At 71.2% G+C, this 55,138-nt stretch carries 56 protein-coding genes and 1 pseudogene (2 of these 57 cut by a window edge); 31 read left to right on the top strand and 26 right to left on the bottom strand.

The features are described from left to right. A protein-coding gene (locus tag VHD82_RS23635; RefSeq protein ID WP_325707875.1) for an AI-2E family transporter crosses the window boundary here: on the bottom strand, window positions 1–1,123 show its 5' portion. It extends 113 nt beyond the left edge of the window; only the first 1,123 of its 1,236 coding nucleotides appear in the window; it begins with the start codon at window positions 1,121–1,123; its stop codon lies beyond the left edge, outside the window. Between the two features lie 212 nt (window positions 1,124–1,335). Between VHD82_RS23635 and VHD82_RS23630 the strand changes: the two genes are divergently transcribed. The 7 genes from VHD82_RS23630 to VHD82_RS23600 are packed head-to-tail and all read left to right on the top strand — an operon-like array spanning window position 1,336 to window position 7,182. Beyond that, window positions 1,336–2,157, top strand: a complete 822-nt coding sequence (locus VHD82_RS23630) for an SDR family NAD(P)-dependent oxidoreductase (RefSeq protein ID WP_325707872.1) — start codon at window positions 1,336–1,338, stop codon at window positions 2,155–2,157. Window positions 2,158–2,214: 57 nt separating this feature from the next. Next, window positions 2,215–3,537, top strand: a complete 1,323-nt coding sequence (locus VHD82_RS23625) for a ferredoxin reductase family protein (RefSeq protein WP_325707869.1) — start codon at window positions 2,215–2,217, stop codon at window positions 3,535–3,537. A gap of 10 nt (window positions 3,538–3,547) precedes the next feature. Further along, window positions 3,548–3,958: an FMN-binding protein gene (locus VHD82_RS23620; protein ID WP_325707866.1), complete on the top strand. Its 411-nt coding sequence runs from the start codon at window positions 3,548–3,550 to the stop codon at window positions 3,956–3,958. A gap of 4 nt (window positions 3,959–3,962) precedes the next feature. Then, window positions 3,963–4,682, top strand: a complete 720-nt coding sequence (locus VHD82_RS23615; protein WP_325707863.1) for an FAD:protein FMN transferase — start codon at window positions 3,963–3,965, stop codon at window positions 4,680–4,682. Continuing rightward, complete coding sequence (locus tag VHD82_RS23610; RefSeq protein WP_325707860.1) at window positions 4,679–5,353, top strand: response regulator transcription factor; 675 nt, start codon at window positions 4,679–4,681, stop codon at window positions 5,351–5,353. The genes VHD82_RS23615 and VHD82_RS23610 overlap by 4 nt, the downstream gene beginning before the upstream one ends. Beyond that, entirely contained in the window at window positions 5,350–6,552 is a 1,203-nt protein-coding gene (locus tag VHD82_RS23605) for a HAMP domain-containing sensor histidine kinase (protein WP_325707857.1), read from the top strand. The genes VHD82_RS23610 and VHD82_RS23605 overlap by 4 nt, the downstream gene beginning before the upstream one ends. 42 nt (window positions 6,553–6,594) lie before the next feature. Continuing rightward, a complete protein-coding gene (locus tag VHD82_RS23600; RefSeq protein WP_325707855.1) occupies window positions 6,595–7,182 on the top strand; it encodes a TetR/AcrR family transcriptional regulator in 588 nt (195 codons plus the stop codon). Window positions 7,183–7,196: 14 nt separating this feature from the next. Here the strand turns inward: VHD82_RS23600 and VHD82_RS23595 are convergent, their stop codons facing one another. After that, window positions 7,197–8,078 (bottom strand): dioxygenase, encoded by an 882-nt coding sequence (locus tag VHD82_RS23595; protein ID WP_325707852.1) that lies wholly within the window; start codon window positions 8,076–8,078, stop codon window positions 7,197–7,199. A gap of 283 nt (window positions 8,079–8,361) precedes the next feature. On the opposite strand from VHD82_RS23595, the gene VHD82_RS23590 reads away from it, so the two are divergent. Then, window positions 8,362–10,272 (top strand): arabinofuranosyltransferase, encoded by a 1,911-nt coding sequence (locus VHD82_RS23590; RefSeq protein ID WP_325707849.1) that lies wholly within the window; start codon window positions 8,362–8,364, stop codon window positions 10,270–10,272. 108 nt (window positions 10,273–10,380) lie between these two features. Beyond that, on the top strand, window positions 10,381–10,854 hold the full coding sequence (locus tag VHD82_RS23585) for a DUF1772 domain-containing protein (RefSeq protein WP_325707846.1): 474 nt from the start codon (window positions 10,381–10,383) through the stop codon (window positions 10,852–10,854). 132 nt (window positions 10,855–10,986) lie between these two features. Here the strand turns inward: VHD82_RS23585 and VHD82_RS23580 are convergent, their stop codons facing one another. Both VHD82_RS23580 and VHD82_RS23575 read right to left on the bottom strand, forming a co-directional pair. Next, window positions 10,987–11,739 (bottom strand): SDR family oxidoreductase, encoded by a 753-nt coding sequence (locus VHD82_RS23580; RefSeq protein ID WP_325707843.1) that lies wholly within the window; start codon window positions 11,737–11,739, stop codon window positions 10,987–10,989. Further along, entirely contained in the window at window positions 11,736–12,359 is a 624-nt protein-coding gene (locus VHD82_RS23575; RefSeq protein ID WP_325707840.1) for a LysE family translocator, read from the bottom strand. Before VHD82_RS23575 ends, VHD82_RS23580 begins: the two co-directional genes overlap by 4 nt. Before the next feature lie 100 nt (window positions 12,360–12,459). Here VHD82_RS23575 and VHD82_RS23570 point away from each other — a divergent pair, with 100 nt between their 5' ends. The 3 genes from VHD82_RS23570 to VHD82_RS23560 all read left to right on the top strand — a co-directional run bounded on the left by VHD82_RS23570 (window position 12,460) and on the right by VHD82_RS23560 (window position 14,543). Next, on the top strand, window positions 12,460–12,912 hold the full coding sequence (locus VHD82_RS23570) for an Lrp/AsnC family transcriptional regulator (RefSeq protein ID WP_325707837.1): 453 nt from the start codon (window positions 12,460–12,462) through the stop codon (window positions 12,910–12,912). A 16-nt stretch (window positions 12,913–12,928) separates the two neighbouring features. Further along, a complete protein-coding gene (locus VHD82_RS23565; protein WP_325707834.1) occupies window positions 12,929–13,585 on the top strand; it encodes a maleylpyruvate isomerase N-terminal domain-containing protein in 657 nt (218 codons plus the stop codon). A 316-nt stretch (window positions 13,586–13,901) separates the two neighbouring features. Further along, window positions 13,902–14,543 (top strand): DedA family protein, encoded by a 642-nt coding sequence (locus VHD82_RS23560; protein WP_325707831.1) that lies wholly within the window; start codon window positions 13,902–13,904, stop codon window positions 14,541–14,543. Here VHD82_RS23560 and VHD82_RS23555 read toward each other — a convergent pair. The 3 genes from VHD82_RS23555 to VHD82_RS23545 form a co-directional block, all read right to left on the bottom strand. Further along, complete coding sequence (locus VHD82_RS23555) at window positions 14,540–16,006, bottom strand: SulP family inorganic anion transporter (RefSeq protein ID WP_325707828.1); 1,467 nt, start codon at window positions 16,004–16,006, stop codon at window positions 14,540–14,542. The two genes, VHD82_RS23560 and VHD82_RS23555, sit on opposite strands and share 4 nt — an antisense overlap. A 62-nt stretch (window positions 16,007–16,068) precedes the next feature. After that, on the bottom strand, window positions 16,069–16,659 hold the full coding sequence (locus tag VHD82_RS23550; RefSeq protein ID WP_325707825.1) for a carbonic anhydrase: 591 nt from the start codon (window positions 16,657–16,659) through the stop codon (window positions 16,069–16,071). Window positions 16,660–16,710: 51 nt separating this feature from the next. Beyond that, the gene (locus VHD82_RS23545; RefSeq protein ID WP_325707822.1) at window positions 16,711–17,037 is read right to left on the bottom strand and encodes a hypothetical protein; all 327 of its coding nucleotides are present in this window, start codon (window positions 17,035–17,037) and stop codon (window positions 16,711–16,713) included. A gap of 225 nt (window positions 17,038–17,262) precedes the next feature. Between VHD82_RS23545 and VHD82_RS23540 the strand changes: the two genes are divergently transcribed. Beyond that, window positions 17,263–18,198: a formylglycine-generating enzyme family protein gene (locus VHD82_RS23540; RefSeq protein ID WP_325707974.1), complete on the top strand. Its 936-nt coding sequence runs from the start codon at window positions 17,263–17,265 to the stop codon at window positions 18,196–18,198. Here the strand turns inward: VHD82_RS23540 and VHD82_RS23535 are convergent. Continuing rightward, window positions 18,195–19,289: a sn-glycerol-3-phosphate ABC transporter ATP-binding protein UgpC gene (locus VHD82_RS23535; protein ID WP_325707819.1), complete on the bottom strand. Its 1,095-nt coding sequence runs from the start codon at window positions 19,287–19,289 to the stop codon at window positions 18,195–18,197. The genes VHD82_RS23540 and VHD82_RS23535 overlap by 4 nt on opposite strands. 87 nt (window positions 19,290–19,376) lie before the next feature. On the opposite strand from VHD82_RS23535, the gene VHD82_RS23530 reads away from it, so the two are divergent. Next, complete coding sequence (locus VHD82_RS23530; protein WP_325707816.1) at window positions 19,377–20,552, top strand: ROK family transcriptional regulator; 1,176 nt, start codon at window positions 19,377–19,379, stop codon at window positions 20,550–20,552. On the opposite strand, the gene VHD82_RS23525 is transcribed toward VHD82_RS23530, so the two are convergent. Next, window positions 20,518–21,507, bottom strand: a complete 990-nt coding sequence (locus VHD82_RS23525; protein WP_325707813.1) for a hypothetical protein — start codon at window positions 21,505–21,507, stop codon at window positions 20,518–20,520. The two genes, VHD82_RS23530 and VHD82_RS23525, sit on opposite strands and share 35 nt — an antisense overlap. 77 nt (window positions 21,508–21,584) lie before the next feature. On the opposite strand from VHD82_RS23525, the gene VHD82_RS23520 reads away from it, so the two are divergent. Together VHD82_RS23520 and VHD82_RS23515 are read left to right on the top strand one after the other, a co-directional pair. Beyond that, window positions 21,585–22,106: a PadR family transcriptional regulator gene (locus VHD82_RS23520; protein WP_325707810.1), complete on the top strand. Its 522-nt coding sequence runs from the start codon at window positions 21,585–21,587 to the stop codon at window positions 22,104–22,106. Between the two features lie 116 nt (window positions 22,107–22,222). Beyond that, complete coding sequence (locus tag VHD82_RS23515) at window positions 22,223–25,345, top strand: AfsR/SARP family transcriptional regulator (protein ID WP_325707807.1); 3,123 nt, start codon at window positions 22,223–22,225, stop codon at window positions 25,343–25,345. Here the strand turns inward: VHD82_RS23515 and VHD82_RS23510 are convergent. Further along, on the bottom strand, window positions 25,342–25,755 hold the full coding sequence (locus VHD82_RS23510) for a DUF6010 family protein (protein WP_414637568.1): 414 nt from the start codon (window positions 25,753–25,755) through the stop codon (window positions 25,342–25,344). The two genes, VHD82_RS23515 and VHD82_RS23510, sit on opposite strands and share 4 nt — an antisense overlap. A 279-nt stretch (window positions 25,756–26,034) precedes the next feature. On the opposite strand from VHD82_RS23510, the gene VHD82_RS23505 reads away from it, so the two are divergent. Together VHD82_RS23505 and VHD82_RS23500 are read left to right on the top strand one after the other, a co-directional pair. Then, a complete protein-coding gene (locus VHD82_RS23505; protein ID WP_325707801.1) occupies window positions 26,035–26,493 on the top strand; it encodes an SRPBCC family protein in 459 nt (152 codons plus the stop codon). A gap of 104 nt (window positions 26,494–26,597) precedes the next feature. Next, complete coding sequence (locus VHD82_RS23500; protein ID WP_325707799.1) at window positions 26,598–27,698, top strand: cobalamin-independent methionine synthase II family protein; 1,101 nt, start codon at window positions 26,598–26,600, stop codon at window positions 27,696–27,698. 16 nt (window positions 27,699–27,714) lie between these two features. Here the strand turns inward: VHD82_RS23500 and VHD82_RS23495 are convergent, their stop codons facing one another. Beyond that, entirely contained in the window at window positions 27,715–28,242 is a 528-nt protein-coding gene (locus VHD82_RS23495) for a DinB family protein (protein ID WP_325707797.1), read from the bottom strand. Between the two features lie 88 nt (window positions 28,243–28,330). Between VHD82_RS23495 and VHD82_RS23490 the strand changes: the two genes are divergently transcribed. Continuing rightward, window positions 28,331–29,284: a YafY family protein gene (locus VHD82_RS23490; protein WP_325707794.1), complete on the top strand. Its 954-nt coding sequence runs from the start codon at window positions 28,331–28,333 to the stop codon at window positions 29,282–29,284. Here the strand turns inward: VHD82_RS23490 and VHD82_RS23485 are convergent, their stop codons facing one another. Then, on the bottom strand, window positions 29,285–31,168 hold the full coding sequence (locus VHD82_RS23485) for an ABC transporter ATP-binding protein (RefSeq protein WP_325707791.1): 1,884 nt from the start codon (window positions 31,166–31,168) through the stop codon (window positions 29,285–29,287). It lies immediately after the preceding gene. Window positions 31,169–31,256: 88 nt separating this feature from the next. Beyond that, window positions 31,257–32,990: an ABC transporter ATP-binding protein gene (locus tag VHD82_RS23480; RefSeq protein ID WP_325707788.1), complete on the bottom strand. Its 1,734-nt coding sequence runs from the start codon at window positions 32,988–32,990 to the stop codon at window positions 31,257–31,259. Between the two features lie 89 nt (window positions 32,991–33,079). On the opposite strand from VHD82_RS23480, the gene VHD82_RS23475 reads away from it, so the two are divergent. From VHD82_RS23475 to VHD82_RS23465, 3 genes are all read left to right on the top strand, one after another. Then, window positions 33,080–33,679, top strand: a complete 600-nt coding sequence (locus VHD82_RS23475; protein WP_325707785.1) for a TetR/AcrR family transcriptional regulator — start codon at window positions 33,080–33,082, stop codon at window positions 33,677–33,679. Window positions 33,680–34,631: 952 nt separating this feature from the next. After that, window positions 34,632–35,963 carry an Ig-like domain-containing protein gene (locus VHD82_RS23470; protein WP_325707782.1) on the top strand — a complete coding sequence of 444 codons (1,332 nt, stop codon included), beginning with the start codon at window positions 34,632–34,634 and terminating at the stop codon, window positions 35,961–35,963. 119 nt (window positions 35,964–36,082) lie between these two features. After that, on the top strand, window positions 36,083–37,711 hold the full coding sequence (locus VHD82_RS23465) for an SIR2 family protein (protein ID WP_325707779.1): 1,629 nt from the start codon (window positions 36,083–36,085) through the stop codon (window positions 37,709–37,711). Here VHD82_RS23465 and VHD82_RS23460 read toward each other — a convergent pair. Both VHD82_RS23460 and VHD82_RS23455 read right to left on the bottom strand, forming a co-directional pair. Further along, the gene (locus VHD82_RS23460) at window positions 37,708–37,884 is read right to left on the bottom strand and encodes a hypothetical protein (protein WP_325707776.1); all 177 of its coding nucleotides are present in this window, start codon (window positions 37,882–37,884) and stop codon (window positions 37,708–37,710) included. The two genes, VHD82_RS23465 and VHD82_RS23460, sit on opposite strands and share 4 nt — an antisense overlap. 326 nt (window positions 37,885–38,210) lie before the next feature. Then, window positions 38,211–39,296, bottom strand: coding sequence for an ionic transporter y4hA (locus VHD82_RS23455; protein WP_325707773.1), 1,086 nt, complete (start codon window positions 39,294–39,296; stop codon window positions 38,211–38,213). Window positions 39,297–39,426: 130 nt separating this feature from the next. Here VHD82_RS23455 and VHD82_RS23450 point away from each other — a divergent pair, with 130 nt between their 5' ends. Beyond that, window positions 39,427–40,371 (top strand): enoyl-CoA hydratase/isomerase family protein, encoded by a 945-nt coding sequence (locus VHD82_RS23450; protein WP_325707771.1) that lies wholly within the window; start codon window positions 39,427–39,429, stop codon window positions 40,369–40,371. On the opposite strand, the gene VHD82_RS23445 is transcribed toward VHD82_RS23450, so the two are convergent. The 4 genes from VHD82_RS23445 to VHD82_RS23430 are packed head-to-tail and all read right to left on the bottom strand — an operon-like array spanning window position 40,368 to window position 43,846. Next, window positions 40,368–41,462, bottom strand: a complete 1,095-nt coding sequence (locus VHD82_RS23445) for a CaiB/BaiF CoA-transferase family protein (RefSeq protein WP_325707768.1) — start codon at window positions 41,460–41,462, stop codon at window positions 40,368–40,370. The two genes, VHD82_RS23450 and VHD82_RS23445, sit on opposite strands and share 4 nt — an antisense overlap. A gap of 26 nt (window positions 41,463–41,488) precedes the next feature. Next, a complete protein-coding gene (locus VHD82_RS23440; protein ID WP_325707766.1) occupies window positions 41,489–42,304 on the bottom strand; it encodes an enoyl-CoA hydratase/isomerase family protein in 816 nt (271 codons plus the stop codon). Then, the gene (locus tag VHD82_RS23435) at window positions 42,301–43,062 is read right to left on the bottom strand and encodes a 3-hydroxyacyl-CoA dehydrogenase (protein WP_325707763.1); all 762 of its coding nucleotides are present in this window, start codon (window positions 43,060–43,062) and stop codon (window positions 42,301–42,303) included. Before VHD82_RS23435 ends, VHD82_RS23440 begins: the two co-directional genes overlap by 4 nt. 40 nt (window positions 43,063–43,102) lie before the next feature. Next, entirely contained in the window at window positions 43,103–43,846 is a 744-nt protein-coding gene (locus VHD82_RS23430) for a class I SAM-dependent methyltransferase (RefSeq protein WP_325707760.1), read from the bottom strand. Between the two features lie 91 nt (window positions 43,847–43,937). Here VHD82_RS23430 and VHD82_RS23425 point away from each other — a divergent pair, with 91 nt between their 5' ends. Genes VHD82_RS23425 through VHD82_RS23415 form a run of 3 tightly spaced genes read left to right on the top strand, consistent with a single transcriptional unit; the run spans window position 43,938 to window position 45,720 of the window. Beyond that, entirely contained in the window at window positions 43,938–44,339 is a 402-nt protein-coding gene (locus tag VHD82_RS23425; protein WP_325707757.1) for a VOC family protein, read from the top strand. Window positions 44,340–44,381: 42 nt separating this feature from the next. After that, window positions 44,382–45,023 (top strand): GNAT family protein, encoded by a 642-nt coding sequence (locus VHD82_RS23420; protein WP_325707754.1) that lies wholly within the window; start codon window positions 44,382–44,384, stop codon window positions 45,021–45,023. A 4-nt stretch (window positions 45,024–45,027) separates the two neighbouring features. Next, the gene (locus VHD82_RS23415; RefSeq protein ID WP_325707751.1) at window positions 45,028–45,720 is read left to right on the top strand and encodes a carbon-nitrogen hydrolase family protein; all 693 of its coding nucleotides are present in this window, start codon (window positions 45,028–45,030) and stop codon (window positions 45,718–45,720) included. Window position 45,721: 1 nt separating this feature from the next. Here the strand turns inward: VHD82_RS23415 and VHD82_RS23410 are convergent, their stop codons facing one another. Next, window positions 45,722–46,645, bottom strand: a complete 924-nt coding sequence (locus VHD82_RS23410; RefSeq protein ID WP_325707748.1) for a sensor histidine kinase — start codon at window positions 46,643–46,645, stop codon at window positions 45,722–45,724. Window positions 46,646–46,747: 102 nt separating this feature from the next. On the opposite strand from VHD82_RS23410, the gene VHD82_RS23405 reads away from it, so the two are divergent. The 3 genes from VHD82_RS23405 to VHD82_RS23395 all read left to right on the top strand — a co-directional run bounded on the left by VHD82_RS23405 (window position 46,748) and on the right by VHD82_RS23395 (window position 49,784). Then, a complete protein-coding gene (locus VHD82_RS23405) occupies window positions 46,748–47,659 on the top strand; it encodes an ABC transporter ATP-binding protein (RefSeq protein ID WP_325707745.1) in 912 nt (303 codons plus the stop codon). After that, window positions 47,656–49,026 (top strand): ABC transporter permease subunit, encoded by a 1,371-nt coding sequence (locus VHD82_RS23400; protein WP_325707742.1) that lies wholly within the window; start codon window positions 47,656–47,658, stop codon window positions 49,024–49,026. Before VHD82_RS23405 ends, VHD82_RS23400 begins: the two co-directional genes overlap by 4 nt. A gap of 71 nt (window positions 49,027–49,097) precedes the next feature. Then, entirely contained in the window at window positions 49,098–49,784 is a 687-nt protein-coding gene (locus tag VHD82_RS23395) for a Pr6Pr family membrane protein (RefSeq protein ID WP_325707740.1), read from the top strand. Here the strand turns inward: VHD82_RS23395 and VHD82_RS23390 are convergent, their stop codons facing one another. Continuing rightward, window positions 49,785–50,501 carry an SDR family oxidoreductase gene (locus VHD82_RS23390; RefSeq protein ID WP_325707738.1) on the bottom strand — a complete coding sequence of 239 codons (717 nt, stop codon included), beginning with the start codon at window positions 50,499–50,501 and terminating at the stop codon, window positions 49,785–49,787. A gap of 55 nt (window positions 50,502–50,556) precedes the next feature. Between VHD82_RS23390 and VHD82_RS23385 the strand changes: the two genes are divergently transcribed. Next, window positions 50,557–51,090, top strand: a complete 534-nt coding sequence (locus VHD82_RS23385; protein ID WP_325707734.1) for a MarR family winged helix-turn-helix transcriptional regulator — start codon at window positions 50,557–50,559, stop codon at window positions 51,088–51,090. A 59-nt stretch (window positions 51,091–51,149) separates the two neighbouring features. Beyond that, the gene (locus VHD82_RS23380; RefSeq protein ID WP_325707731.1) at window positions 51,150–52,331 is read left to right on the top strand and encodes a glycosyltransferase; all 1,182 of its coding nucleotides are present in this window, start codon (window positions 51,150–51,152) and stop codon (window positions 52,329–52,331) included. Between the two features lie 5 nt (window positions 52,332–52,336). Here VHD82_RS23380 and VHD82_RS23375 read toward each other — a convergent pair whose 3' ends face one another. The 5 genes and pseudogenes from VHD82_RS23375 to VHD82_RS23355 form a co-directional block, all read right to left on the bottom strand. Beyond that, window positions 52,337–52,534 carry a ferredoxin gene (locus tag VHD82_RS23375; RefSeq protein ID WP_325707729.1) on the bottom strand — a complete coding sequence of 66 codons (198 nt, stop codon included), beginning with the start codon at window positions 52,532–52,534 and terminating at the stop codon, window positions 52,337–52,339. A gap of 10 nt (window positions 52,535–52,544) precedes the next feature. After that, window positions 52,545–53,723 carry a cytochrome P450 gene (locus tag VHD82_RS23370; RefSeq protein WP_414637569.1) on the bottom strand — a complete coding sequence of 393 codons (1,179 nt, stop codon included), beginning with the start codon at window positions 53,721–53,723 and terminating at the stop codon, window positions 52,545–52,547. 167 nt (window positions 53,724–53,890) lie between these two features. Continuing rightward, complete coding sequence (locus VHD82_RS23365) at window positions 53,891–54,502, bottom strand: TetR/AcrR family transcriptional regulator (protein WP_325707721.1); 612 nt, start codon at window positions 54,500–54,502, stop codon at window positions 53,891–53,893. Between the two features lie 37 nt (window positions 54,503–54,539). Next, window positions 54,540–55,007, bottom strand: a complete 468-nt coding sequence (locus VHD82_RS23360) for an aldo/keto reductase (RefSeq protein WP_325707971.1) — start codon at window positions 55,005–55,007, stop codon at window positions 54,540–54,542. Continuing rightward, window positions 54,926–55,138 (bottom strand): annotated as a pseudogene (locus VHD82_RS23355) (aldo/keto reductase) (its annotated part continues 330 nt past the right edge of the window); the annotation flags it as partial. The pseudogene VHD82_RS23355 and the gene VHD82_RS23360, both read right to left, overlap by 82 nt.

Below are 55,138 nucleotides of genomic sequence, written 5' to 3'. Positions count from 1 at the left end.
AAGCGTTGACCTCGCTGGGATCCAGGTCCGGGTCGCGCAGCATCGAGCCGATCGCGGACTTGATCACGGCCAGGATCGGCACGGCCAGCAGCGCCCCGATGATCCCGGACACCACCAGCCCGACCGCGATCGCCAGCACCACCGCCAGCGGGTGCAGCCGGACCGCGCGCCCGAGCAGGAACGGTTGCAGCACATGACTTTCCAGCTGCATGACGCCGATCAGGATGGCCAGCACGATCACCGCGGCGATGAACCCGTTGGCCACCAGCGCCACCAGTACGGCGATGGCCCCGGTGGCGACCGCGCCGATGATGGGCACGAAGGCGCCGATGAAGATCAGCGCCGCCAGCGGCACCGCCAGCGGTACGCCGACGATCCAGATCCCGACGCCGATGCACACCGCGTCCACGCAGGCCACGGCCACCGTCGCGCGCACGTAGCTGACCAGCGACGCGAACCCGCGCCTGCCCGCCACGTCCACCTGGTCGCGCACGTCCCGCGGCACCCCGCGCAGCACGAAACTCCAGATCTGGGGACCGCTGTAGAGGAAGAAGATCAGCGTGAACAGCGCGAGCAGCGCCTGCGTCAGCGTGGTGCCGATCGTGCTCAGCGTCTGCACCGCTTTGCCGGTCAGCTCGGCGGAGTTGCCGTTGACGGTGCTGAGCGCGTTGTCCAGCCACTGCTGCAGCTGATCGTGCGAGAGATGCAGCGGGCCGCTCTGCAGCCAGTCGTTGATGCTGGTGAGGCTGGCCGTGACCCGGCTCTGCAACTGGGGCAGCGCGGCGATCACGGTGGTGATCACCAGCGTCAGCACGCCGCCGACCGCGGCGAGGCCGACCACGATCGCGATGACCACGGCCAGGCCGCGCGGCACCTTCCAGCGTTCCAGCCTGCCGACCAGCGGGGCGAACAGTGCCGAGACCAGCAGGGCGATCCCGACCGGGATCGCCACCTCCGCGAGATAACCCAGTACCCAGGCGATCGCCCCGACCCCGGCGAGGACCAGCAAGAACCGCCAGCTCACCGCCGCGGCGACCCGCAGCGACCACGGCACCGCGCGCGCGGCGTCGCGGCTGCCGCTCCCACCGCCCGGCAGGAAATCACTGTCCTTGCGGTTGGCCAAGTTTTCCACCTCCTCTCGTAGGTTAGAGGTGACCGGCCGGCACCGTGCGATCGCCGCGCGCAAGTGCTGGTGTCCGGGAAGACACGGTCGGCAGGAAGGTGGTACTGCCGGTACCGGTATCACCGCCACCCGCGCCAGGTGGTGACCGCCGGCCGGGACGCGCGCATGCTCGGGGGTGTCACGAAAACCCCGGAGAGCAGGGAGACCGAAAAGTGCGTGTGGCAGTGGTGACCGGCGCGACGCAGGGCCTGGGTTTCGCGCTTGCCGAGGAGCTTGCGCGGCAGCTGGACGCCGGGGACGTCGTATACCTCACCGGACGGAATCCGGTGCGGCTCAAGGAAATCGCCGAGGGCCTCGACCCCCGGATCCGCACCATGCTGCTCGATGTGTCCGATTCGGACAGTGTCGACGCGGCGGCCGCGACGGTGCGGGAGCGGCATGGCGGGGTGGATATCGTCTTCGGCAACGCCGTCATGCGGATCGGCCCCGAGGACGACATGCGCGAGCTTGTCGACGAGTACGCGAACGTCAACAACTTCGGCACCACCCGGGTGCTGCGGGCCTTCGCCCCGCTGCTGCGGGACAACGGGCGGCTGATCGTGGTCGCCAGTTCGCTGGGCACCCTCTCCTACGTCGCGCCGGTGCTGCACACCAGGTTCGAGCGGCCGGAGTCGCTGGCGGAAGTGGACGCTGAGGTGGCGAAATGGCGCGACGCGGTGCGCGACGGCAGTGCCCGCGGCGGCGCGTGGCCGGGCTTCGTCAACATCCCGTCGAAGGTCTTCCAGGTCGCTGCGGTGCGGACGCTCGCCAGGCAGCGACGCGAGGAAGATCTGGCCCGGGGCATCCTCGTCGCCGCCGTTTGCCCGGGGATGCTGAACACCCCGACCTCCGCGGCGTGGTGGGACGTCAGCGATGCTGCGACACCGGCGCAGGCGGCCGGGCCGCTCGTGCGGCTGGTGACGGAGCCCGTGCGGCCGGAGCAGTACGGCGAGCTGATCCGCGACGGCCAGGTGCTGCCCTGGCGGCCGGAGTGATCCGCGGCGGCCCGGGTTCCAAGATTTCACCCAGAAAACCGGCCGAGACTCGATGAGGTGAAACCCGCACACTGGCTGGTCGCGCTGCTGACCCTGAACGTGGCCTGGGCGACCGACCTGTTCGTGTTGGGGCATGGCTTCGAAGAGCTCGCCGCGCCGGGCGGTTTGCTCACCGCGCTGGGCAGGCTGACCGGGCTCTACGGGGCGATCGCGCTGGTGCTGCAGCTGTTCCTGATCGCACGGCTGCCCTGGCTGGAGACCCGGCTGGGCATGGACCGGCTCACCGCCTGGCACCGCTGGAGCGGGTTCTGGGTGCTGTGGCTGGTCCTCGCGCACGTCGTGTTCATCACGCTCGGCTACGCGGCCGGTGAGCACAGCCCGGTGCCGGCGGAGATCGGCACGCTCGTGTTCCAGACCGACGACGTGCTCAAGGCGACCGTGGCCACCGTGCTGCTGATTGCGGTGGCGGTCACGTCGGCGCGCCGCGCCCGTCGCCGGATGCGGTACGAGACCTGGCATTTCGTGCACCTCTACGCGTATCTCGCTGTCCTGCTCGGCTTCCTGCACCAGGTCACGATCGGGCAGGACTTCGTGGGTTCGCCGGTCGCGCGGTTCTACTGGTGGTCGCTGTACGGGTGCGCGCTCGGCGCGGTGTCGCTCACGCGGGTGGGCTTGCCGCTGCTGCGCAACTTCCGGCACCGGCTGCGGGTCGTGTCGGTGGTGCGGGAGAACGCGGACGTGGTCACCGTGTGGATCGGCGGGCGCAACCTCGGCCGGCTGCCGGCCCGCGCCGGGCAGTTCTTCCTGTGGCGGTTCCTGAACCGGTGGTGGGAGGCGCATCCGTACTCGCTCTCGGCGATGCCGGACGGACAGCACCTGCGCATCACGGTGAAGGCGCTCGGCGACGGAAGCGCGTGGCTGCAAGGAGTCCGGCCCGGCACGAGAGTGCTGATCGAGGGACCTTACGGAGCTTTCACGGCGCGACGCCGTACGCGCGAGCATGTCCTGCTGATCGCCGGCGGGGTCGGGGTGACGCCGATCCGTGCCCTGCTGGAGGAGTTCGCCCACGCCCGCGACGACATCGTGGTCGTCTATCGCGCCGGCACTCGGGGCGACGCCGTGCTGGCGGGGGAGCTGCACCAGCTGGCGCGCTGGTGCGGGGCCCGGCTGCACGTGGTCACCGGATCCTCCGGCGCGGTCGGGAAATACGGCCCGATGATGGGCCCGCACCATCTGGCGGCGCTCGTACCGGACGTGCGTCGCCGCGACGTCTACGTGTGCGGACCGCCCGGGATGACGGACGCGGTGTGCCGCACGTTGGGCCGCCTGGGTGTCCCCGAAACCCAGTGCCACACCGAACGTTTCGCCTTCGCGGCCTGAGGAGAACACCGTGCGCCGAGTCGTGATCGTCGTGATGCTGACCATCGCCGGGCTGATCCCGCTGCTGCGGTACCACCCGAGCGCCACCGCGACCAGCGGCGCCGCGCCCGCGGCCGCTCCCGCTTCCCCGGCCGGCCAGGGCAGCGGCGGCGGCCAGGTCGTCAACGGGTCCACTGTGGACACCGAGTTCGGGCCCTACCAGGTGCAGGTCACCTTCAGCGGCACCAAGATCACCGACGTGCGGATCATCACCGAGCCAGGGGACCGGCGGAGCCGGCGCATCGCGAGCAACGCCGAACCGACGCTGAAGGAAGAGGCGCTGCGGGCGCAGAGCGCGAAGATCGACAGCGTGTCGGGCGCGACCATCACCAGCGAGGCCTACGTGCAGTCGCTGCAGGCCGCGATCGACGCGCGGGGCTGAGCCGGTGCGCCGGGTCGAGCACATCATGGGTATGCCGGTGTCCTTGGACATCCGGGATCCGGGCGACGGGCAGGTCGCGTTCGACTGGCTGCGGGAGGCGGACCGCCGGTTCAGCCCCTTCCGGCCGGACAGCGAGGTCTGCCTCGGTTCGGACAGCCCGGAGCTGGCCGAGATCACGCGGCTGTGCGAGGACTACGAGCTGCGCAGCGGCGGGGCGTTCCGCGCGCGGCTGCCCGGCCGGGGTTTCGACCCGAGCGGCATCGTCAAGGGCTGGGCCGTGCAGCGCGCGGCGGAGAAGTTGCGCGCGGCGGGGATCCGGTCGTTCTGCCTGAACGCGGGTGGCGACCTGGTGGCCGCCGGGAGGTTGTGGTCGGTGGGCATCCGCCACCCCGAGAACGCGCAACAGGTGTGTGCCGTGCTCGCCGTGCGCGACCAGGCGGTGGCGACGTCGGGCGCCTACGAGCGTGGCGAGCACGTGCTCGACGGCCGGACCGGCTCGCCGGCGCGGGGGCTGCTCAGCCTGACCGTCGTGGCTGCCGACCTGACCACCGCGGACGCCGTGTCCACCGCGGCCTTCGCGATGGGCCGCGACGGGATCGGGTGGGCCCACGCCCAGCCCGGCTGCCTCGTGCTGGCCGTGGACGACGCCCGCCGGGTGCGCTGGTCACCGGAGCTGGATGACCTGATCGTGCGCGACCCCGCGGGCGGGACAATGCCGGAGTGACTGCCACCGGAGCGCCCCGCGTGCTGCTGGTCGAGGACGACCCGCAGCTGCTGACGATGCTGCGCATCCTGCTCACTGAGGAGGGGTACGACGTCGACACCGCCGCGGACGGCCAGCGCGGTCTTCACCTCGGGCTGACCAGGGACTACGACGTGGTGGTGCTCGACCGCGGGCTGCCCGCGATCGAGGGCCTCGACCTGCTGGCCCGGTTGCGCGGCAAGGGTGTCGTCACGCCGACGCTGGTGCTGTCCGCGCAGGGCAACCCGGCCGACCGGGTCGCCGGGCTGGACGCCGGGGCCGAGGACTACGTCGGCAAGCCCTTCGACGTCGACGAGCTGCTGGCCCGGTTGCGGGCGCTGCGCCGACGGCACCTCGACGTGGCGCGCTCGCTCCCGCTGCCCGGCGGGCGGCTGGAGCTGGACACCCGTAACGTGCTGCCGGACAACGGGAATCCGGTGCGGCTGTCCGAACGGGAGTGTGCGCTGCTGGCCACCCTCGCCGCCAGGCCCGGCCACGTGTTCTCCCGGTCGCAGCTGCTCGGGCTCGTCTTCGGGGAGGCCGAGAGCGAGGTCGTGGTGGACACCTACGTGCACTACCTGCGGCGCAAACTGGGGCGCCGGATCGTCGACACCGTGCGCGGGCGTGGCTACCAGCTGGGCAACAGCCGGTGAGCCGGCAGCCAGGCCCGGCCGAAGCGCGCCTTGTCCGCCGGACGATGGTGCGGGTGGCGCTGCAGTCCGCGCTGGCCGTCGCGGTGACGGTGGTCCTGCTGATCGTCGTGGCGGTGCTGGCCGTGTTGCGCAGCCAGCACGACGACGAGGACTCCCTGCTGGCCGCGGCGATCGCCCGCGCCGACGACGTGAGCGACCCGCCCGCGGGCGCCTGGCTGGTGATCTCTTCCGACGGCAAGCTGCAGGCCAGTCCCGGGTTGCCGCGCGCGCTGCCCGACCGCCAGGAGCTGGCGCGGGTCGCGGCGGGTGGGGCGGCGGCGACCGGGGACTACGAGGTGCACGGATACGAGTACCGCGTCCGCACCGAGGTGCACGGCAACGCGGTGGTGCAGGCCGCGCTGGACCTGCGCACGGCGCACCACGAGCGCGACCGGCTGCTGCAGGCGCTCTCGTTCGCCGGGCTCGCGGGGCTGCTGCTGGCCGCGCTGACCGGGGCGTGGATGGGCCGCCGGTCGGTCACCCCGCTGGTGGAATCCCTTGCCCTGCAACGACGTTTCGTCGCCGACGCCGGGCACGAGCTGCGCACCCCGCTGACGTTGCTGTCCACGAGGGCGCAGCTGCTGCGGCGCAAACTGCGCGAGACCGAGCACGAGTCCGCTGTGGACGGTCTGGTCGACGACGCGGGCCAGCTTGCCGCGATCCTGGACGATCTGTTGCTGGCCGCCGATCCGCGCGAAGAGATCCCGCGCGTTCCGGTGGAGCTGAACGCGCTCGTCGGGCACGCGGTCGCGGCCGCCGAACCCGCCGCGTCACAGCAGGAGGTGCGGCTGCTGTTCGAACCCGGCGCCGAGATCTGGCTGCAGGGCTACGAGGCGGGCCTGCGCAGGGCGGTGAATGCCTTGCTGGACAACGGAATCCGGCACGCGTCCGGGGAGCTGCGGATCGACCTGGCCCGCGCCGGGCGCAGCGCGCGGCTGGACTTCACCGACGACGGGCCGGGTATCGACGAGGCGGTACTGCCGAACCTGTTCACCCGCTTCGCGTCCGAACCCTCGCCCCAAGGCGAGCGGCGCCGCTACGGCCTCGGCCTGTCCCTGGTGAGCGAGATCGTCGCCCGGCACGCCGGGACCGTCTCCGCCCGCAACGTCGCGCCCACCGGCGCCCGCATCACCATCGCGCTCCCCATCCAGGGCCGCTGAACAACACTTGCTCATTTTTTGACAGGTGTATATAAACGTGCGATGACCGTCCGGATCGCGTCGCCGCGCAGCCAGGACCGTCGCGTGCTGCGATCGCGCACGGCGCTGCTGGACGCCGCCGTGCGACTGGTGTCCGAGCGCGGCAGCACCTCGGTGTCGATCACCGACCTCGCGCAGGCGGCCGACGTCAGCAGGCAGCTGGTGTACCTGCATTTCGGTGACCGGGACGCCTTGCTGGTGGCCGCCGCGCTGGAGCTGGTGCGGCGCGAACTGCCCTTGGACACGGTGAGGGCCGGGCCGCCGGTCGGGCGGCCCGCGGTGCTGGCCGCGGTCCGGCATTTCGCCCGGCACGGTGCGTTCTACCGGGCGATGCTCACCGGCTCATGCGCCTTCGCGCTGACGAGCGCGCTCACCGAGGTGCTCGCGCCGGTCAACCGGGAGATCGTGCGCGGGTTCGCCGGCGCGGACCAGGATGGCGAGGCGCTGGACGATCTGGCCATCTTCGTCACCGGCGGTTCCGGCGCGATCATCAACGCGTGGCTGCTGGCCGGCGCCGAAGACCCCGGCGAATGCACCGACCGGCTGCTGCGGTTGTGGCGCGGACTCGCCGGCAAGCCCGTGGCGCGGTAACCCATCCCGCGCTCTCAAGCCACCGGCCGCGTGGGCACCTCGCCGGCCGCTTCGAGGACGATGTCGAAGGCCGCGAGCCGGAAGGGCGCGGACACCTGGTAGCGCTCCGCCAGCGCTTCGTCGTCGATCTCCCGGAAGTCCACCACCAGGCTCGTCTTGACCGCGAACACCGCGTCGGAGTCGAGATACGGGCTGTCGGCGACGAACATGTGCGTGGTCAGGGTCCGGTGGCCGGGGGCGGCCACGATGAAGTGGATATGCGCAGGCCGGAACGGATGCCGCCCGGTGGCCCGCAGCAACCGCCCGACCGGACCGTCGGCCGGGATGGGGTAGTGGCTCGGCACCACCGTGCGGAACCACACCCTGCCCTCGGCATCGGTGGCGAACAGGCCGCGCCCGTTGCCCAGTGGCTGGATCCCGGGCTGCTGCACGTCGTAGAACCCGTCCTTGTTGCACTGCCACACATCCACGCTCGCGCCGGGCACCGGCTCGCCCGCGGTCGACACCACGCGCGCGGTCACGACGCAGGGCCGGCCACCACCGACGAGATCGATGTTGTCGCCGCTCTCGCGGGGCGGGGACGCCACGACGTGGAACGGGCCGAGCACCGTGCTCTCGGTGCCGTCCGCCTGGCCGTTGATCGTCTCCACCAGCATCGACACCCCGAGCACGTCGGAGAGCAGGATGAGCTCCTGCCTGGTGTCGTCGCATTTCTGCCCGGCCTCGGTCAGGAAACCGATCGCGGACTCCCATTCCGCCGGCGTGGGACGCGTCTCGCGGACGTAGGCGTGCAGGTGCCCGACCAGCCCGTCGAGCAGCTCCCGCAGCCGCGGGTCGGCCGTGCCGGCGAAACTGTCCCGGACGGCGGTGACGGCGGTTTCCTCGGTGAAATCCACGTCGTGCTCCTCTGCTGTGCGGGCCGTGGCCGTCCACAGTGGACAACCGGGCTCTCCGGTGAGCGGCTTGCTGTGAACATACTGTGCCGGTCGTTACTAATCCGACTACAGTCACGGCGGAAACAGGTCTCTACGAGCAGATCGGCTGCGGATGCGTGTCCGCCTACTTCTGGTCGGATTAGTAACGCGCTCACCGGCCATGCCGGAAACCCGCGGCGGTACGATCACCACCGGTTCCCGATACAGCCACCGGCGAGGAGCACAGTCCCGTGACGTCCCAAGCGTGCCGCACCGCCTGGAGCTCGTCCTGACCGCGCAACTGAACCGGCCGGCCGTGGCCCCGCCGGAGACCGGGCCCGCGATGGGCCGCTGGGCGGGTGGGCTCGTCGCCGGGACGGCGGTGGCCGCGGTGGTCAGCCTGGTCGTGCAGTTCGCCGTCAACCGCCTGCACATCGACCCGGGAACGTATGTGCCGCAGGCGCTGATGGCGCTGGCGAGCACGGTGGTCGTGGTCGTCGTCTTCGCGCTGCTCGCGTGGCGCAAGGGGTTGCGGCTGCCGGGGTGGCTCAAGGCGGCCGCCACGTGGACGGCGCTGTCCGGCCTGGCCACGCTGATGATCGCACTTCCTTTGCAGGGCACGAAATACTTCCTCAACGGCGCCTCGGTGGACAACCCGTTCCGGCTGCAGTTCATGGAGCGGATGACGGCCGGGCCGGGCCTGGCCGACATGAACTACACCGGTATGCCGACCTATTACCCGGCGGGCTGGTTCTGGCTCGGCGGGCGGTTCGCCGGGCTCGCGCATCTGGAGGGCTGGGTGGCGTACAAGCCCTACTCGATCATGTGGGTGGCGATCACGCCGGTGGTCGCGTACGCGTTGTGGAGCCTGGTCGCGAAGCGCCGGATGGCCCTGCTCCTGGCCGTGGCCACGATCTTCACCGGGTTCATCTCCCAGGGCCTGGAAGAACCCTATTCCTGGCCCGCGTCGGCGTGGCTGCCGCCGGTGGCGGTGCTGACGTGGCTGACGTTGCGTGCCCCCGGCCGGGTGCGGTTCGGGCCGCTGGCGGTCATCGGCGGGTATCTCGGGTTCACCGCGATGACGTACACGCTGTACTTCTTCTTCGGGGTCTTCGTGGTCGTGGTGCTCGCGATCGTGGCCGGGGTGACCGGGGCACGCCGGGGCGAGAAGGTGATCGCCCCGCTGGTCCGCCGGCTTGCGGTGGCGGCCGCGGTCGCCGTGCCGCTCGCGCTCGTCACGTGGGGCCCGTTCCTGCTCGCGGGCGGGCTGGGGGAGACGAACACGGCCGCGCATCACCTGCCCGGGCTGTCGGCGGCGTTCCCGTTCCCGTTCAGCACGGCGAGCGTGTTCGCGGTGCTGTGCTTCGCGGGTGTGGTGTGGCTGTTGCTACGCGCGCGCCAGAACCCGATCGCGTTCGCGCTGCTGACCATCACCGCGCTGGTGTACGTCTGGTACGCCCTCTCGACGCTCGCGCTCGCCGCGCACACCACGCTGCTGGCGTTCCGCGTGATCATCCCGCTGGACGTCACGCTGGCTGTGGCCGGTGTGTTCGCCGCGGTCGAGCTGCTGCGGCTGGTGCCGCGGCAGCTGCCGACGGCCGGGCTGGTGCTCGCTTGCGCCGCCGCGGTCGCGCTGGCGCAGATCAGCGTGTCCGACGGGGTCCGCGAAGGGATCCAGACCGCCGAGTCCGATTCGTATCCGACCGGGTTCAACGCGCGAGGCCAGCATGACGCGGCCGAAGACCGGGGCTGGTCCGGTCAGCTGATCGCCACGATCAACCAGCTGTCGGGGCGCCCGCCGGAGGGTGACGTGGTGCTCTCGGCGAACGGATATCTGTTGTCCTATCAGGCCTATTGGGGCTATCAGCACACCAGCGCGCAGTACGCGAACCCGCTGGCGGAGTACAACACGCGCAACGAGGACATCCGGTACTGGGCATCGTCGGCGAGCTCGGGCGAACTGCTCGCCCGGCTGGCGGCGAATCCCCGCACGCCGCCGAACGTCTTCGTGCTCCGCAACCACGGCGGCACGCTCACGATGGGCGTCGTCACCGACGTTTTCCCGCGCACGCCCGACATCCGGGTGGACGACGTGCCGTTCGCCCCGGCCCTGTTCGACTCGCCGCGGTTCGTGCGGCAGGTCGTGGGCCCGTTCACCGTGATCGTCGGGCGCTGAGCCCTTCTTCGCCTACTCCTGGCTCGGCCCAGGCGTCGAATATAGCAATGCTAGACAATCAAGCGTCGATAGTATTAGGCTCGGGGCACCGAACCGAAAGGGAGAACCATGAACCTCGTCAGCCAGGTACTGGCCATCGTCGCGGTGCTCAGCGCCGGGATCATCTACGGCACCGACGCGCTGGGCGCATTGGTCATGCGCCCGGCGCTGGAGCGCGTGGACGAGCGGATGCTGGTGAAGATCACCGGCCTCACCCACTACTACGGTGACCGCCGCTTCCCGCTCCCCGGCATCCTCAGCGTCGTCGCGACGGTGCTGACCGCCGTGGCGAGCGCGTTCGGTCAGAGATGGGCCGCCACCATCGCGGCAGGGGCGGCGGCGGTGATCCTGCTGGTGTGGCTGGCCATCTACTTCACCGTCAACGCGCCCATCAACCGCCGGCTCACCGCTGCCGCGATGGAGGACCGCGTCCCGGAGAACGCGCGCGCGTTGCAGCGCCGCTGGGACAGCGTGATCAACCTCCGCGCTGTCCTGCAGGGTGCTGCCGTCGCCGCGCTCTGCGTGGTCCTCGCGGCTCCGTAGTCAGGAAAGCAGGGTGGCCGGAATGAGCGCTCAGCGCGAAAACCCCGATGGGAACGCGGAATCCACGTACCGAGGACGAGTTCCAGCGCGGTGCGGAACCACAATCCCGCGCGCAGGCAACGAGTTCGCAGGCTAGCCCCGCTCCATCAGGAAGTCTTCGAACGTGACCCGGCCGTCCGCGTGCCCCGGTGCGAGGTGCCTGCCTGCCTGGTAGGCGCGGAAAGCCTTGCCGGGCAAGCGAACCGGCACGATCGGGCGGCGGCGCCCGGTCGCCGACAGGTAGCTTCGGGCCAGCCCGGCGACCGGCCGTACCTCCGGCCCGCCGAGATCGGGCGCGCGGCCCGCCGGGTTTCCGGCGACGAGTTCGGCGAGCCGTTCGGCCACGTCGGCCGTGGACACCGGCTGCACCCGCACCCCGGCCGGCACGAAGAGCGCGGGCAGCCACCGCTGGCCCGAGAACAGGGTGGCCACCAGCTCGTGGAACTGGGTTGCGCGCTGGATCGTGTAAGGCAGCCCGGACGCGGCGACCAGTTCCTCCACGGCCTTTTTCGTCCGGTAGTAGGGCAGCGGGAAGTCGTCGATGCCGACGACCGACACGTACAGGAAATGGGTGGTCCCGGCGGCCGCGTCGAGCAGGCGGCGGGTGGCCGGGAGATCCCTCTTGCCCAGCGTGGTGGCGCAGTGCACGACAACCTCGGCGCCGTCGAGCGCCGCGGCCAGCCCCGAGCCGGTGAGCAGGTCGCCGGTGTAGCCCGTGCCGGGGCGGCGGCTGAGCACCCGCACGTCGTGCCCCGCTTCGCGCAGCCGCGGCACCAGCGCCCGGCCGAGCGTGCCGGTGCCGCCGGTGACCAGGATCGGTTTCGTCGTCGTTCCTCCGGTGCTCACCGGGTCGACTGTGCCAGACGTGCCACGATCACGAGAAGCCCGATCACCACCATCGCCATGCCCGAGACGCGGCTGACGGCGCGGGCGGCGACCGGCCGGGACCGCAGGATGCCACGGGCGAAAGTGCCCAGCAGCCAGTAGAACGCGCCACAGGTCAGCACGAACACCAGCCCCAGCACGCCGAGCTGTGCCGCGACGGGCCAGTTCGCGCGCGGGTCGGTGAACTGGGGGAGCAGGGCCAGGAAGACGAGCAGACCCTTGACGTTCAGTGTGCTGACCCCGAACCCGCGTAGCAGGATCCGTCCGCCCGTCCCGGACTGTGCGCCGGGAGTGTCCGGTGTGGACGGTCGTGCGGCTGTCCATCCGCCGTGCCACAGCAGGTATACGCCACCGGCGAGTGTCAGTCCAGTGAGGATCGCGGGGGTCCGGGCGAGTGCTGCACCGACCCCGGCGGCGACCACCGCGCTGATCGCAGTGTACCCCAGCATCAGGCCGCCGACCGCGGGCAGCACCGAACGCCCGCGCAGGCCCGCGCTGACCGTGAACGCCCAGTCTGCGCCGGGCACCGCGATGAGCAGCAGCGCCACCACCCAGAATGCCGGTATCGACCCGGTGGCCATCGGCCCTCACCTCCCTCTGGCAGGGAGACTATGAGGGAGACCGCCGGAAGTGTTGCCAAGTTTCACCACTGTTGAACGCGATAGTGGAAGAATATTTCGCATGGATGCCCTGGACCGGAAGATCCTTGCTGCGCTACAGCAGGACGGCAGGCTCACGGTGACGGAGCTGGCCGCGCGCGTCGGGCTCAGCGTTTCGCCGTGTCACCGCAGGCTGCGGGAGCTGGAGCGCGACGGCACGATCCGCGGCTACCGCGCGGTGGTGGACGCCGGGGCACTCGGGCTGACGTTCGAGGCGCTGGTGTTCGTGACGATGCGCCAGGAAGATCGCGAGACGCTGCTGGCGTTCGAGGCGGCGGTGGCGGACGTGCCGGAAGTCGTTCAGGCGCAACGGCTTTTCGGTGATCCCGACTATCTGATGCGGATACTGACCGCTGATCTGGCGGCTTATCAGCGGCTCGAGGACGATGTGCTGTCGGCCCTGCCCGGGGTGCGGCGGTTGAACTCGACGCTGGTCATGAAACGGGTGGTCGAAGACCGGGGTTTGCCTGCTTAGCTGGTATTTTCCGGCGGTGGATCTCTTCGCGCGCTCGTGGACCGCATTACGTGCCGCCGTCGCCGGGCTCCGGGACGAGGACTTCGCGCGGCCGTCCGGGTGTGCGGGCTGGCTGGTCCGGGACCTGGTGTGCCACCTGGTCATCGACGCGCAGGACGTCCTGATCACCCTCGTCACCCCCGCCGACGCCGAGCCCACCCACGATGCCGTGACCTACTGGCAGGTCTCCGATACACCCCCGACCGGGGACGACCCGCTCGACGCGCTGATCGTGCGGCTGGCCGCCGCGTACGAACAGCCTGGGCTGCTCGAGTTCCACCTGGACGATGTCGGCTCGGCCGCCGGGCGCGCGGCCGGGCTGGCCGACCGCGGCCGGTGGGTCCGCACCCAGGACATGGTGCTGACCGCGGGCGGCTACCTCTCCGCGTACGTGCTCGAGTGGACCCTGCACCACCTCGACCTGATCGCCTGCCTCCCGGACGCGCCCGGGCCGCCGGCCGAATGCCTCGCCCGGGTCCGCGAAATGCTGGAGACGATCGCCGGGACGACGTTCCCGGCTTCGTGGTCCGACACGGACGCGCTGCTGATCGCCACCGGGCGACGGGCCCCGGCCGGAACCGAGCGGGCCGAACTGGGTGCTTCCGCGGGGAGAATTCCGTTGTTCCTGGGCTGAAACACTGTCCACACTGGACGCTGCCGAAGCCAGGCGCCCGGCACGACCCGCGGTGACCTGGGACGACTACGAAGGCGGGCGGCTCGTCGCCGAGCATTTCCCTGCGCTGGGCCACAAAGAGGTCGGCGTGGTCGACCGGTACCGCGAAGCTCGTCCGGTTGCTCGACGGCCAGACCCCCGTGTCCGAACGGCGTCCACCGGTTGAAGGAACAGCCGGGGGAGCACCCGGCCCGGACACGGGGGTTATCCGGATGTCGCGGGCGCTCCTGACCCGGCAGTCTGAAGCCGGAAGATCCACAAGCAAGGGGGAACGCCAGTGGACGTCCACCAGCTGTTGTCCACCGGCGGCGCGGTCCCGCTCTGGCTTTACCTGTTCCTCGTGCTGGTCACGGCCGCGCCGATGGTGCCCAACGCGGCGATCGTCGCGGCCTGCGGGGCGCTCGCGGCACAGGGGCGGATGGTGCTGCCGGGCGTGGCGGGCGCCGTGCTCGTCGGCACGCTCGCCGGTGATGCCGCCGTCTACCTGGCCGCCAGGTGGTTGTGGCGCCGGACCGGCCGGGGCGGGGGCGGCCGGTTCCGGCGGGTCGCGGAGAGCGCCGCCGGCCGGCTCGGGCGGCACGGCCCGGCCGTGCTCATCGCGCTCCGGTTCGTCCCCGGCGGGCGGGCGACGGGAGCGGCCGCCGCGGGGCTGAGCCGGTTTTCCGGCCGCCGTTGCCTTGGCGCTGCGTTCGTCGCGGAGGCGGCGTGGACGGGCACTTACGTGACGATCGGCTACACCGGCGGCGCGCTGGCGCCCGGCCCGCTGCCGGCGCTGGCCGCGGCCACGTGCCTGTGCGCGCTCACCGGCCTCGTCGGATTTGTCTTGCGGCGCAGGCGAAGCCGCCGTGCCGCGCCGGAGCGGACCGAGTGGAGTGACCGGCCGGCTCCGGCCGACACGCCGGCGCGGGTGGCCGCCTAGCTCGTGGCCGGGGGGATGACGGTGATGGTGCGGCCGTGCGCGCGCTGGCGCTGAATCCATTCCCGCACGGCTTCCTGGCAGGCGTGGTCGTAGTGGCCGAGCGCGCCACAGTCGATCACCGCCTCGCCGTGCGGCGGGAGGTCCTCCAGCGCCCGGTTGAGCCGGGGCACCCGCAGGAACGTGGCGTGCCCGGCCAGCCGCAGCCGCGTGGCACCGTCGCCGGTGGTCACCAGGACCTGCAGATGCGACAGCTCCCACGCGGTCTTGACCAGTGCCGCGACCACCCCGATCAGCACGCCCTCGAACAGCGTGGTGGCCACGATCGCCGCCGCCGTCACGAGCAGCACGACGGCCTCGCCCCGATGCGTCCGCCACACCTGCGCGACCTTCGCCGGTGACACCAGTTTCCAGCCCGCGTGCAACAGCAGCGCGGCGAGCGCCGCGACCGGGACCACGTTGAGCACCTGCGGCACGGCCACCACGAACACGAGCAGCCAAACTCCGTGCAGTACACGGGAAAGCCGCGTGCGCGCGCCTGCCTGGACGTTCGCCGAACTGCGCACGATCACCGCGGTCATCGGCAGCGCGCCCAGCGCCCCGCATACGGTGTTGCCCACGCCCTGCGCGATCAGTTCGCTGTCGTACTTCGTGCGAGGGCCGGTGTGCATCCGGTCCACCGCGGCCGCGCTGAAGAGGCTTTCCGCCGACGCGATCAGCGCGAACACCAGGACGCTGCCGATCAACGTGCCGTCCACCAGCCCGGTCAGCTGCGCCGAACCGGGCGGCTGGATCACGTCGGCCAGCGAACCGACCTCGAGCCGGGCGGCCGGCAGGCCGAGCATCACCGTCACCAGGACGGCGGCGAGCACGGCCGCCAACGGCGCGGGGACGAACTTCGACACCACGGGAACCCGCGGCCACAGCGCGATCACGAGCACGGTCAGCAGCGCGATGCCACCGGCTGCCGCCGAAGCACCGCTGAACAGGGACGGCAGACCGGTCAGGTTCGCCAGCGCGCCACCAGGGGCCGAGCGGTCCAGGGCGGCGTAGAGCTGGCCGAGGATCAGCACCGCGCCGATCCCGGCCAGCATTCCCTGCACGACCCCGCTGGAGATCGCCTGGAACCAGCGGCCGACGCGCAGCACGCCGAACAGGATCTGCAGCAGCCCGGCGCCGAGCACCACCGCGCCGAGCCCGGCGAGCCCGTGCCGCTGGACGAGATCGAGCGTGATCACGGTCAGACCCGCGGCCGGCCCGCTGACCTGGAGACTGCTGCCGGGCAACAGCCCGGTGACCAGCCCGCCGACGATGCCGGTGACGATGCCGAGCTCGGCCGGCACGCCGGAGGCGACCGCGACCCCGACGCACAGCGGCAGGGCGACCAGGAACACCACCACCGACGCGGTCAGGTCGGGGCGCAGGGACTGGCTGAGTTTTTCCTTGCGGGGCAAGGTGATGGGCATGAGGACTCCTCGATGTCGTTGGCGCGCGGCGGCACTGCCGGCACGGGGAGCAGGCCGGCCGCTCAGAGCGGCCGGAAGGAGCGGGTGGCCGGGTCGAACGTCGTGACCGCGCCGGTGTGCACCTCGTAGTACCAGCCGTCGACGGTCAATTCGCCGGATGCGGCCAGGTCACGGACCCGCGGGTGACTGTCCAAAGCGGACAGCTGGTTGGCCACGTGGTCCTCGACGGCACCGCGCAGCGAACGGTCGTCCCCGGTGTCCCGCACGCGCGACAGATGTGGTTGCCGCAGCCAGCGGGACAGCGCGGGCCCGGTGCCCCCGCCGGCCGAGAGCAGCCCGGCCACCGCGCCGCAGTGCGAATGCCCGCACACGACGATGTGCCGGATCCCCAGCTGGGTCAGGGCGAACTCGATGGTGGCGCTGACTCCGCAGGCGTTGCCGCCGGGGTAGCGCGGCACGATCGCGCCCGCTGTGCGCAGCTCGAACAGCTGGCCGGGGCGGGCGTCGGTGAGCCGCGCGGGCATCACGCGCGAGTCGGAGCAGCTGATGAACAGCATCGCGGGCCGCTGGCCTTCGGCGAGGGGCGCGTAGTCGGCGTCCGTGATGCGGGAGCGGAACGTGCGGGCAGCATCGATGAGGTGTTCGGCAGCCAAGACAAGTCCTTTGTGGAGAGTGCGAAAAGGGGCGCGGTGCGGGACTTGTGCTCAGCAGCGATGCACGCAGAGGAGTTCGAGCGCCGGCGCGGCCGAGACCGCCGCGGCCTCGAATGCGGGCGGCTTCTCCGGTGGCGGCGCCCATCGCGCCGGGCGGGGTGGCACAGGGGCGGAATCCGCACGCTCGGGGGTGCTGGGCCGCACCCTGATGTCCGGCGCGGACGGGTCGTGACCGGCGGGGCCACGACCTTCGGAATCGGTGCTGGTGACCGGCGCCGCGAGCTGGGCTTCGGCCCCGCCGGCCGGGATGGTGTGCGCGAGCAGGACGGCGAACATGAGGGCGAGCAGCACGACGGCGGCCTTGGAACGCCCGGCCACGGCACCCCCGGATGTCGTCAGTCGTTCACGGACTCTTGCGCGGTGCTTGTTGCCCACCATCGTGCCCGAATTATCCGTTTCGTCGAGACATTGCGGCCGGGATCACACGATCGGGTGAGACGGCACGGGCACTGTCCAAAATGGATGGACGGTCGGAGTGTGCCGGACCGGGCCGCCGGACACCGCGCGCGGTGCGGCTACTGTGCAGGTGAAGGAGGGGTGATCGTGTCCAGTTGCTGTCCGCCCTCCCGCTCCGGCGGGGAGTCCACGGTGGCCGCGGTGTCCGGCCCGGCGACCGGCACCGCGGGCAGGATAGTGCTGCCTGGCGGGACGTTCCGGATGGGCACCGAGGACGCGGACGGGTTCCCCGACGACCGCGAGGGCCCGGTGCGCGCGGTGACCGTCGGCCCGTTCGCGATCGACCCGTACGCGGTCACGAACGCGCGGTTCGCGGAGTTCGTGGAGGCGACCGGATATCGCACCGAGGCCGAGCGGTTCGGCTGGACCTTCGTGTTCGCCAGGTTCGTACCGGGGCCGCTGCGCAAGGATTCACCGCGGCCGGAGCAGGCGCCGTGGTGGTGCGGGGTTTCCGGGGCCTACTGGGCCGCGCCGGAGGGGCCCGGTTCCTCGGTGGACGAACGGGCGGAGCACCCGGTGGTGCACGTGTCGTGGAACGACGCACTGGCGTACTGCGCCTGGGCGGGTTCCCGGCTGCCGACCGAAGCGGAATGGGAGTACGCCGCGCGCGGCGGGCTGGACCAGGCCCGCTTCCCCTGGGGCGACGAGCTCATGCCGGGCGGGGAGCACCGGTGCAACATCTGGCAGGGCCGGTTCCCGGTGCACAATACCGAGGAGGGCGGCCACCTCGGCACCGCGCCGGTGGATGCGTTCCAGCCCAACGGTTTCGGGCTGTACAACGTCGCCGGCAACGTGTGGGAGTGGTGTGCGGACTGGTTCGACGAGACCGGGACGCACCGCGCCATGCGCGGCGGCTCGTACCTGTGCCACGACTCCTACTGCAACCGCTACCGGGTGGCCGCCCGCACGGCGAACACGCCGGACTCCTCCAGTGGAAACCTGGGCTTCCGCACCGTCGCCGACGTGAACCGAAAGCGCGCCCCGGCCGCCGCGGTGAGCGACGGCCGGGGCGGCCGGAACTAGAGCCTTTCCCCGGTTTCGGGGTGGAAGGCGTGCACCTCGTCGCCTTCGGCGATCGCCACCTCGACCGTCTCGCCGAGGCGCGGCGGGCGTCGGGCGTCGCCGCGCACCACGAAGCGTTCGTCCTGGCCGTTGACGCGGATCGAGCCGTGCACGTACGCGTCGGCGCCGAGCTCTTCGACCAGCTCCACGGTCAGCTTCGCGGCAGGCTCGCCCGCGGCCGCCAGGCGCAGTGACTCGGGACGCAGGCCCAGGATGACGGTGTCCACGCCGGCGTCTTGAGCCGCCGTCATCGTCGCGCGGGGGAGTGCCACGGTGAGCCCGTCGAGCTGCGCGCCCTCCGGCGACAGCCGCACGGTCTTGAGGTTCATCGCCGGGGAGCCGATGAACCCGGCGACGAAGGCGTTTTTCGGCCGCTCGTAAAGGTTGCGCGGGGTGTCGCACTGCTGGAGCTCGCCGTCCTTGAGCACGGCCACCCGGTGCCCCATCGTCATGGCCTCGACCTGGTCGTGGGTCACGTAGATGGTGGTGGTGGCGAGGCGCTTCTGCAGGGCGGCGATGTTGGCGCGGGTCTCCACGCGCAGCTTGGCGTCCAGGTTCGACAGCGGCTCGTCCATCAGGAACACCGCGGGTTCACGCACGATCGCGCGGCCCATCGCGACGCGCTGCCGCTGCCCGCCGGAGAGCGCCTTGGGCTTGCGGTCGAGGTATGGGGTCAGGTCGAGCATCGCCGCCGCTTCCCGCACGCGGCGGCTGATCTCGGACTTGGCGATGCGCTTGAGCTTGAGCGCGAAACCCATGTTCTCCGCGACCGTCATATGCGGGTACAGCGCGTAGGACTGGAACACCATCGCGATGTCGCGGTCCTTCGGCGGGGTGTTGGTGACGTCGCGGCCGCCGATCTCGATCGAGCCCTCGTCCACGTCCTCCAGCCCGGCCAGCATCCGCAGCGCCGTCGACTTGCCCGAGCCGGACGGGCCGACCAGGACCAGGAACTCGCCGTCGGCGATGTCCAGATCGAGACTGTCCACCGCGCGCACCGGCGGGGAGCCGGGGTAGAGCCGGGTGGCCTGCCGGTAGCTGACTTCTGCCATGGTGTCCGCCTTTCGGTGATCGGCACCTGTCTACCCGGGCCTGCCTCGCTCTCGCCAGAATTCGTAAATTCAGTAAACTTACCAATTGTGAGCACGACTGCCGCCGGTGCCGGGCCCGCCTCGACGCACCGGCACAACGTCGCGTTGCTGATGCGGCTGATCGCGCGCTCCGCCCCGGTGTCCCGGGTCGAGCTGGCGCGGCGCTGCGGGCTGACGAAGGCCACGGTGTCTTCGCTGGTCAACGACCTGATCGCGGCGGAGCTGGTGCGAGATCTCGGGCCGGGGCAGGGGAACGGGCCGGGCCGCCCGGCCGGGCGGCTGGTGCTCGACCCGTACGGGCCGGTGGCGGTCGGGCTGCAGTTCGCGGCGGACCACATCGCGGGCGTGGTCGTGGACCTGTCCGGGCGGCCGGTCGCCCGCCGCGTGCGCCGGACGGAGGTCACGGGCCTGGAACCGGAAGCCGCCACGCGTGCGGCCCGCCCGGTGCTGCGGCGGCTTTTCGAGGACGCGACCGCGGCCGGCCGGCTGATCGCCGGGGTGGGGGTCACCGTCGGCGGCGTGGTGCGCGGCGGCCGGGAACCGATGCTGACGTGGGCACCCGCGCTGGGCTGGCGGGAGGTCGACCTGCGGGCGCTGGTGAGCGCCGAACTGCGCGCGGTCGATCTGTTCGGCGTGGAGGTGTTCGCGGCCGGGGAGGTGGCGTGCGCCGCGCTGGCCGAGTACCAGGCCGGTGCCGCGCAGGATTGGCTGTACCTCGGCGGCGAGGAGGTGATCGGCCTCGCGGCGCTCGACCCGGCCGTGCCGCTGGCCGGGGATCTCGGGCACGTGCGGGTGCGGCGGCGTGGCGAGCCGTGCCCGTGTGGTGGGCACGGCTGCCTGGACCGCTACGCCGGGCGCGCCGCGATAGCCGCCGCAGCCGGGCTCGACGGCCCGGGGCCCTCGCGGCTGCTCGGCGACGAGGATCCGCTCGCCGCCCGGGTCCGGCAGGGGGACGAGGCGGCGTTGCGCGCGCTCGACAGGGCGGCGGACGCGCTGGCCGAGGCGCTGCTCCCGGTGCGTGCCCTGCTGGCGCCGGAGACGATCGTCCTTGGCGGGTGGCTGGGCAGCCTTGGCGAGCCGTTTCGGAAGCGCGTGCTGGACCGGACCGGCCCCGGGCTCACGGTGCGGCAGGCCAAACTCGACCCGGACGCCGCCCTGCGCGGCGCCGCGGGCACCGTGATCGCCCGGCTCATCGAAGATCCGCTGGCGTGGATGGACGGCTGACTGTCGCGAGTGGACTGTGCGTGGCGATCAGCCGCCGCACCACGTCGAACGCGGGCTTGGCGGTGTAGTCGTCGTGCAGCAGGCCGAACCGGTTCATCCGGGGCCCGCTGCTGTTCCCGTCGCGCAGCCCGAACAGTTCGTAGGTGTCCACGTTCAGTTCCGCTGCCAGCTCCAGCACGGCACCGGCCACTTCGCCGAGCACCTGCGCCTGTCGTTCCTCGCTGTGTTCGGGGCCGGTCGGCCAGCCGGTTTCGGTGACGTGCAAGGGAACGCGCGCGGGGATGCCGATCCCGGTCGCCGACTCCCGGAACGTGCGCAGCACGAACCGGACCGCGTCCCGGAGCCCTTCGGCGGGCACGGGCCGGAAGACGTCCGGGAAGAAGTCGAGCCCGACGAAATCGATGCGGGCGAGTGTCTCCTCGTGGGCGTGCGCGCGCACGGTGGACCAGAACGGATCGCCGGGCATGGTGACGGCGGCGTTGAACCCCACGAGCACGTCGGCGCCCAGCCGGTCGCGCTCGTCCAGCGCCGCGACGAGCCCGGCCGCGAACGCGTCGAAACAACCGGGCCTGCCGCCGTCCAGGGGCAGGCCGACGTTGAGTTCTTCGCAGACCTGGACCTTGCCGCCGCCCAGCTCGGCGACTTCGCGTACGCATGCGGCGGCCCAGCGCGCATATCCATCGGGATCGGCTTCGGAGCTGCTGTAACCGGCGACGAGATCCGCGACCCGGCCCTCGCCGACGTACGGCGCCAAGCTCACCGGTGTCGCCGGGCGGGCGAGCCCGTCGATGTCGTAACCGCGATAGGACCGGACGTAGAACCGCTCGGCCGCGCCCGCCAGCTCCCGCAATGCGGTGGTGGTGCGGGCGGCGTCCTCGGGCGGCACGTCGATGAAAGTCTCCAGCCGGACGAGATCGCGGTCGACGACACCGGGCCAGACACCGAAGGTGACCATGCTGCTCTCCTATTCGTATACGAACATTTGCCCGCGGACCGTACTCGTATACGAACACTTCGCGCTACCATGGCCCGGTGCCGCAGAACGCCATGGACAACCCGCTGGTCCTGCCGATGCTCGGCCTGCTCGCGGAAAGCCCGCGTCACCAGTACGCGCTGTTCGCCGAGCTGCGCGACCGGTATGCCTTTCTCCGGGTGAAGACCTCGACCGTCTATACGCTCGTGGGCACGCTGGAGCGGCGAGGGCTCGTCGAACTGGACGAAACGGTCACGCTCACCAAGGCCGGTCTCGCCGAGCTGGCGCGCCGGGTCGAAGCGCACCTACTGGAGGCCGATCCGAACGCCGACCCCAAGTTCGCGATCGCGCTGGCCTACCTCGGCGTCCTCCCGCGCGAGCACGCCGCCGTCCTGCTGCGGGAACGCGCGGGGAAGCTGAAGGAAGACCTGCGGGCGACCAGCGAGGTGCTCCGGCGTTCCGGCGTGGCGGAGCTGCACATGATCGAGGGGCATTTCCTGGCCTCCCGCCTCCGCCACGACGTGGCCTGGCTGAACCGGGTGGCGGATCGTATCGACCGCAGTGAGCTGAATTGGCCTTAGTGTCCATTTCGGACTGAACCGGCGCCGGTCTCGCCGAACCGATCCGGCACCCTGAGTTGGCTACAATCAAGCGCCCGCCGAACCGGCGGCCGGGTCCCGAGCCGAGCAGGAACACCATGTCGTTCGAGCCAATCGCGGTGCGCTACCGGTTGCTGGGGCCGGTGGCGGCGTTCCGGGACGGCGAGCCGATCGCCCTCGGCGGGCGCGGGCAGCTGACCCTGCTGGCCGCGCTGCTGCTGCGCCCCGGCGCCGTGGTGCCCGACCAGCAGCTGATCGACCTGCTGTGGCCGGACTCCCCGCCGGTGAGCGCGCGCGGGCAGTTGCAGGTCCGCGTCTCGGAGCTGCGCAAGACGCTGGGCCGGGAGGCGATCGTCCGCCGCAGTCCCGGTTACCTGATCGAGGCCGGCGCGGTGGACCTCGCCGAGTTCGGCGAGGCGGTGGAGCTGGCGGGCAGGGAGATCGCCGCGGGCGAGGCGCGGGCCGGCGCGGACCGGCTTCGTGAGGCGCTGTCGTGGTGGCAGGGCGAGCCGCTGGGCGGGGCGAACGACGAGCTGCGCGGCCGGTTCGTGCCGGCGCTCGACGAGCAGCGCGTCGCGGCGATGGAACAGCTCTTCGAGGCGGAGCTGAGCCTGGAACGGGCCGAGGTGATCGGCGAACTGCGCGCCGCCTGCGAGGCCTACCCGTTCCGTGAAAGCCTCCGTGCCCAGCTGATGCGGGCACTCCGGCAGGCCGGCCGGCCCGCGGAGGCGCTGGCCGGGTATGAGGAGTTCCGGCGGCGCCTGGACGAGGAACAGGGCATCGAGCCGGGCTCGGGGCTGCGCGAGCTGTATCTGCGGATGCGCGGGGGCGACGAGCCGGCGCGGCCCGTGCGGCCCGCCGAACTTCCCTATGGCACCAACGGTTTCGCCGGTCGCGCCGCCGAGCTCGCGGAGCTGGACGAAGCGCTGGAGGGCCAGCGGGCGACGGGCGTGCAGGTGTGGCTTCTGCACGGCGTGGCCGGGGTGGGCAAGTCCGCGCTCGCGGTGCACTGGGCACGCCGGGTGCGCGCGCGGTTCCCCGACGGCCAGCTGTACGTGAACATGCGGGGCTTCGACGCGGACCGCGCCCCGGTGACCCCGGCGCTCGCGCTCGAACAGCTGCTGGGTTCGCTGGGCGAACCACAGCGGGCCTCTTCGGGTCCGGACGCGAAGGCGGGCCGGTACCGGTCGCTGCTGTCGGACAAGAACGTGCTTTTGTTGCTGGACAACGTCAGCGACGCCGCACAGGTGCTGGAGGTGCTGCCGCCGTCGGGCACGGTGCTGGTCACCAGCAGGCACCGGCTCAACGAGCTGGTCGTGCGCACCGGGGCGCGGTGCGTGCAGCTGGACGTCCTGCCGGACGAGGACGCGGCGGCGTTGCTGCGCGGCGCGCTGGGCGAGGCGCAGGTGGCGGCGGAGGCCGACGCGGCCGCAGCGCTGGCGTCGTTGTGCGGGCACCTGCCGCTCGCTTTGCAGATCGCGGCGGCGAACGTGCGCTCCGCGCCGCAGCCGCGGATCACCGATCTGGTCGCGGAACTCTCCTCGGGCGACAGGCTGCACGCGCTCACGCTGGACGGCGCGGAGGACAGCACGGTCATCCGTGCCTTCGACGCCTCCTATCACGCGCTTTCCCCGGAGCTGCGGGAGGCTTTCCGGCTGCTTGCGGTCATTCCCGGGGCGGATTTCGGGCCCGCCGTTGCGGCCGCGGTCACCGGCCTGCCGGTGGACGTGATCTCGCGCAGGCTCAACATGCTGACCGCGGCGCATCTGCTGGAGCAGCACGCCCCGCGCCGGTACCGCTTCCACGACCTGGTGCGCGAGTACGCGTTGGGGAAGTCGCGGGCGGAAGACAGCGCGGAGCAGACGGAACCGTGGCGCCGGCTGGTGGAGTTCTACGTGGCCACGACCGATTCCGCCGTGGCGCCGCTGGCCTCGTCGCTGCGCCTGCCGCGCGAAAGCGAGGTGGTGACCTCGTACGGGAACGTCTTCGCCGACGCGAAGTCGATCTCGGCGTGGGTCGAGACGGAGCAGGTGAACATCTTCGCGGCGCTCCGGCAGGCGGTGGCCTCCGGCCCGTTCCCGCTGGCCTGGTATTTCGTCGACAACGTCCGCATCATGGGGCACGGCTACGGAACCTGGACCGCGTGGATGGAGATCGCGGGCGACATCGTGGCGGCCGCGCGGCGGCGTGGCGAGGTCAGGCTGGCGGCCCTGGTCCAGTACAGCGTGGCGAACGCGCTGGTCATCCACGGCGAAATGGACCGGGCCATCGAGGCACTGACCAGGGCCGTGCGGGCCCACCGGGCGGACGGCTGGCGGGAGGCGGAGGCGGCGACGCTGGCCGCGCTCGGCATCGCGGTGCGGCGCGTCGGGCGGCTCACGGAGGCCACGGGCTACCTCCGGCAGGCCGGCGAGATCCACCACGCGCGCGGGTTCCAGGCCGGGGAGCTGACGGTCTTGGGTAATCTCGGGTACGTCTACTGGCAGGCGGGGCAGCTGCTGGAGGCGAGGGAAAGCCTGGACCGGGCCCTGGAGCTGGGCCGGCGGATGAACCTGCCTTCGTCCGAAGGGATTCTGCTCGTCTCGGTCGGGCTCGTGTTGCTGGCACAGGGAAAACCGGCCGATGCGGAAGCGGCGTTCCTGCGGGCCAGGGACGTGCACAGCGAATTGGGCAGCCCGTTCGGGCAGGCCTTCGCGCTCGCCGGGGCGAGCCTCGCGCGTGGCGATCAAGGGGATCACGAGCGAGCGCGGGAGCTGGCGCGGACAGCCATGAATCTGGCGCGCAGCGGCGAGCACCGGGAGGCCGAGGTGCGCGCCCTGAATGCCTTGGGCCGCGCGGAAAGCGCGCTCGGGCTGGTCGAGAGCGCCCGGGAGCGGCAGCGGGAGGCGCTGGCGGTCGCCCACCGCGTCGAGGCGCCGTGGGACGTGGCCGAGACGCTGACCGGGATGTGCTGGGTCGAGCTGGACGCCGGGGATGCCGGGGCCGCTGTCCGGCATGGGCTCGCGGCGCTGGAACTGACGCGGAAGCACGAGTTCCGCACGCTCGAGGCGCGCGCGTTGCTGGGCCTGGCTCGTGCGTATCGCGAGCTGGGTGACGACGAGGCCGCCGTCATTCACCTGCGAGAAGCGCGAGAACTGTGCGAGAGCCGCGGCTTCGCCGTGTACTACGGCGAAGTGGCGGCGCTTTCGGTCCACTATGGACAGCAGGACGGTCTCGCTTAGCGAAGCACTCGGGCGGCCTGGCTCCGGGCTGTCGTCCGGAGACCGCGGACGAGTTCGCGCGGCGTCCGGCCGCCCCCGAGGCACCACATGGCGATCACCGGGTCACAGATCGCGCAGCCCAGCGAAGAGTCGTGGGCGAACGGGAGGATCGGGCTGCCCTTGAGGTGGTGCACGACGTCCCAGGCGGCGTGCAGGAGCCAGCCGGCACCGATCCACTTCCAGGACTCCAGCCCACGGTAAGCGACGTACAGCGCTAGCACGGAGAACGGGATCTCCCACGCGCCGAAGGAACCGGAGCTGAAGTAGGCGCCACCGGCCCCGGCGACGACGACCGCGTTGACCTTCCGCCGGTGCGGCTCGCGGACGAGTGACATCAGTGCGGCGTAACAGATCGCGATGACGACTGGCATGACGTAGAGCATGACTGTGGCGGCTCTTTCCCTTGGCGTGACTGCGCTTCCGTCAGGCTAGGGTCGTCGGCCGCACGCCGGAAGCGGCGAGATCGCCACCTTCACGCGGATTCTCGCCAAGCCGCGCGGCTCGTCTACAAAGGACGGCACTTGTTCATCGGCGGCCCGAATGTCACAGCCCGGCACGTCCGGTGATCGCTCGTCACGGTGCGCACCGTTCCGGCACGGTTTCGGCACGAATCCGGCCGGGGGACGCCGGTTCGGGTTAGGCTCGCCCGCATGTACACCACGCGGGTGTCCCGGTACGTCAATGCCGCTCGTGCCGACGTCTTCCGGGCGCTGACCGACCCCGAGGCGGTCGCGAAATGGCGGGCCCCGGACGGGATGACCGGTGAGGTGCACGAGTTCGACGCCCGCGAGGGCGGTCGCTTCCGCGTCTCGCTCACCTACGACGCGCCCGGCCAGGCGGGCAAGTCCGGCGCGCGGACCGACACCTACCAAGGTCATTTCGCCGAGCTGGTGCCCGACGAGAAGGTGGTCGAGGTGATCGAGTTCGAGACCGGGGACGAAGCCCTGCGCGGCGAGATGACCATGACCACCTCGCTCACCGACGCGGGCAGCGGCACGGAGATCGTCATGACGCACGAGGGCCTGCCGGACGCGGTCCCGCCGGAGGACAACGAGACCGGCACCCGGATGTCGCTGGAGAACCTGGCCCGCCTGGTGGAGGGCCACTGAGCACAGTGGCCCCGGACCGCTCCCGTACCGCTGTCCGTCCACAAGCGACACCACCGGCCGCCGGCTGACAGCCCGGTGCGGACGCGCCCGGCTACGTTCCGCTCATGGACGAATTTCCCCGCGCGACGCATGTGGGCAGCCTGCTGCGACCGGAACCGCTCCTGCGGGCGAGGGCCGGGTACGCGAGAGGCGAACTCGGCCTCGAAGAGCTGCGCCGGATCGAGGAGGAGTCGATCGTGGCGGCGCTGCGGCTGCAGCGGGACGCCGGGATCGGCGGCTACACCGACGGGGAGTACCTGCGCACCGATTTCATGAGCCGGCTCACCGAAAACTCCGACGGCTTCGTCGAGCAGGCCCCATCGCTGGAGTGGCAGTCGGGGGAGACCGCGCGGGAGGACGGGGAGATCCTCAAGCTCATCGGCGGCAAGCTCGCCTACCGTGACCGGTTCACCGCCAGGGAGGCGCGCATCCTGGCCCGGCACGCGCCCGGCCCGTTCAAGATCTCCGTGCCCGAGGTGACCAACTTCGTGGTCGCCAACTGGCAGGCCGGGGTCAGCGACGGACAGTACCCGAGCCGCGCCGACATCGTCGAAGACCTTGCCGCGATCGTCCGGCAGGAGGCCGAGGCGCTGGCCGCCGACGGTGTCCCGCAGGTGCAGATCGACGCGCCCTGCCTGATCAGCTTCGCCAACCCCCGGATGATCGCGATGTACGAGGCCGAGGGTATCGACCCGCGGCAGCTGCTGCGCCGGTGCGTCGAGGCCGACCGGACCATCGTGGAAACGTTGCGCGCACGCGGGGTCCGGGTCGGTATGCACATCTGCCGCGGCAACTACCGGGGCCAGTGGTTCAACGAGGGCCACTACGACGCGATCGCCGCGGAGGTGTTCGCCTCGCTGCCGGTCGACCACTGGCTGCTGGAGTACGACACCGAACGCGCGGGCGGGTTCGGGCCGCTGAGCCAGGTGCCCGAAGGCGTCGGCGTCGTGCTGGGCCTGATCACCACGAAGAGCGGCGAGCTGGAGAACCTGGACGCGCTGGCCCGCCGCGTGGACGAAGCCGCGCGCCAGGTGCCGCTGGACCGGCTCGCGGTCAGTCCCCAGTGCGGGTTCGCCTCCGAGGTGCAGGGCAACCCGCTCACCTGGGACGACCAGCGCCGCAAGCTCGATCTCACCGTGCGGCTCGCCTCACGCGTCTGGGGCTGACCCGGCGGCCCGCGGCTCAGCCCATCGTCTTCGCGCCGTCGAGGGACTCGCGGATGATGTCGGCGTGGCCGGCGTGGTGAGTGGTCTCGTTCGCGATGTGCAGCAGTGTGCGGCGGGCCGACTGGGTCGCGACGCCCTCGTACCACGGGGCCTTCGGCAACGTCTGCCGCGCGTCGAGATCGGCCAATGTCGTGACCACTTCGTCGGTGCGGGTGGCCACTTTTTCGTACTCCGCGAGGATTCCGGCCAGCGTGTCGCCCGGCAGCATCCGGAACTCCTCGGCCCGGCGCTGGAAGTCCGCCTCGGTCATCGCCGTGAAGTCCGGCATCGCCTTGGTGCCCTCGAGGATGAAGTCCACCCAGCTCCGCTCGACGGAGGTCACGTGCTTGATCAGGCCACCGAGGCACAGTTCGCTCGCGGTGGTCCGGCGCCCGGCCTGCTCGTCGGTCAGGTCGCGGACGGTGAAGCGCAGGAAATGCCTTGCCTTGGCCAGGGTGTCCAGGATGTCGGCGCGTTCGCCGGTGGTCGGTTCGGGTGCGGTCATCGTGCTCACCTTCCTCGTCGGGTCTGAAAACCAAGCTATCGGGCATAGCGGCCACTTTCTGTCCTCAATGCGGGGCAGAATGAAGGACATGGCGAACACCAGCAGCCGGACGCTGCGCCTGCTTTCCCTGTTGCAGACCCACCGGTACTGGCCGGGCACCGAGCTGGCCGCCCGGCTGGAGGTCTCGGTGCGCACGCTGCGCCGGGACGTCGACCGGCTCCGCGAACTCGGCTATCCCGTCGAGGCGCAGCGTGGCGTGGACGGCGGGTACCAGCTCGCGCCGGGCGCCGCGCTGCCGCCGCTCGTGGTCGACGACGAAGAAGCTGTCGCGCTCGTGGTCGGGCTGCAGGCCGCGACGCAGGGTGCGGTGGAGGGGATCGCCGAATCTTCGGTACGCGCGCTGGCCAAGGTGGTGCAGGTGATGCCGGCCCGGCTGCGCCGCCGGGTCGACGCGCTGCGCGCGATGACGGTGCCGGCGGCCTGGGGCAGCTCCGCGGACGCCGGCGTCGACCCCGCTGTGCTCACCACCGTCGCGCTGGCCTGCCGGGACAACGAACGGCTCCGGTTCGCCTACACCGCGGCCGGCGGCCGGGAGTCCGGCCGGCACGTCGAACCGCACCGGCTGGTCGCGCTCGGCCACCGCTGGTACCTCGCCGCCTACGACCTCGACCGCCACGACTGGCGCCGGTTCCGGGTGGACCGGCTTTCGGCCCCGGAGACGACCGGCGCGCGGTTCCGGCCGCGGGAACTGCCCGCCGCGGACGCCGCCGAGTTCGTCCGCGCCGGTCTGGAGAGCCAGGCGAACCCGTACCGGGTGGAGGCGGTCCTCGAAGCCCCGGCGGAGGCCGTGCGCGAACGGATCGGCCGGTGGAGCACGGTCGAGGAAGCCGGCGCCACCCGCTGCCGGGTGCGGATGACGACCGACTCCCTGGACTGGCCGATCATGGCGCTGGGGATGACCGGCGCCCGGTTCCGCGTGCTGGCGCCACCGGAGCTGCGGACGCGGCTGCACGAGTGGGGCGACCGGTTCGGCGCCGCGTGATCAGTCCACTGTGGACACCTCGGCCTTGGCGAACTGCGCGGAGTAGAGCCGGTGGTAGGCGCCCTCGGACTTGATCAGCTCGTCGTGCGTGCCCTGCTCCACGATCCGGCCCGACTCCATCACCAGGATCAGGTCGGCGTCGCGGATGGTGGAGAGCCGGTGCGCGATCACGAAGCTCGTGCGGGACGTGCGCAGCGCCGCCATCGCGTGCTGCACCAGCGCTTCGGTGCGGGTGTCCACCGAGCTGGTCGCCTCGTCGAGGATCAGCAGCGACGGCCGGGCCAGGAACGCCCTGGCGATGGTCAGCAGCTGCTTCTCCCCGGCGCTGACGTTGCTGCCTTCCTCGTCGATCACCGTGTCGTAGCCCTCGGGCAGGGTGCGCACGAACCGGTCGACGAACGTGGCCTTCGCGGCGGCCACGATCTCCTCCCCGGTCGCGTCCGGCCTGCCGTAGGCGATGTTGTCCCGGATCGTGCCGCCGAAGAGCCAGGTGTCCTGCAGCACCATGCCGATCTGCGAGCGCAGGTCCTCCCGCTTGAGCTTGGTGATGTCCACCCCGTCGAGCGTGATCCGCCCCGCGCCGAGCTCGTAGAACCGCAGGATCAGGTTCACCAGCGTGGTTTTCCCCGCGCCGGTCGGGCCGACGATCGCGACCGTCTGACCCGGTTCGGCGACCAGTGACAGGTCCTCGATCAGCGGCTGCTCCGGCCGGTAGGAGAAGCTGACCTCCTCGAACTCGACCCGGCCGTGCCGCTCCGGAGCGACCTCGGCGTCGGCCGCGTCGGGCTCCTGCTCTTCGGCGTCGAGCAGTTCGAACACCCGCTCCGCGGACGCGACCCCGGACTGCATCAGGTTCGCCATGGACGCGACCTGCGTCAGCGGCTGGGTGAACTGGCGCGAGTACTGGATGAACGCCTGCACCTCGCCGAGCGTCATCGCGCCCGAGGTGATCCGCAGCCCGCCGACGACCGCGACCACCACGTAGCTGAGGTTGGACAGGAACATCATCGCGGGCATGATCAGCCCGGACACGAACTGCGCGCCGAGCGCGGCGCCGAACAGGTCGTCGTTGCGGCGCCGGAACTGTTCCTCCGACTCACGCTGCCTGCCGAACACCTTCACCAGCTGGTGCCCGCTGAACGCCTCCTCGATATGCGCGTTGAGCGTGCCGGTGTACTTCCACTGCGCGATGAACTGCTTTTGCGAGCGCTTGCCGATCCGCGCCGTCACGATGATGGAAATCGGGATGACCGCGATCGCGATCAGGGCCAGCAGCGGCGAGATGGCCAGCATCATCACCAGCACGCCGAGCACGGTCAGCACCGAGGTCAGCAGCTGGCTGAGCGTCTGCTGCATCGTGGTGGAGATGTTGTCGATGTCGTTGGTGACCCGGGAAAGCAGCTCACCGCGCGGCTGTCCGTCGAAGTACCGCAACGGCAGCCGGTGCAGCTTCGCCTCGATGTCCGCGCGCAGTCTGTACATGATCCGCTGCACGACGGCGTTGAGCAGGCGGCCCTGCAGGTACGCGAACAGCGACGAGGCGACGAACAACCCGAGCACCCAGCCGAGTTTCCCCGCCAGCGCGGAGAAATCGATGCCCGCGCCGGGCACCCCGCGCAACCGGCCGAGCACCCCGTCGAAAATCACGTCGGTGGCTTCGCCGAGCAGTTTCGGCCCGGCGACCGACAGCGCCACGGCCGCCACCCCGAGGGTGACGACGGCGGCGAGGCTGATCCGCTCCGGCCGCATCCGGCCGGCGAGCCGCCGCGCGGACGGCCCGAAGTTCTTCGCCTTGCTGACCGGCATGCCCATCCCGGGCATGCCCCGGCCCATCGGACCGCCCCCAGGGCGCGCCGCCGGTGTTCTGTTTTCAGTGCTCGTCATGCGCACTCCTTGTCGGACGCGGCAAGCCGTGGCTGCGTCTTCGCGTCGGCCGGCATGGTGTCTGATGATTCGGAGCTGCGAGCAGTCCTCATGCTGCTTGCTCCGGGGTCAGCTGGGACTCCACGATCTCGACATAGGTCGGGCAGGTCGCCAGCAGTTCGTGGTGGGTGCCGTCGCCGATGAGGGATCCGTTGTCCAGCACCAGGATCCGGTCGGCGTCGAGAATGGTGGAGACGCGCTGCGCGACGACGATGACGGCCGCCTGACCGGTGTGCGGGCGGAGCGCGGCGCGCAGGGCCGCGTCGGTGGCCAGATCCAGCGCGGAGAACGAGTCGTCGAACAGGAAGATCTCCGGGCGGCGCACGAGCGCCCGCGCGATCGAGAGCCGCTGCCGCTGGCCGCCGGAGACGTTCGTGCCGCCCTGGGCGATCGGTGCTTCGAGCGCGCCGGGCATCTCGGACACGAACTGCGTCGCCTGCGCGATTTCCAGCGCCTGCCACAGTTCTTCGTCGGTGGCGTCGGGATTGCCGTAGCGGAGATTGCTCGCGACGGTGCCGCTGAACAGATACGGCCGCTGCGGCACCAGCCCGACCTTGCTCCACAACAGTTCCGGTTCCAGCTCGCGCACATCGACCCCGTCCACGCGCACCGCGCCGGCGGTGACGTCGATCAGCCGGGGGACCAGGTTGACCAGCGTGGTCTTGCCCGCGCCGGTGCTGCCGACGATCGCCGTCGTGGTGCCCGCCGTGGCGCGGAAGGAGATGTCGCGCAACACCGCGTCGGCCGCGCCGGGATAGCGGAACTCGACGCCGGAGAGCTCCAGCTCCGCGCTGCGCCGTAGTTCACGCACCGGTGCGGCGGGCGGGAGCACGGAGGAGTCGGTGTCGAGCACCTCCTCGATCCGCTCGGCGCAGACGGCGGCGCGCGGGATCATCATCGAGATGAAGGTCGCCATCATCACGGCCATCAGGATCTGGATCAGGTAGTTCAGGAACGCCGTCAGCGAGCCGATCTGCATTTCGCCGGTGTCGACCCGGTGCGCGCCGAACCACAGCACCGCGACGCTGGAGGCGTTCAGGATCAGCATCACGGTGGGGAAGATGAGCGCCTGCAACCGGCCCACGCGCAGCGCTGTGCCGGTCAGTGTCCGGTTGGCGTCGGCGAAACGGCGCGTCTCCGCGGGCTCCCGGACGAACGCGCGCACCACGCGGATGCCGGACAGCTGCTCGCGCAGCACCCGGTTGACCTCGTCGATGCGTTCCTGCATGCGGCGGAACTGCGGCACCATCCGGATCACGATGGAACCGATGGAGATCAGCAGCGCGGGCACGCACACCAGCAGCAGCCAGGACAGTCCGATGTCCTCGCCGAGCGCGAGCACGATCCCGGCCACGCAGGTGATCGGCGCGGCGACCAGCAGCGTGCACACCATCACCACGAGCAGCTGCACCTGCTGCACATCGTTGGTGGTGCGGGTGATCAGCGACGGCGCGCCGAACCGGCTGACCTCACGGGCGGAGAACCCGCCGACGCGGGAGAAGATCGCGGCGCGCACGTCGCGGCCGAAACCCATGGCCGCGCGGGCCCCGAAGTAGACCGCGCTGCCCGAACAGATGACCTGCACCAGCGTGACGCCGAGCATCCAGCCGCCGGTGGAGAGGATGTAGCCGGTGTCGCCGCGGACCACGCCCTTGTCGATGATGTCGGCGTTCAGCCCGGGCAGGTACAGCGAGGCGATGGTGCCGACCAGCTGCAGGATCAGCACGAAGGTCAGCTCGCGGCGATACGGCCGCAGGTGGGTGCGTAAGAGGCGAAGTAGCAAGGGTGTCCCCCAGGAAGAAACCAAACGTATCTAATATGGGGTAATGTAGACCTGGCCAATAGGAAACGCAACGTATTTTAGAGGTGCCGGTGACTGAGCAGGCGAAGCCCCGCCGCCGTGGGGAAAAGCTCGAGTCGGCCATTCTCGACGCGGTCTGGGACGAGCTGCACGAGGTGGGCTACAACGCGCTCACCATCGAGGCGGTGGCGACGAGAGCGGGCACCAGCAAGCCGGTGATCTACCGGCGCTGGGGCAGCCGGGCCGAGCTCGTGCTCGCGGCGTGGACCAAGAGGCAGTTGCCGCGCCGGCCCAGCCCGCCGGACACCGGCAGCCTGCGCGGTGACCTCATAGTCCTGTTCACCCGCATCGCACGCCGCGCCGACCGGATGATGTCGGAGATGATCGCCGGGGTGATGGGGGAGGCCTTCCGGCATCCCGAGGTCGCCGGGCTGCTGCGGGAACGGCTGCGGGGAGCGCCGCTGGGTGACACGGTGCGCGCCGTCGTCCGCACGGCCACCGAGCGTGGTGAGCTGCCGCCGGTGGAGATCTCGCCGCGGGTGGCGATGGTGCCGCTGGACCTGGTGCGCAACGAGACCATCACGTGCGGCAGCCGGGTTTCGGCGGAGACGATCGCCGAACTGGTCGACGAGGTGTACCTTCCGCTGTTGCGCGGGCTCGCCGCCGGGTGAGCGCGCGCAGACTCGTGGTTCACCGCCCGCGACGTTGAGGCCGAGGAGGCGGCAGCCGGCAGGGCATCGACGCCCGGCAGCGCGCGGGGGAGTTTTCGTCCGGCCCGGCGGAGTGGTCCGATCCCTGCGTCGTCGTGGCTTACAGCGAACTCGACGGACCGCACGGGCCCGTCCCGGTACGCACTTGCCGCCCGCGCGGCTGTAGCAGCGGCACGCTGTCGCGGGCGCACGGCGGCAGTTTTCGCACGGGGTGGGCTGGACATGGGCGAGGCGCCTGCCGGGGTGTCCGGGCTTTCGGCCGGGTACCGCCTGGCCGGTGCCGGTAGCCGGTCCCGCTCGACGACGTGCACGCGGCCTGGACCTGGCTGTCCACTGTAGACTCACCGGTGGTTCTGGATGGCGCGTTCGCGCGTTGCGCGAAACCGGCGCTGGACGACGGGAGGGCCGCGGAAATGGCCCGGCTGCCCGGATTCCGGCGCTTCACCCCGGAAGCGGTGGCGGGCATGGTGCGGGAGTATCTCGGCCGCATCTCGGGCCTGCCGGCCGACGCCCACGTCCTGCTGTCGCAGTACGACGATCCGCGCCCGTCCGGCGACCGCAGATCAAGGAATCACTGGACCGTTTCGCGGCCGCGCTCAGCTTTCGGTGACCCGGCAACGCAACCCCCGCCACCGAACCGGTCCCCAGCGCCGTCGACCGTTGAACAGTGCGCGATCGGGGCGGGGGTGGCGTGCGCTGTCGCGCCGAAGAAAGGGCCGGGTCACGATGCCGGCCTACGACCTGCTCACCTCCCGCCGGGCCGATCCGCGCAGGGTGACCCATCCGCTGGGTGAGTGCGGCTCCACGATGGGGTGAGACGGCGTGTTGCGGCCGTCGAATGGCCTGGACCACTGGTTACGTTGATGCGGTTGTGGAGTTCCGCCGCTTCTCCGCCAGCCAGGAGTGTCGTGCCATGCCGCTCAGCCGCCTCGTTCACATCGCTGTCCTGGGGGCGGTGGCGCTCGGCCTGCCGGCCGGATCGGCGGCGGCCGCGCCGGACGGCTCGGGCTACGGCCAGTGGGACAAGACCGGCACCGTGACCGTGCCGCTCGCCGGGTTCCCTGCTGCGAAGTTCACCACGACGAGCACCTCGACCAGCGTTGCCACCTCGGCTTTCCTGGGTTCGTCGACGCCGTTCGGCGAAGCCTATGGCAGTTCGCAGGGACAGCAGTATCTCTTCGCGCGCGCCGCCGCCGGCGGCGCTCCGTCGGTCACCACGATCACGTTCGCCGCGCCCACCCCCGTGGGCTGGGGCTTCGCGCTGGGTGACGTCGACGCCGACAAGGTGCGGGTGGCGGCCACCGACGCGGACGGCGCGGCACTGCCCACCGCGGCTCTCGGCTGGCAGAGCGCGTTCAACTACTGCCAGAACACGCCGAAACCGGGTGGTTGCGCCGGTCCCGGCCCGTTCACGGACGTCCCGCGCTGGGATCAGCGGACCGCGACGCTGACCGGCAATGTCGCGGACACCGGCGGCGCGTCAGGCTGGTTCCGGCCCACGGTGCCGGTGCGCTCGCTGACGCTCACCTTCTCGGTGCAGGCGGGCATCCCGGTCTACCAGATCTGGCTGGCCGCGCTGCCCGTGACGATCAGCGGCACGGTCGGCACCGACTGCGGCGCACCCGCCCCGGCCACCACCGTGCATCTGCTCGACGCCACCGGATCGCCCGTGCGCGATGCCACCGTCACCGACGGTTCCTACAGCTTCACCGGCATCGCCGCCGGGCGGTACCAGGTCGCGGCCGACGCGGCCGGGGGCGACACCGCGGGCCCGGCCGCCGGACGCGCCGTGTCCGCCACGGCCGACACTTCCGGCGTGGCGTTGACGCTCGCCTGCCCGGCCGCGACCCCGCCCTGGACCACCGCCCCGCCGGTGGTGCGGGAAGCGCCGGGCACCACCGTTTCCACCCCGCCGGGCACCCCGGTGGTGATCAAGCTGCCGGACGGCCTGACCGCCACGGATGCCGGCAAACCGGTGCACGGCGCCGTCGCCGTCGACCGTGACGGCAGCCTGACCTACATCCCCGACAGCGGGTTCATGGGCCAGGACACCATCCACTACGCCGCCGTCGACCCCACCGGCGCGACGTACACCGGGACGGTGACGGTCATCATCGAGCTGGCTTCGACCGGGGTGGACGTGCTCCCGATCGCGTTCTCCGGTGGCGCGCTGGTGCTCGCGGGCGCGCTCGTGCTGATGTCCCGGCGCCGGTGTACTGCCGGTGAACGGCCGCCGTCGCGGTAGTTTCCCGGTGCGGGTCGAGGACGGGCATCTTTTCGGGGCACTGCCGTAACGCCACTCTCACAGCGAGCGACGACTTAGCAGCAGTCGAATGGTGCCAGGTCGAAGATCATCGAGGCGAGATGACGGCAGCGGAACACGTGACAACGCTCGACGACGCCCGTTTCCGGCGCAGCGACAGTCAATTCTTCCATCGCGGCGAGATCAAGAAGGCGCTCGTCGAGCTGGCCGGGCACGACGAGGTGGTGCTCTACTGCGGCGCCGGCGTGACCATCGACCGGACCGGACTGGGCTGGACCGATCTGATCATGCATTCCCTGCGGCCGAGGGACGACGAGAACAGGCCTTATATCGAGGATGCCGATCTCGTGAAACTGGAACGGGCGATCGGCAATCCGCAACGGCTGGCCTCCGTCCTCAGACAGCATTGCGTCCAACGGTATCCGGGTGAAGCCGCTCAGCTCGACTACATCGCTTCGGCGCTGCGGGCCGAGCTGTACCGCCGCAATACCTGGAAAGGCGGCAGGCTCGTGGACACCCTCTCCCGTTATGCGGTCAATGCCGCGCGCGCCGGAAAACGGATCACCATCACCACCACCAATTACGACACCTACATCGAGCAGGCGATCGACAACGAGCTGAAAAGGCTCACGGCCATCGACGAACCGCGACCGGGACTCCATGTGGAGACACTGGGGCGTTCCAGTCCGCGCACGAAGGTACAGCCGACCGCGCCGGAACTCGGGGTGGTGCGCCTGGTGTACCTGCACGGCCGGATCCCGCCCAACGACCGGGTGACCGGGCCGATAGTTCTCGACGAAGCGGACTACGCGGACAATCGCGGGAAAACCGTGGCGCGGCTGATGAATCTCATCGACCGGCCCGGGATAGCGGTCCTTGTGGTCGGGGCGAGCCTCACGGATCCACCCTTGATCGACGCGTTCGCGCTCACCCGCACGCGAAAGCCTCGCTACGTACTCATGCCGATGCAGTCGACCGGGCTGGCCGCATATCCCGGACACCACGTTCCGGCACTGCTCAAGCATCTGCGAGGACGATTCGGCCTGCTCGGCCTGATCGGCCTGGTCCCGGATTTCAAAGTGCAGATCGGGCAGTTCTTCGAAGAGCTCATCGTCTGCGAAAATCTCGTCGATCCGGCCGGGTACGAACGCCGTAGCTATGGCCGGCGGTTGATGGACTGGTGGGAGGACTGGGAAGCGCGGTCGGACAATGACGCGTTCATCGACGACGCCTTCGGCCGGCTTCGCGATTTTTCCGCCGATCTGCGGCGGAGATGGGATCTCGGCGACGAGAAAATCGACGGTGTGGAACTGGTGAAATTGGAAATCTGGGCTCGGTGGAACCCGGAGAAGTCGAGGCGGCTCGCGCTCTGGGGCAGTTCGATGGGCGTGCTGGTCGGGCGTGGGCTGCTGCGCAAAACCGAACTCGAGCTCGATTCCGGACAGGCTTCGGTACGGTGTTTCACCGAAGGCAGACCGCAGTACGTGGATCTCGACGAGGTGCAACCACCACACCCGACGACCGGCGGAAAGCGTTACCGGTCCCGCTGGGAGTCCTTCCTCTCCGTGCCGGTCTATCTGGAGGACCCGGACCGCTCGCTGATCACCGGCGTTGTCACCTTGGCCAGTTCGAGGAGCAGGGCCGGGTCCGCTGTGCCGACGAGCGATACCCTGGCGATGCAGGTGCTGGTCACCGAGATGAGAACACTCGGCGCGGAACTGCTGGCTTAACCCGCCGAACCGGCGTGGGCGTCGTTCTTGTTGCGTACCCGGTGTTCCCGGACGAGGTTCGTGGCTTTCGCCTCGGCCCGGGTGCGTTCCAGCCGGATCTCTTCCAGCCACGTTTCGGGGTCGGCGAGCGCGGCGGAGATCTCCTCGATGCGCCGTCCTGTGGGAGTGTCCATTCCGTTCATCTCCGGCTTGCGTCTGCGGATGCTCGGGCGCGCACAAGCACAGTTTGCGTGCTGTGTGCCACGATTCCCGTCTTCGAGTAGGGCACGGCGTGTCGATCAAGAGCAGGGGGCAATTTCACCACGATGCCCTCCGGTTCGGCACCGGACAAGCGGCCAACAAGCTTTCCCGGTGCGGTATTCGGGTGGACATTCGCCGATGCTCCTCACTCCTCGTGATTGTCCGGCATCGTCTCCGGTGCACATTCTTGCGTCGCACCTTTCCCGGTCGCCGTTACTGATCTCCGCGACCTCCCCACGCCGGGCGCGCGTTCCCCCGGTCAGGGATTGACCGCCAGGAAAAGGAAACTCGCGAACAGCGCGAGATGCACCCCGGCCTGCAACAGCGTCGCGCGACCGGGCACCACGGTCAGCACGCCGGTGACCACGGTCAGCGCCAGCAGCACCAGATGCGTGCTGTCCAGGCCCAGCAGCAGCGCGCCGGGCAGCCAGATCGAGGCCAGCGCGATCACCGGGATGGTCAGCCCGATACTCGCCATCGCCGAGCCCAGCGCCAGGTTGAGGCTGATCTGAACCCGGTCGCGCAGCGCCGCGCGCAGGGCCGCGATCGTTTCCGGCAGCAGCACCAGCAAGGCGATCACCACACCCACGACAGCCTGCGGCAACCCGGCCTTGCTCACGCCGTCCTCGATCGCGGGCGAGACGACCTTCGCGTCACCCACCACGGCCACGAGCGCGACGAGCAGGAAGACCAGGCTGAACCAGGCCGCACTGGCCTTCGGTGGCGCCGCGTGCTCGTCGCCGCCCTGCTCGACGGGCAGGAAGTAGTCGCGGTGCCGGACGGTCTGCATCGCCACGAACAGCCCGTACAGCACAAGCGAGGCAACCCCGGCGAACGCGAGCTGCGCGGGGGAGAACTCCGGGCCGGGACGGCTGGTGGTGAACGTGGGCAGCACCAGGCTCAGCGTCGCCAGGGTGGCCACCGTCGCGAGCGCCCCGCCGGTGCCCTCGGCGTTGAACACGGCCACCCGGTGCCGCCAGGCCCCGACGAGCAGGGACAACCCGAGTATCCCGTTGCAGGTGATCATCACGGCGGCGAAGACCGTGTCCCGCGCCAGCGACGAAGTCTTCGCACCGCCACCGGCCATCAGGGTGACGATCAGGGCCACCTCGATCACCGTGACCGCGATCGCGAGCACCAGCGAACCGAACGGCTCGCCGACCCGGTGCGCCACGACCTCCGCGTGATGCACGGCGGCCAGCACGGCGGCGGCCAGGCACACGGCGACCAGCAGTACCAGCGGCAGGGGCAGCTTCCGGCCCCAGCTCAACGCCAGCGCGACGACGGCGATGAGCGGGCCGGCGACGGTCCAGTCGGTCAGCCGGTCAAGGATCCGGGCGGGCACGGCCTCACCCTGCCACAGCGAAACCGATCCGGCCCGGCGGACCGTGCATTGTGGACACTCGGCGCCGGCCCTCGAGGCGCACCGCCTTGGCCGGTGTCGTAAACCGGCGCGTTGGTAAGGTTTGCCAGCTATGGGCCCTGACCTTTCCGCGCTGCTGGACGAACCGCTCGAGGTGGTCGGCGCAAACCCGCCGCCGCGCGGGGACCGGATCCTGGTCGGCCTCGCCCCGGACGCGTCCCGGCCCGATCTCGCCGCCCGGCTGGACGTCACGCTGGTCCCGCCCGGCACGGTCGCGGGGCCCGAGTTCGTCGTCTCGGCAGACCCGGAAGCCGACGCGGAGGCGCTTCGCCAGGCCGCACAAGCGAATCCGCAAGCCGCACTCGTCCTCGCCCAGGTGTTGCGCGCCGGTGGTGTGGACGTCGGATCCGCCCTGGACCTGGAGTCCTTCGCCTACTCGACCCTGCTCGGCGGCGCGGAGTTCGCGCGGTGGCTGGAGGGGCGCGGCCCACGCCCGCTGCCGCCGCCGTCGGCCGAGCCGGTGCGCGTGGCGCGGGCGGGGGCGGAGTTGTCGATCACGCTGAACCGGCCCGAGCGGCGCAACGCTTACGGCCGCGAGGTGCGTGACGCTCTGGTCGAGGCGCTCCGGCTGGCCGAGTTGGACGAGAGCATCGAGCGGGTGGTGCTCACCGGCGCCGGGCCGTCGTTTTCCGCGGGTGGCGATCTCGACGAGTTCGGCACCACCCCGGACCTCACCACCGCACATTTCGTCCGCACCCGTGGCGGGGCCGGGCTGCTGCTGCACCGGCTGGCGGCGAAGGCCGAAGTCCACGTGCACGGCAGCTGTGTCGGCGCGGGGATCGAACTGCCCGCGTTCGCGGGCCGGGTGATCGCGCGGCCCGGCACCACGTTCCGGCTGCCCGAGGTCGGGATGGGCCTGATCCCCGGCGCGGGCGGCACGGTCAGCATCCCGCGCCGGGTAGGCCGCTGGCGCACGTTGTTCTTCGCGCTTTCGGGCCGCCCGATGGACACGACGACGGCCCTGGAGTGGGGCCTCATCGACGAACTGGACGGTTAAGCGTCCCAGTCCGCCAGCACCGCTTCGGTGTCGGCGCCCGCCGGGCGCGGCGACGTCGGTTTCGCCGCCGGGGTACGGGAAAACCGCGGCGCGGGCGCGCCCTGGGGGACGCCGTCGATTTCGACCAGTGTGCCGCGTGCGGACAGATGCGCGTTGTGCTGCGCTTCGGCGAACGTGAGGATGGGGGTGACGCAGGCGTCGGTGCCGTCGAAGATCTTGGCCCATTCGTCCCGCGTCTTGCTCACGATGACCGCGGTGAACCGGGCGCGCAGCACCGGCCAGCCCGTGCGATCGGTCTGCGGCGGCAGGTCTTCGCCGTCGAGGCCGAGCCCTTTCAGGAACTCGGCGTAGAACTGCGACTCCAGGCAGCCGACGGCGATGTGCTGGCCGTCCGCGCAGGTGTAGGTGTCGTAGTAGGGCGCGCCGCCGTCGAGCAGGTTCACGCCGCGCGTATCGCTCCAGCTGCCCGCGCCGCGGAAGGCCCACATCATCTGCAGCAGCACGCTGGCGCCGTCGACCATCGCGGCGTCCACTACCTGCCCGAGCCCCGACCGCTGCCGTTCCCACAGCGCGGCCAGCACGCCGGCCACCAAAAACATCGACCCGCCACCGAAATCGCCGACGAGGTTCAGCGGCGGCACCGGCCGCTCACCCGTGCGTCCGATGGCGTGCAGCGCGCCGGTGAGCGAAATGTAGTTGATGTCGTGCCCGGCGCGCGGCGCCATCGGCCCGTCCTGGCCCCAGCCGGTCATCCGGCCGAACACCAGCCCCGGGTTGAGCTCGTGGCAGTCCGCCGGGCCGAGGCCGAGCCGTTCGGCGACCCCGGGCCGGAAGCCCTCCAGCAGCACATCGGCCTTCGCGATCAGCCGCCGCGCGAGCGCCAGCCCTTCGGCGGACTTGAGGTCGGCCGCGACCGAACGCCGGTTGCGGAGCAGGAAGTCCGGGTGCTCGCCGGTCGGGTCGAAGTCCATGGCCGGGCGCTCGACCCGCACCACGTCGGCGCCGAGGTCGGCCAGCACCATGGCCGCGTGCGGGCCCGGCCCGATCCCGGCCAGTTCGACCACCCGCAGTCCCTCCAAGGGTCCCGGCACGTTCGTTTCCTTTCTGATCGGGTGGCTCACCAGGAGCCGGAGTAGTCGGCGGGCCGCCGTTCGGCGAAGGCGCGCACACCCTCGCGCCCGGCCGGGCTCGCGGCGCATTCGCCGATGGAGCGGGCCTCGTGTGCCAGGTGCGCGGCCAGGTCCCGGCCGGTCGATTCCCAGGCCAGGCGCTTGATCCGGCCCAGTGATCCGGTCGGGCCCTTGGCCAGCCCGCCCGCGATCTCCTCGGCCTCGGCGAGCACCTTGTCGTCGGCGACCAACCGGCTGAGCACGCCGAGGCGGCCGGCTTCCTCGCCGTCGAGGACCCCGTCGGTGAGCAGCAGGTCCCGCGCGCGGGTCGGCCCGATGATCCGCGGCAGGGTCCAGGACATGCCGCCGTCGGGCGAGAACCCGATCGACGGGTAGGCCGGGCGGAACCTGGTGCCCGGCCCGCCGACCACGATGTCGCAGGCCAGCGCGATGCTCATGCCCGCCCCCGCGGCCCAGCCGCTGACGGCGGCGACGACCGGCACGGGCGCGCCGGTCACCGCCAGAATGAACTCGTGGAACGTGCTCGCCAGCTCCGTGACGAACGCACCGGGGTCCTCGGCCGAACCGAAGGCCTTCACGTCGCCACCGGTGCAGAAGTTGGCGCCCTCGCTGTGCACCAGCACCGCGCCGACGGCGTTCGTTTCGCCCTGGGCGACCGCTTGCAGCAGCTCGGTCGCGCTCGTCATCCGTCCCGCGTCGAGGGAGTTGCCCGCCGCGCCGGTGGCGATCGGGCAGCGCAGCACCCGGTCGCGCAGCCCGACGTGGTGGGCGTGCTTTTCGAGCAGGGTGTCGAAGGCGGTCACCGGGGCGTCATCCGGATCGCGCCGTCGAGCCGGATGGTCTCACCGTTGAGCATCGGGTTCTCCACGATGTGCTTGGCCAGCGCGGCGTATTCGGCCGGGTCGCCGAGCCGGGAGGGGTGCGGCACCTGCGCGCCGAGCGAGTCGATGGCCTCGTCGGGCAGCGCCGCGAACAGCGGGGTGTGGAACAGGCCCGGGGCGATGGTGACCACGCGGATCCGCAGGCTCGCAAGGTCGCGGGCGATCGGCAGGGTCATGCCGACGATGCCGCCCTTGGACGCGGAGTAGGCGGCCTGGCCGATCTGGCCTTCGAAGGCGGCGACCGAGGCGGTGTTGATGATCACACCGCGTTCCTCGCCGATGGGTTCGTTGTGGGAGATCCGTTCCGCGCCGAGCCGGATGACGTTGAAGGTGCCGATCAGGTTGACGGTGACGACCTTGGTGAAGTCGGGCAGCGGGAAGGCGCCCTTCTTGCTCACGGTCTTGATCGCGTTGCCGATGCCGGCGCAGTTCACGACCGTCCGCAGTGGACCGAGTCCGGCCGCGGTGTCCAATGCCTTGGTGACGTCGGATTCGCTGGTCACGTCGGCGGGGGTGAACACCGCCGAGTCGCCGAGCTCCGCGGCGATCTTCGCGCCGTCCGACGTGGGCAGATCGATGATGGCCACCTTGGCGCCGGCGCCGTGCAGTGCGCGGACCGTCGCCAGCCCGAGCCCCGAGGCGCCGCCGGTCACCAGCGCCACACCGTCGGAAACCTTCACGTTGTCCTCCTCGACAAGTACTTATCGATCGCTCAGTAGGTTATCGACCCACGGCGGGTTTGACCACCGTCGCGACTGTGATGAGTTCGGGGCTGTCCGGCGTCACCGGCCCATGGTCCCAGTCGCCGAACCGCTCGACGGCGCGCAGGCCGGCCTCGGCGAGGAAGCGGTCCAGTTCGGCTTCGCCGGTGAAACGGAGCACGCTCGTACTGCGGTCTTCCCAGTCCGCGCCGGTGAAGGTTTCGGTGAACCGGACGAGCCCGTCGCCCGGCGGCGTCCCGACCTCGTGCGTGACCCGGACGGTCTCGCCACCGACGGTGATTTCCCTTGCGTGCTCCGGAGTCCAGCGTTCCCACGCGCGGGCGGCAGGGTTGCGGGTTTCGAACGCGAACCGGCCGCCCGGCCGGAGCGCGGCGCGGACGGCGGCCAGCGTGCCGCGCAGCTCGTCGTCGGTGCGCAGCTCCTGGAACGCGTGCCCGGTCATCACCACCAGATCGAACCCCGGCGGTTGCGGGGCCGTGCGGAGATCGCCGGGCAGCCACTCGATGTCGGTGCGTTCGCGTGCCCTGGCGAGCATCGCGGGCGCCGGGTCGAGGCCGCGCAGCCGGCCGGTGTGCCCGGCTTGGCGCGCTTCGTGAAGGAGCGTGCCGGTGCCGCAGCCGACGTCGAGCACGGCTTCGGCGGCCGCGATCAGTGGCAGGTAGAACTCGACGTCGGCGCGGCCGGTGTTGAGGGCGTCGTAGAGCGCGGCGAGCCGCTCGTCGGTGTAGGCGTGGTCGACCATGGGGGTGATCGTCGCAGGTCCACTTCGGACTTCTGTAACCACGAACTGATCGTTTCCGATGAACCGGCAAGGCCGATCGAAGGAGATTGCCATGTCCTCGCGACTCAACCCGTACATCAGCTTCCGGGACAACGCGCGCCAGGCGCTGGAGTTCTACCGCGACGTCTTCGGCGGCACCCTGACGCTGAACACGTTCGGCGAGTTCGGGCAGCCCGACGTGCCGCACGCGGACCGGATCATGCACGGGATGCTCGAAACCAGCAGCGGGTACACGATCATGGCCGCGGACACCCCGCCCGAAATGGAGTACAGCCCTGGCACGAACATTTCGGTCAGCCTCAGCGGGGACAGCGGCGACGAGCTGCGTGGCTACTGGGAGAAGCTGTCCGAGGGCGGCACCGTGGCGGTGCCGCTGGAGAAGCAGATGTGGGGCGACGAGTTCGGTTACTGCACCGACAGGTTCGGCATCTCGTGGATGGTCAACATCAGCTGAAACCGTTGCCGCCGCGGGCGCGCACCCGGCACCATGGGGCCGGTGCTGGTGGACCGGTTTCCCTTGGTGGGGCTGCGCTTGCGTACGCCGCGGCTCGAGCTCCGGCTGCCCGGGCCGGAGGAGCTGGCGGCGCTGGGTGAGGTCGCCGCGGCCGGGGTGCACGAGCCGGGCGTGCTGCCGTTCCGGGTGCCGTGGACCGAGCAGCCGCCCGAGGACGTGGCGCGTTCGGTGCTGCAGCACCACTGGCGGTGGCTCGGCGCGTGGGAGCCGGCGCGCTGGGAGCTGCACCTGACGGTCTTCCGCCGGGGTGAGCCGGTCGGCAGGCAGAGCGTCGGCGCGCGCGAGTTCGCGATCACCCGCGAGGTGCACACCGGTTCGTGGCTGGGGCTCGCGCACCAGAGCCAGGGCATCGGCACCGAGATGCGTGCGGCCGTGCTGGAGCTGGCGTTCGCCGGGCTGGGCGCGGAGGAGGCGGTGTCGTCGGCGTTCGCGGGGAGCGTGGCGTCCTACGAGGTGTCCCGCAAGCTCGGCTATCGCCAGGACGGCGTGGAGCGGCAGGTCGTGCGCGGCGAGCTGACCGTGGAGCACCGGCTGCGTCTCGCACGGGCGGACTGGCGCAGCCCTTGTGAGGTCGAGATCGAGGGCTTGAGCGCGTGCCTGCCGCTGTTCGGGCTGACATCCTGAACGGGTGCGTGACCCACTCACCCTTGCCGTGGCGCAGCCACTGTCGATCTCCCACGACGTCGAGTCCAACGCGGCCGAACATGCGCGGCTGGTGCGCGCGGCCGGGGCGCGCGTGGTCGTCTTCCCCGAGCTGTCGCTGACCGGCTACGAACTCGACGCGGAACCCATCGCGCCCGGCGACCCGAGGCTGCGGCCGATCGTGGCGGCCTGCGTGGAGACAGGGGCGCTCGCGCTGGCCGGAGCGCCCGTGCCGGGGCCGCACATCGGGCTGTTCGCCATCGACGGCGCCGGTGTTTCGGTGGCCTACCGCAAGATGAACCTCGGCGGGCCGGAGCCCGGATACTTCCGGCCGGGGGAGGCGCCGGCGGTGGTCGAGGTCGACGGTTTCCGGCTGGGGCTGGCGATCTGCAAGGACACCGGGGTGCCGGCGCACGCGGCGGACACCGCGGCGCTGGGCATCGACGCGTACGTCGCGGCGACGGCGAAGCTCATGACTGAGGGGGATGTGCAGGACGAGCGCGCCCACCGGATCGCCACCGAGCACGGGGTCTGGGTGGCCGTCGCCAGTTTCGCGGGCTCGACCGGCGGCGGTTTCGACCCCGCGTCGGGCCGCTCCAGCATCCGGGCCGCCGACGGCACCGTGCTCGCGCGGGCCGGGACCGGGCCGGGGGAGTTCGTGCGCGCGGCGATCGGCTGACTCACGCCACCGGGAGCCGCGCCTCCACGAGGAACCTCGTGCCCGGCGCCGGGCCGGTGCGCAGCTCTCCGCCGACGGTGGCCACGCGCTCGCGTAAGCCGAGCAGTTCCGGGCTGTCCGGGGCCAGTGCCCCGGCCTCCCGGATCAGCACGCGGAGATCCTCGCCGGTGAAGCGCAGTTCGACATCCACCGGGGAGCCGTCGACGCCGGCCAGCGACTCCTGCACGATCCGGTAGGCCGTCAGCTCCACCCCCGGATCCAGCGCGCTGACCAGCCCGGACACGATCAGCCGCGCGTCGGCCCCGGAGCTTTCCCTTGTGTGGTCGAGAAGTTCGAGCAACTGGCCGAGCCCTGGCCGCGGCCGGACTGGCTCGTCGCCCGCGTCCGAACGGAGTACGTCCTGCAGCCGTCGCAGTTCCAGCAACGCGATCCGCGCCGTCTCGCCGATCGCGAGCAGGCCGGCCCCGGCCTGTTCGGGCGTGCTCAGCCGCGCGGCTTCGGCCCGCGCCGAGATGAGCGAGACCCGGTGCGCGACCACGTCGTGCAGCTCCCACGCGATCCGGGCGCGTTCCCCGCGCACGGTCAGTTCCCGGAGACGATCCCGCACCGCCGCCCGCTCGTCTCGTCGGGCGCGTGCCTGCCGCATCCGGGCCCGCACCAGCAGGAGGCACACCCCCGCCAGCGCCAGCAGGCCGGTGACCGCCGGGAATCCCCGGTAGCACAACGAGGTCAGCGCCGTCGCCACGACGATCGTGAGCAGGGCGGCGAGGGTATGGCGCGCCGCGAAGGCCAGTGGCACCGTCGCGGCGAGGCCCAGTACCACGGCGACCGCGCCGACGTCACCCGCGCGAAGCACGGCCTCGGCCGTCGCGAGCACACCCAGCACGATTCCGTCGAGCAGCGGCCAGTCCCGGATTGCCTTCATCCGGTCATTCTGGGGGTCTCCGGGTGCCGTTGGGGGTCCTTTTCGCCAGAACCGGGCGGGGACCGGGAAGCGCTTCCCGGCGGGGTTCGTAGTCTCTCGGTCATGGAAGCCACCATCGAGGTACGCGGGCTGCGTAAGCACTACGGCCCCGTCGTGGCCGTCGACGATCTTTCGTTCACCGTTTCCCCAGGTCACGTCACCGGCTTCGGGGGAGCTGCCGACGCGGGCAAGACCACCACGCTGCGTGTGCTCCTCGGCCTGGAACGCCCTGATCGAGGGATGGCGCTGATCAGCGGCCGCCAGTACCGCGACCTCCGCGCCCCGCTGCGCGAGGCCGGCGCGGTGCTCGGCGGCGCCTGTCCGCATCCGGCCCGGCGCACCCGCGACCACCTGCGCTGGCTGGCCCAGTCCAACGGGCTGCCCGCCGCGCGCGTCGCCGAGGTGCTGGAGCTGACGGGCCTGACCCCGGTGGCCAAACGCGCCGCGGGCGGGCTCGAGCCCGGAATGGTGCGGCGCCTGGAACTCGCGGCGGCGCTGCTCGGCGATCCGCCGGTGCTGCTGCTGGACGAGCCGTTCGACGGGCTGTCGGTGGACGACGCGGGCTGGCTTCGCGGCCTCCTGCGGTCGCTGGCCGCGCAGGGCCGGGCGGTGCTGGTTTCCAGTCGCGCCATGCGTGATCTCGACGGCATGGCGGACCGGCTGGTGGTGCTCGGCCGCGGCAGGCTGCTGGCCGACGCCAGCGTTTCCGACCTGCTCGCGGCGGCCTCCGACGGGCTGGTCGCGGTGCACACCTCGCACCGGCAGGAGGCGATCACCGTCCTCGCGCACGCCGGGGCGACGGTGACGGCCGGTGGTACGGACGCGATCACCGTGGCTGGGCTGTCCGCCGACCGCGTGGTCAGCGTGCTCAGCGAAGGGGTCGTGCCGTTCTCCGGGGTCAGCGAGCATCAGCCGTCGCTGGAAGAGGCGTATCTCGAAGTGACCAGGAAGAGCGCTGAGCAGGTGCCCGCATGAGCTACCGCAGTTCCCTCCCGCGTGGCAACGACGGGTTCCCGCAACTGTTCCGGGCGGAGTGGACGAAACTGCGCACGGTGCCGGGCTGGCTGCTCACCATCGTGGCCGCGGCGGTGCTCACGATCGGCACCGCGCTCCTGGTGGCCGCGGCGACGACGCGGGACGGCGACGCCCACACCGCCGGCCCGCTCGGGCAGTACGCGGACAGCGCGAGTTTCCTGCACCGCACCATGACCGGCAACGGCACGCTCGTCGCGCGCTTGGTGTCGCAGAACGAGAAGGACACCGGCGCCGAAGCCGGGCTGATGGTCCGGGCGGGCACCGAACCCGGCTCCCCGTACGCGGCGATCGCCGTGGCTCCGGGCCAGGGAACGCGGCTGGAGACCGGTTTCGGCACCGAAGCCACCGGTAGCGCGGACGCGCACTGGCTGAAGCTCACCCGCACCGACGCGCTGATCACCGGGTACGAATCGGCGGACGGGGCCACCTGGACCCAGCTCGGCGTGATGACGGTGCACGGGCTGGGGGAGCGGATCGAGACCGGGTTGTTCGCCACCGCCCCGGGTTCGATCGCGGTGAGCCGAGGGCTCGGCGGGGAGACCATCGAGGAGCGGACCGGGCCGGTACCCGCCGTTTTCGACAACGTGGCGGTGACCCCGGTACTGGCGCAGACCTTGCCGCCGTGGAGCGCGCCGGCGTCGGACGGGCCCGTGCTCACCGTGCCCGCCGCGGGTGATCTGGGGCTCACCCCGTATACCGGGGACCGGGCGCGGGATCTGTTGTCCAGCATCATGATCGGGCTCGTCGCGATCGTGGCGCTCGCCGTGCTGACGTTCTCCGCGGAGTCGCGCGGCGGGCTGTTGCGGACCACGTTCATCGCCGTGCCGCGGCGGGGGCCGGTGCTCGCGGCGAAGGCGGCCGCGCTGGCCGCCGCCGCACTGGCCGCTGGTCTCGCGGCCGCGTTCGGCGGCTACCTGCTGGGCGCGAAACTGGTGCGCGGCAAGGGAATCTTCGTCCCCTCGCTCGGTGAACCGGCGGTGCTGCGGGCCGTGCTGGGCACGCCGTTGCTGCTGGCGCTGGCCGGGGTGTTCGGCCTGGGCGTGGCGATGTTCGTCCGGAGCCGGCGCGTCGCCATCGCGACGGCGCTGGTGCTGCTCCTGCTGCCGAGGATCATCGGCACCGCGCTGCCCGCCGCGGCCGCGCAGTGGCTCGAGCGGATCACCCCGGCCGCCGGGTTCGCCATCCAGCAGACCGTGCACCGCTACGACACCGCGATCGGGCCGTGGTCCGGTCTCGGCGTGCTGGCGTTGTATGCGGCCGCCGCGCTGGGCATCGGCATCTGGTGGGTGCGGCGGCAGCGGGTGTAGTCCTCGTCCGCAGGCGCACGGCCGCTGTGCGGGCTAAGGTCCGGGCAGTCCGGTGAACGGAGGAGGGGGCAGTGGCCGTGCGGATTTCCCGGTGGTGGCACGCTTTCATCGCGGTCGTCGTGGTGGTCTCGCTGGTGATCCAGCTCGTGCTGTTGTTCACCGGCGGGGCCGACGCGAACTCCGGGCAGGGCGCGGTGGCGGGCGCCGGTGTCCGGATCTGGCGGCTGTTCAGCTACTTCACGATCGAGAGCAATCTCTTCGTGCTGGCGGCCTCGCTGGTGCTCGCGGCGCGGCCGTTCTTCGACGGCCCGGTCTGGCGGGTGGTGCGGCTCGACGCGTTGCTGGGAATCCTGATCACCGGCGTGGTCTACGACCTCGTGCTCGCGCCGCAGGTGCACCTGACCGGCTGGGCGCTGGCCGCGACGATCGGCTTCCACTATGTCTCGCCATGGATGTTCGTCGTGGGCTGGCTGGTGCTGGGCCCGCGGTACGGGATGAGCTGGGCGACGGTGGCGGGCGCGTTCGTGTGGCCCGTGATCTGGCTGGTCTACATCTTCGCGCAGGGCGCCTTCACGCACTGGTACCCGTATCCGTTCCTCGACGTGACGCGCATCGGCCTCGGTTCGGCGCTGCGCAACGCGGTGCTCGTCGTGCTGATCGCCGTGGTGTTCGCGGTCCTGGCCCGGCTCGCCGACCGGCGTGTGCCCGCGCTGCTGCGGGAACGGAAAACGGTGGACAGCAGCGTGCCCGCGAACTAGTCAGCGGGTGGTGTGTGCCCCGCCGTTGACGTGGATCGTCTGGCCGGTGATGTGCCGTGCGCCGGGCGAAGCGAGGAAGAACGCGGTCTCGGCGATGTCGTCCGGCTGCCCCGCGCGCCCGTCGTGGGTCGCGGCGATGAGCGCGCTCCGCCGCTTGTCGGTGAGTTTTCCGTGGAAGAACCCGGTTTCGGCGATGTAGCCGGGGGAGATCAGGTTCGCGGTGATCCCCTTCGGGCCGACCTGCGCGGAGAGCCCGGCGGTCCACGCCGCGAGCGCCGCCTTGGCCGCGCCGTAGGAAGACCCGGCGTACTCGGCGCCGATGGAGCCGACGTTGAGGATCGACCCGCCCGGCCGCAGCGCGCCCCGCAGGGCCGTGGTGGTGAGCACCGCGCTGAGCAGATTGACCTCCAGGTTCGCGCGCCAGGCGGCGAGCGTGTCCTCCAGTGAGTCGCCGCCGGAGCGGGTGAAGTCGGTGTTGCCGCCGGCCATGTTGACCAGCACGTCCAGCTCCGGCAGCGCCGCGGCCAGGCGCGCCACCTGCGCGGGGTCGGCGGCGTCGCAGCGGATCGGGCGCGCGTCCAGCGCCGCTGCCGTCGCGTGCAGCCGCTCTTCGCCGCGCCCGGTGATGACCACCGTGGCGCCGTCGGCCCGGAACCGGGCGGCGACCGCCTTGCCCAGTCCGCTGCTGCCGCCGGTGACCAGCACGATTCGTGTCATTGACGCCCCTCCGGATGCTATGTTTAGCGCTAAACGTAACATCGGAGGAAGCGGGATGTCCAAGGACGAGTACCCGGTGCACTCGGTCTCCACCTGGCCCGCGGCGGACATCGCCGGGTCCTGGGACCGTGAGCTGCCGGGGGTGCGCACCGAGTCGATCGGGATCATCACGCCGATCTGGCGGATCGCGAAGGTGCTCGCCGACGACCGGCGCCGCACCCTCGCCGGACTCGGGCTCGATCCGTCCACTCTGGACCTGCTCAGCGTGATCCGCCGCGCCGGGCCGCCGTACGAGCTGACCACGCGTGAGATCACCGAGCGCACCCTCGTCACGGCTGGCGCCGTCTCGCAGCGGGTGGCCCGCGCCGAGGCTTCCGGCTGGGTCGAGCGTGCCCCGTCGGCCGCGTCGCGGCGGGCGGTCGCGGTGCGGCTCACCGGCGAAGGGCACCGGCTGATCGAGAAAACCGTGCGGCGGTTGCTGGAGCACGAGGCGGAGTCGGTCGCCGCGCTGAGCGCCGACGAGCGGCGGGTTTTCGCCGGGCTGGTGGGAAAACTGGAACGCGCGCTGATCCCGGGCCCTGGGCGGTGACACGGATCTGACACCCGCGCGGACTACAGTCTGCTCATGCACGAGCAGCGCGCCCGCCTATGACGCGACAGCAGACCGGCCCCGTCGCGATCGGGGAGTTCGAAGTCACCGGGAAAAAGCTGCGTTTGTCGCGGCTGCCCGCGGGCGCGACCGCGGCGAGGGTGCTCATCCGGTCCGGGCGCCACGTGCTGGGTGAGATCGAGCTCTCGGTGCACGAGGGCGTCGTGGACGAAAAACCCTTACGTGCCGTGAGTTGTGACCTTCCGCCGATCACGGCCGGCCCTGCCGGCGCGCAGCCGTCCGTGAGCGTGGTCATTGCGACGGCCGGCCGCGTCGGCGAGCTGCGCCGGTGCGCCGCGTCGGTGCTCGCGGGGGAGTACCCGGTGCTGGAAGTGTTGCTTGTGGACAATCGGCCGGACAGGCCGGAATCCTTGCTGCTCAAGGAGTTCGCCACGACCGATCCGCGGTTGCGGTATGTTGCCGAGTCGCGGCCCGGGGTCAGCCTCGCCCGCAACCGGGGTGCCGCGGAGGCTCGCGGCGAGATCGTGGTCTTCACCGACGACGACGCGGTGGCCGACCCGCACTGGCTGGTGGCGCTGGTCCGTGAGTTCGCCGATCCGGCCGTCGGCTGCGTGACCGGGCTCGTGCTCCCGTTGGCGCTGGACACCCCGGCGCAACGCTGGTTCGAGAACTGGGGCGGGTTCGGGAAAGGCTTCCGCCGCCGCAGGTTCACGGCCGGGGACAGGGAAGTCCCGGCGCTTTACCCGTTCGCCGCGGGATTGTTCGGCTCGGGCAACAACATGGCGTGGCGGATCGGCGAGTATCGCCGGATCGGCGGCTGCGATCCGCTGCTCGGGCCGGGAAATCCGACCGCGTCCGGCGAGGATCTGGAGCTGTTCATCCGGCACATCCGCGGCGGCGGCGTCCTCGTGTACTCCCCGGACGCCCTGGTCCGGCACGAGCACCGGCGAGACCTCGACGGGCTGACCCGCCAGCTCCACGGGTACGGCGTCGGGCTGTTCTCCCTGTTCGCCGTCTACATCGGACGGAGGCCGGGAGAGTTGCTGCCTGTGCTGCGCCGGCTTCGGTTCGGTGTGTCGCACCTGCTTTCCCGGGGCTCGGCGCGCAACGCCGGCCGCGGTGCGGACTTCCCGGCGGAGCTGGCGCGTGCGGAGTTGCGTGGCCTGCTCGCCGGACCGTTCCGGCTGCTCCGCACGCTTCTGCGCCGGCGTCGCGCGTGAACACGTCAGTCCTCGTGTACCGCGATCGCCAGCGCCGGGCACACCATCGCCGCTTCGCGGACTTCGGGGTGCAGCGCGGGCGGGGGAGCGTCCTGCAGGAGCACGACCACCCCGTCCTCGTCGCGCTGGTCGAACACCTCACCGGCGGCGAAGACGCATTGCCCCGCCGCGACGCACCGGTCCTGGTCGACGGTCACCTTCATCCGGTCCTCCTCACCACGTGACGGGGAGTTCGTGCACGCCGTAGACGATCATGTCGTGTTTGAACGGCAGGTCCGCCAGTGGAACGGCCAGCGAGAGGCCCGGCAGGCGACGGTAAAGGGTGCCGTAAACGACCTGAAGCTCGATCCGCGCCAGCGGCTGGCCGAGGCACTGGTGCACCCCGTAGCCGAACGCCACGTGGTGGCGGGCCTTGCGGCCGATGTCGAGCCGGTCGGGCTCGGGGAACGCGGAATCGTCGCGGTTGGCGATGTCGCCGGCGGCGATCACGCCCTCGCCCCGGCGGATCAGCTGCCCGCCGATCTCGAGGTCGGCCGTCGCGACCCGGCGCCGGCCGGAATGCGTGATGTTGAGGTAGCGCAGGAGTTCCTCGACCGCGTTGGCGATCACCTTCGGGTCGCCGGTGTCGCGGATCTCGGCCAGCTGGGCGGGATTTTCCAGTAGTGCCACCGTGCCCAGCGCGATCATGTTCGCGGTGGTCTCGTGCCCGGCGATCAGCAGCAGCTGGCCCATCGCGGCGATCTCTTCCGCGGTCATCGCACCGGTGCGCAGCTGCCCGGCCGCGAGCCGGCTCAACAGGTCCTCGCCCGGGTCCTTTTCCTTGGCCCGAACCAGATCGGCGAGGTAGTCCAGCAGTTGCTCGGTGGCCGCGACGGCCTGCTCGGACGTGGTGTCCCTGGCGATGACCGTGCGGCTGGCGCGGTGGAAGAACGCGCGGTCGGCGTAGGGGACGCCGAGCAGTTCGCAGATCACCAGGGAGGGCACCGGCAGCGCGAACGCCTCCACCAGATCGGCGGGCTTGGGCCCGGCGAGCATGGCGTCGATGAGCTCGTCCACGATGTGCTGGATCCGCGGGCGCAGCGCCTCCATCCTGCGGACCATGAAATCGCCGGTGAGCAGCCTGCGCCGGGCGGCGTGCTCCGGGTCGTCCTGGCTGATGAACGCCTTGGCGCGTTTCCGGCGGGCGGCCGAGGCCGGGGTGACGTGCGGATAGCCGGGGCGGTCGCTGTCGGCGCTGATCCGCGGGTCGGCCAGCACCGCGCGCACGTCCTCGTACCGGGTGACCAGCCAGGGCGTGCTGCCGTCCCACAAACGCACGCGCGACACCGGTGCCTCGGTCTGCAGCCGGGCGAGCTCGGGCGGCGGGTCGAACGGGCACTGGCCGCGGCTCATCGGGAAAGTGGGCGTTTCGGGCACCGAACCTCCTGCACACAGTTACCAAACGAATGTTCGGGGACTTTCTGAACATATGTTAGGCAATCCGGTGGGAAACTGGCCACGACAGCGCGCGAGTCCACCTTTTTGGCGTAGTTCTTCTTGGTGCCAAAGGGAAAAACCGGTCAGTCGAAAACGAGCGAGAGCAGCTCGTCGACAAAGGGGTGGATCGACCGGGCACTGCGCTCGCTGGGGTTGCTGTGCAGCAGGGCGACCCGCCCGTGCGTGCCGACGAACACCAGGATCGCGGCCCGTTCGCTGGGCACCCGCAGCCGGTGCCCGGCTTCCAGGCAACGCGTGAAAGCCGCCGTGAGCATGGCGATGACCTCCGTCAACGGCCCGCGGGGCCCGGCCGGCGTCTTGCCGGTCGCGTTGTTGAGGATCAGGCGGTAATGGCCGGGGTTCTCGATGGCGAACGCGCAGTAGGCGTGCAGCTGGGCGTGCACGCGGCCGACGACATCGGCGGGGTCGGTGTCCGCGTCGGCCTCGCGCATCGCCGTGCTCAGCCGGCCGAACTCGTGCTCCAGCAGGCCGCGCACCAGCGCGGTCCGGTCGGTGAAGTGCTGGTAGATGCTCGCCGGGGCGATCCCGGCCTCGCGGGCGACGCCGCGGATGGTCAGCCCGTCCTCGCCACCGAGCCCGGACAGCAGCCTGCTGGCGGCGTCGAGAATCTCCCCGCGCAGCCGCTCGCCCTCGCCCCACCGGTTGCGGGTGCGAGCGGGCGCGGAGTCGGTCATGCGGACATTCTCACCCACGGGCCGAGCGTATAACGGCCTATACGCGGCGGGCCGTGGCCGGCGCGGCGAACGACTGGCGATCGCCTGACCAGGTGGTCGCGCCGAGGCTGCGGAGGTCGGCCGGGCTGAGCGAAATATCCGCTGCCGCAACGTTTTCCGCGAGCCTGGCCGGGTTTCGGGTGCCGGGGATGGGGACGACGTCCTCGCCCTGGGCGAGCAGCCACGCCAGCGCCAGCTGGCCCGCCGTCACGCCGCGGTCGGCCGCCATGGTCCGTAGCGCTTGTGCCTGGCGGAGATTGGCGTCGAGTTCACCGCCGGCGAACCGCGGATCGTGGCGCCGAACCGCGGATCGTGGCGCCGGAAAGCGCTGTCCCCGGCGGTCTCCGGTGTCAGGGTGGCGGTGAGCAGCCCGCGGCCGAGCGGGCTGTACGGCACGAGGCCCACGCCCAGCTGCCTGGCCGCGGGAATCAGCTCGAGTTCCGGATCGCGCCACAGCAGCGACCATTCGAACTGCACGGCCGTGATCGGATGCGCCGTCACGGCCTGGGCCAGCTGTTCCGCGGTCACCTCGGAAAGGCCGAGGTGGCGCACTTTCCCCTCGCGCACGAGTTCCCCCATCGCGCCCACCGTCTCCGC

This window comes from Amycolatopsis sp. (assembly GCF_035546795.1).
Classification (GTDB): domain Bacteria; phylum Actinomycetota; class Actinomycetes; order Mycobacteriales; family Pseudonocardiaceae; genus Amycolatopsis_E.
The sequence above is the reverse complement of the archived record's forward strand: the minus strand, read 5'-3'. Positions and strand labels throughout refer to the sequence as shown.

Bases quoted from the DNA above. Each gene is read 5' to 3' on its own strand.
- VHD82_RS23430 (WP_325707760.1), bottom strand. From the start codon at position 43,846: ATGGTCGACCACGCCTACACCGACGAGCGGCTCGCCGCGCTCTACGAC.
- VHD82_RS23465 (WP_325707779.1), top strand. From the start codon at position 36,083: ATGACGGCAGCGGAACACGTGACAACGCTCGACGACGCCCGTTTCCGG.
- VHD82_RS23410 (WP_325707748.1), bottom strand. From the start codon at position 46,645: ATGAAGGCAATCCGGGACTGGCCGCTGCTCGACGGAATCGTGCTGGGT.
- VHD82_RS23400 (WP_325707742.1), top strand. From the start codon at position 47,656: ATGAGCTACCGCAGTTCCCTCCCGCGTGGCAACGACGGGTTCCCGCAA.
- VHD82_RS23515 (WP_325707807.1), top strand. From the start codon at position 22,223: ATGTCGTTCGAGCCAATCGCGGTGCGCTACCGGTTGCTGGGGCCGGTG.
- VHD82_RS23535 (WP_325707819.1), bottom strand. From the start codon at position 19,289: ATGGCAGAAGTCAGCTACCGGCAGGCCACCCGGCTCTACCCCGGCTCC.
- VHD82_RS23405 (WP_325707745.1), top strand. From the start codon at position 46,748: ATGGAAGCCACCATCGAGGTACGCGGGCTGCGTAAGCACTACGGCCCC.
- VHD82_RS23500 (WP_325707799.1), top strand. From the start codon at position 26,598: ATGGACGAATTTCCCCGCGCGACGCATGTGGGCAGCCTGCTGCGACCG.
- VHD82_RS23510 (WP_414637568.1), bottom strand. From the start codon at position 25,755: ATGCCAGTCGTCATCGCGATCTGTTACGCCGCACTGATGTCACTCGTC.
- VHD82_RS23450 (WP_325707771.1), top strand. From the start codon at position 39,427: ATGGGCCCTGACCTTTCCGCGCTGCTGGACGAACCGCTCGAGGTGGTC.
- VHD82_RS23470 (WP_325707782.1), top strand. From the start codon at position 34,632: ATGCCGCTCAGCCGCCTCGTTCACATCGCTGTCCTGGGGGCGGTGGCG.
- VHD82_RS23555 (WP_325707828.1), bottom strand. From the start codon at position 16,006: ATGCCCATCACCTTGCCCCGCAAGGAAAAACTCAGCCAGTCCCTGCGC.
- VHD82_RS23365 (WP_325707721.1), bottom strand. From the start codon at position 54,502: ATGACCGACTCCGCGCCCGCTCGCACCCGCAACCGGTGGGGCGAGGGC.
- VHD82_RS23460 (WP_325707776.1), bottom strand. From the start codon at position 37,884: ATGGACACTCCCACAGGACGGCGCATCGAGGAGATCTCCGCCGCGCTC.
- VHD82_RS23360 (WP_325707971.1), bottom strand. From the start codon at position 55,007: ATGGTCGCTGCTGTGGCGCGATCCGGAACTCGAGCTGATTCCCGCGGC.
- VHD82_RS23525 (WP_325707813.1), bottom strand. From the start codon at position 21,507: ATGGTCACCTTCGGTGTCTGGCCCGGTGTCGTCGACCGCGATCTCGTC.
- VHD82_RS23370 (WP_414637569.1), bottom strand. From the start codon at position 53,723: ATGAGCCGCGGCCAGTGCCCGTTCGACCCGCCGCCCGAGCTCGCCCGG.
- VHD82_RS23585 (WP_325707846.1), top strand. From the start codon at position 10,381: ATGAACCTCGTCAGCCAGGTACTGGCCATCGTCGCGGTGCTCAGCGCC.
- VHD82_RS23385 (WP_325707734.1), top strand. From the start codon at position 50,557: ATGTCCAAGGACGAGTACCCGGTGCACTCGGTCTCCACCTGGCCCGCG.
- VHD82_RS23575 (WP_325707840.1), bottom strand. From the start codon at position 12,359: ATGGCCACCGGGTCGATACCGGCATTCTGGGTGGTGGCGCTGCTGCTC.
- VHD82_RS23490 (WP_325707794.1), top strand. From the start codon at position 28,331: ATGGCGAACACCAGCAGCCGGACGCTGCGCCTGCTTTCCCTGTTGCAG.
- VHD82_RS23390 (WP_325707738.1), bottom strand. From the start codon at position 50,501: ATGACACGAATCGTGCTGGTCACCGGCGGCAGCAGCGGACTGGGCAAG.
- VHD82_RS23485 (WP_325707791.1), bottom strand. From the start codon at position 31,168: ATGACGAGCACTGAAAACAGAACACCGGCGGCGCGCCCTGGGGGCGGT.
- VHD82_RS23570 (WP_325707837.1), top strand. From the start codon at position 12,460: ATGGATGCCCTGGACCGGAAGATCCTTGCTGCGCTACAGCAGGACGGC.
- VHD82_RS23425 (WP_325707757.1), top strand. From the start codon at position 43,938: ATGTCCTCGCGACTCAACCCGTACATCAGCTTCCGGGACAACGCGCGC.
- VHD82_RS23375 (WP_325707729.1), bottom strand. From the start codon at position 52,534: ATGAAGGTGACCGTCGACCAGGACCGGTGCGTCGCGGCGGGGCAATGC.
- VHD82_RS23380 (WP_325707731.1), top strand. From the start codon at position 51,150: ATGACGCGACAGCAGACCGGCCCCGTCGCGATCGGGGAGTTCGAAGTC.
- VHD82_RS23600 (WP_325707855.1), top strand. From the start codon at position 6,595: ATGACCGTCCGGATCGCGTCGCCGCGCAGCCAGGACCGTCGCGTGCTG.
- VHD82_RS23495 (WP_325707797.1), bottom strand. From the start codon at position 28,242: ATGACCGCACCCGAACCGACCACCGGCGAACGCGCCGACATCCTGGAC.
- VHD82_RS23505 (WP_325707801.1), top strand. From the start codon at position 26,035: ATGTACACCACGCGGGTGTCCCGGTACGTCAATGCCGCTCGTGCCGAC.